Below are 54494 nucleotides of genomic sequence, written 5' to 3'. Positions count from 1 at the left end.
CGCCGACAAGCTGTTCTATCTGCAAGGCATTCGCGCCATCGGCGTCGACACCATCGCGGCCGAGGTCGGCATCAGTAAGCGCACGCTCTACAATCACTTCCCGTCCAAGGACGCGCTGATCGCGGCCTATCTCGAGCGCCGCTTCGTCAGCGCACGCCCCTCCGACAAGCCGCCCGCCGAGCAGATCCTCGCAACGTTCGATTCGCTGGAGCGACGCTTCGCGGCGAAAGACTTTCGCGGCTGCCCGTTCGTCAACGCGGTCGCCGAGCTCGGCCCCGCCGACCGCGCCGTGAAGAAGATCGCGATCGCCTTCAAGGAAAGCCGCCGCCTCTGGTTTCGCGACCGCCTGACCGAGCTCGGCGTCGCCGATGCGGAGGCTCTCGCGACACAGCTGGTGCTGCTGGTCGACGGCTCCATCGCGCAGGACTTGGTGCGTGACGATCCGGCGATGGCAAGGGCCGCGAAGGAAGCGGCGAAGGTGTTGTTGCGGAATGCGGGGGTGGATGTGGGCGAGGATGCGAACCCGGCGGAGAAACGGAGCAAGCGCGCTCCAGACTAACCGCTCTCGCCTGATCGCTCGCTGTCATCACCCGCGAAAGCGGGTGATCCAGTATTCCAGAGACAGTGAGGCTAAACCCGAGAAGCTGCGGCGTACTGGATTCCCCGCTCCAGTGCGCGACTGCGCACAAGGCGGAGAATGACACCGGAATTTGCGGAGGAAGCGCGGGCGCCTGACTACCCGTCAGGACCATTTCGCGACCCTACCAATATGCTCCTGTTTTGCCCGAAGGGTCAAATGACGCTGCCGCCGGCGCAAGCCAACTCGCCACCCGCGTAACCCATTGATCCGGCTCGCACCGGCTACTGTGCATGGGGTTGTTTTCGCAACTTTGCGCGGACGGCCCTTACGCTGCGTGCGACACCACGCGATTGCGGCCGTCGTGCTTGGCGCGGTAGAGCGCGGTGTCGGCGCGCTTGAGGACGTCGGCGACGGCCTCGCCCTTGCGCTCCAGCGTGGTGAGGCCGATCGAGATCGTGACCTCGATGCGCTTGGCACCCTTGTGGATCGCGAACGGCTCGCCCGCGATCGAGCGGCGAAGGCGCTCGGCGACCATGCCGGCGACGTGGAGATCCGTCTCCGGCATCACGATGACGAATTCCTCGCCGCCGTAGCGGCACGCCAGATCAATGCCGCGGATCGATTTGCGCACCCGCACCGCGAACTCGCGCAGCACGTCGTCGCCGGCATCGTGGCCGTAATTGTCGTTGATCGACTTGAAATAGTCGATGTCCAGGATCATCAGCGCCAGCGGCTTGCCGCGGGTCGCGGCCTGCTCGGCGAGCGTCGCCAGATGGCTCTCCATGTAGCGGCGATTGTGCAGGCCGGTCAGCGCGTCGGTGATCGCCATCTCGATCGAGTTCTGCACGTTGTCGCGCAAATGGTCGGTGTAACGGCGGCGGCGAATCTGGGTGCGGGCGCGCGCCAAGAGCTCGGTCTTGTCGATCGGACGCAGCAGGTAGTCGTTGACGCCGATCTCGAGGCCGCGCAGCAGCCGCGTCGAATTCTCGGGGTCGGCGATGGCCAGGATCGGGACGTGGCGCGTGCGCTCCAGCGAGCGCGCCTGGCTGCACAGGCGCAGGCCGTCGAAATTGTTGAGGTCGAGCGAGACGATCAGGAGGTCGTAATTGCCCTCGGCGGCGTGGAACAGCGCTTCCGTCGGGTTCGGCTCGACATCGATGGTATGCTCGGCGGCGAGGATTGTCGCCAGCCGCTCGTAGGAGGACTGGCGGTCGTCGACCAGCAGGATGCGGCCGCCCTTGCCGGTGTCGGCGATCGCACTGCGCTCGGGCGCCTGCATGCCGATCTCGAGCGAGGTGATGGCGCGCATGCGCAGCTCATCCGTCATCATCTTCAGCCGCGTCAGCGAGCGCACCCGCGCGATCAGCACGACGTCAGAGACGGGTTTGGTCAGGAAGTCGTCGGCACCGGCCTCGAGCCCGCGGTTGCGGTCGGCGGGGCTGTCGAGCGCGGTGACCATCACGACGGGAATGTGGTGCGTCGCCGGATCGGTCTTGAGGCGGCGGCAGACCTCGAAGCCGTCCATGTCGGGCATCATCACGTCGAGCAGGATGATGTCGCATTCGGCACGCCTTGAGATCGCGAGCGCCTCGGTGCCGTTCGCAGCGGTCATCACGTCGAAATATTCGGCGGAAAGGCGGGCCTCTAACAGCTTGACGTTGGCGGGAACGTCATCGACGACCAGGATACGCGCGGACACTGTGAACTCACTTCCTATCCGATAAAACGCCGGACCGTCTCAATGAATTTGCCGACCGAGATCGGCTTGGACAAATAGGCTTCGCAGCCGCCCTCGCGGATGCGCTCTTCGTCGCCCTTCATCGCGAACGCCGTGACCGCGACAACGGGAATGGCACGCAGCTCCGGATCGTCCTTGATCCAGCGTGTCACCTCGAGGCCGGAGACCTGCGGCAGCTGGATGTCCATCAGCACGAGGTCGGGCCGCATCTTGCGCACGAGGTCGAGCGCCTCGTAGCCGTTGCTGGTGCCGGAGGTCTGGTACCCGTGCGCCTCCAACAGGTCGCGGAAGAGCTTCATGTTGAGCTCGTTGTCTTCCACGATCAGGACGGTCTTAGCCATCCCGCCCTCCTGATTGGTCCGAAGGACCGGTACATATGACGCCTCAGACGCCGCTTCCCGGCGTTTCGAAAACTGGATTCAAACTAGCCTCAGATTCGCTTGAGTTTCGTTAAACCCGAGGGTCCACTTTCTGCGATGTGGTTTCCAGTTGCTTGTCCGGGGCCGGAAGACTTGAGCACGAGACTCGGGCATGATGATTCCAAATTAGAGACCGAAAGTTAACGGAAAGGCAAACCATCCCCTTGAAAAAGCCTGTTCACAACCCCCGCGAAGTCGCTGAAATCGTTGCGATTCAGGCCCTGTCCTTCGTCGCGGGCGAGCCTGAGCGGCTGGGCCTGTTCCTGGCCGAGACGGGGGTCGGTCCGGAGACACTGCGCAACGCCGCCGCGGACCCGAATTTCCTCCTCAGCGTGCTCGATTTCGTGATGCGGGACGATGCTACCGTGAAGGCCTTTGCCAAGGCCGCGGAACTGCACCCGGCCAACGTTGCCGCGGCGCGGCAGGTCCTCGGCGATGCGCTCGGCGACCCCTCCTGGGAGCGCGACGTGCCGTGAGCGTCCCAGAGCCGGCCGGGCCCCGCTGCTTCTGCCGGGATTGTCTGGCCGACCTCGACATGGGCGTAGAGAACCTGGGCGTGCGGCGCTGCACGGCCTGCGGTTCCCCCCGCCTCGTCCGCCACCGCTCGCTCGCCGGCCTGACCATCGCCCATATCGACTGCGACGCCTTCTACGCGACGGTCGAGAAGCGCGACAACCCTGACATCGCCGACAAGCCTGTCATCATCGGCGGGGGCAAGCGCGGCGTGGTGTCGGCGGCCTGCTACATCGCGCGCACCTATGGCGTTCGCTCGGCGATGCCGATGTTCAAGGCATTGGAAGCCTGCCCGCATGCGACCGTGATCCGCCCGGATATGGCAAAGTACGTCCGGGTCGGCCGCGAGGTCCGCCAGGCCATGCAGGCGCTGACGCCGCTAGTCGAGCCGCTCTCGATCGACGAGGCCTTCCTCGATCTCTCCGGCACCGAGCGCGTGCACGGCATGATCCCCGCCAAGGTGCTGGCGCGCTTTGCCCGCGACGTCGAGCGCGACATCGGCATCACCGTCTCGGTCGGCCTGTCCTGCAACAAGTTCCTGGCCAAGATCGCCTCCGACCTCGACAAGCCCAGAGGCTTTGCCGCGCTCGACCAGGAGGAAGCGCGGTTGATGCTGGCGGAAAAGCCGGTCGGCTTCATCTTCGGCGTCGGTCCCGCGACGCAGGAACGCCTGGTGCAGCGCGGCTTCCGCATCATCGCCGATCTGCAGAAGGCCGACGAGATCGAGATGATGCGGCAGTTTCCGAGCGAGGGCCGCAGGCTGTGGCGGCTCGCACGCGGCATCGACGATCGCCGCGTCGAGCCTGACCGCGGCGCCAAGACCATTTCAAGCGAGACCACGTTCGAGACCGACATCCGCGATTTCGCGACGCTGGAGAAGATCCTGTGGCGGCTCTGCGAGAAGACGTCGTCGCGACTGAAGAGCAGCGAGCTGGCCGGCTCCACCGTGACGCTGAAGTTGAAGACCGCCGATTTCCGCCAGCGCACGCGCTCGCAATCGATCGCCGCCCCGACGCAGCTGGCCGCGAAGATCTTCTCGATCTGCCGCGAGATGCTGGCCAAGGAAATCGACGGCACCGCCTTCCGCCTGATGGGCGCCGGCGTCAGCGCGCTGCGCGAGGGCTCCGCGATCGACGACACCGACATGCTCGACCGCCGCGCCGCCCACGCCGAACGCGCGGTCGACAGCCTGCGCAAGAAGTTCGGCAGCGCCGCGGTGATCCGCGGCATTGCCTATCAGGGCCCGGAGAAGGCGCAGGAGTGATGACGGGCGAACGCGATCTCAATGCGCTGCTGAGACAGATGAAGCCGGAGCTGCGACCGGGCACCTTCGCATTTTGCACGATCGCGGCAGACGAGATTATTCCCGCAGCAGTCGATCCGCTCCTGATCTTCCGCGAGCAGGAGAGCACAACGGTCGTAGCACCGCTGGAGGATGCCGAACGGGCGGGACTGCGCTACGAATTCGCCTCACGCCTGATCACGCTCACGGTTCACTCCGCGCTCGATGCCGTCGGCTTCCTGGCGGCAATCACGGCGCGCCTCGCCGACGCCGGCATCAGCGTGAATGCCGTGTCGGCGTTCCACCACGACCATCTCTTCGTACCCGTTGGCCGTGCGGATGAGGCGATAGCCGTTCTGCAAGAGCTGTCGGAGGCGAAGCACTCATAGCACCTGTAGCCCGGATGGAGCGCAGCGCAATCCGGGACAGTGCTCCGTGGCGACAGGCTTCCCGGATTACGCTTGCGCTTCATCCGGGGTACAGGAAAACCTCAATCCGCAACCGCGACCGCCTCGATCTCGATCAGCCATTCCGGCGCAGCGAGCGCGGAGACGCCGACAAGCGTCGAGGCCGGCGGCTCCATGCCTTCGAAGAAGGCCGAACGGGCTTTGCCGATGATGGGGCGCAGCTCCGGCTTGTAGTTCACCACGAAGGTCGTGATCTTGACGATGTTGGAATAGCTTGCCCCCGCGGCCTTCAGCGCGAGGCCGAGATTCTGCATCACCTGCGTCGTCTGCGCGGCGATATCGCCCTCGCCGACGATCCGCCCCTCCTCGTCGGTCGAGACCTGGCCGGAAATGTAGATCGTGCGCGCGCCCGTCGCGGTGACGACGTGGGAATAGGCTGGATTGTGATGCAGGCCGCTGGGGCGGAGATGGTCGAGCTTCGGCATGGGCTGGCTCCCCGAGTTTGTGGTTGTGAGGGAGCGTAGCGGGAGAGTGTGACGAGAGCTAGCCCTGTCACGGTGAAGCGGCGAAGAGGCATCTTGTAGGGTGGGCAAAGGCGCCCTTGCGCCGTGCCCACCATCTTTCATCACTCGCGCCTCGAAGTGGTGGGCACGCTACGCTTTGCCCACCCTACGGGCACTGCGCGCGCGGAGAGCTCTGTGCCTCAATTACAGGGCTTGCTGTCCTTCACGTCGAACTTGCCCATGGCGCCGGAGATGACGAAATCGTTGTAGTCGAGCATGAGCTGGCGCGAGACGCCGTTCTCGTAGAGCTCGAACGCCATCGCATAGACCGGCGTCTGCTCGCCCTCCTTCTGCTGGGCGTCGCGGTCGAAATAGCTGACGGTGACCGGCCAGCGCTTGAGCGACTTCATGTGCTCGTCCGCAGTCGACGGATCGGACGAGGTGGCGCGGTCGGCGGGGATCGGCTGACCGATCACGGTCAGCGTGTTGTAGACCTTCTGGCCGTCATCGGAGCCGTCATAGACGGAGAGTTCGAGCAGCGATTTGCCTTGCCTCGCCGCTGCGATGATGCGCTGGATCTGCTCGGTCGGGAACACGATCTTGCCGTCGAGCGTGAACGTCTTCGGCGCCGGAAGCTTCAGCTTGACGTTGATGTGGTCGCCGTCGCGCTCGGCAGAGCCGTCGACGCGGCCGGCATCCGTCTCGTTCATGCGCGTCTCGATCTTGAAACGGTAGCTCTTGCCCGCGGCATCCTCCCAGGAGTTGGAGCGGAGGTCGCTGAGCGTGACCTTGCCCTCGCCGCTGTCGAGCTCGGAGACCTGGCGGAATTCCGAGGTATAGCCTTCACAGGCGTTCCCCGTGAAATTGTAGAGGATCCGGCCGCGGGCGCTATTGACCGAATTGGTGCGCGATTTGACGAGGCGGAGGTCATAGAGCGCCTGGTGCGCAAGAAACGGACCGTTGGCGGCCTGGGCTTCGCCGCCAAGGCCAACACTGGCTGCGGCGAGCGCCATCACACCGAGCGAAGTCCGGAAAAGGTGCAACATGTCTGTTCCCTGAGGAAAGCGCAGATTCGACATTTTAATGACCGTTCCATTGCGCCGCAACTGAGGCCGTACAGGTAAAATTGCCCCTCCACGTTGAACCTGCTGCCCCCCCCCCAACACAATGCGCCCCCCTCCGGTTGCTTGCATGTGGCGGCACGATGGGCGAAACAGGGCGCGCCCGGCCATCCAGGGGACGCGCCGGAACGAAGGATTTTTGGACAACGAGGTCGGACATGGCGGGCACGGTCGAGCAGAAACTGGCGGAGCAAGGCATCAAGCTGCACGAGGCCCCCTCCCCCGTCGCCAACTACGTGCCCTTCGTGCGCACGGGCAACCTCCTGTTCGTCTCCGGCCAGGTCTGCTTCGACCCCGCCGGCAAGCTGATCGCCAAGGGCAAGCTGGGCGCCGGCGTCTCGATCGAGGACGGCGCCGCAGCCGCGCGCGGCTGCGCCGTCAACCTGCTGGCCCAGGTCAAGGCGGCGCTCGGCGATCTCGACAAGGTCGTACGCGTGGTGCGCCTCGGCGGCTTCATCAACTCGGCCCCGGATTTCCTGGATGCGCCGAAGGTGCTCAACGGCGCCTCCGACCTGATGGTTGCCGCCTTCGGGGACAAGGGCCGCCACGCCCGCACCACCGTCGGCGTCGCCTCGCTGCCCGCGGATGCGGCGGTCGAGGTCGAAGGCGTGTTCGAGGTCGCCTGACGCCAAATGCGCGCTCCGGATTGGCTGACAGCGCGGCCGGTCGCCCATCGCGGCCTGCATGACATTTCGCGCGGCATCGTCGAGAACATGCCGGGCGCGGTGCAGGCTGCGATTGCTGGTAATTTTGCGATCGAGGTCGATATCCAGCTCTCGGCCGACGGCGAGGCCATGGTCCATCACGACCATGCCCTGGGCCGACTCACCGAGGCCACCGGCGAGGTGATCGCAAAGACCGCGACCGAGCTGAAGGCCGTCAGGTTCAAGGACACCGACGAGCGGATGATGTCGCTCGCCGACCTCTGCGCCATGGTCGCCGGACGTGTGCCCCTGGTGATCGAGGTGAAGAGCCATTTCGGTGGCGATCGCAAGCTGGTGAAGCGGATGGCCCGAGGTGTTGGCCTCGTATGACGGCCCCGCCGTCGGCATGTCCTTCGATCCCGACCAGGTGCTGGCGCTGCGTGACCTGTTGCCCAACCGTCCGCGCGGCATCGTCGCGCAGCGGAGCTATGAGGACGAGTACTGGGCCAACCTCACCCAAGAACAGCGCGACAGCATGCTGTACCTGCGCCCCGGCTTGCAGACCCGGCCGCATTTCGTCGCCTTCAAGGTCGACCACCTGCCGGCCCCCGCCCCCTGGATCGCCCGCAACCTGTTCGGCTGCGCCCTGCTCGGCTGGACCGTCCGCACCCCGGAGCAGCGGAGCCGGGTCGGGCGGTATGCGGACCAGATGATCTTCGAGGGGTTCGTGCCGTAGCACCTCGCGTGTCCCGGACAAGCTGCAACGCTTCAGCGTTGCGGCGCAGAGCCGGGACCCATCTCTCTGCGAGCGCGCTGCCACATGGGCCCCGGCTCTGCAGCGCACCGCTGAAGGAGCGCTGCACTGCGTCCGGGACACGCGACCCCCTGATGTTCCCGCCCTCTTGAAGTCGCTGCTGCAATGCACGATCTTGGGCACGATGGCATCATCGGAAATCACGCTCGAGGCCGTACCTTCGATTGGCGACGTGTCACCGGAGGATTGGGACGCCTGCGCCAATCCCGGCGGACGGTGCAATGGGGCTGGCGCCGGAACCTCATCCGCTCTTCCAAGCGATTCCCTCGGCCTCTCAAGTCCCGCCTACAACCCGTTCGTCTCACATGCATTTCTCTCCGCCGTGGAGAAATCGGGTTCGGCCACGATCCGGACTGGCTGGGGACCCCGGCATCTGGTCGCCAGGCTAGGCGGCCGCGTGGCTGGCGTCGTGCCCTGCTATCTGAAATCGCACAGCCAGGGCGAGTACGTCTTCGACCGCGGCTGGGCGGACGCCTATGAGCGCGCCGGCGGACGCTACTATCCGAAGCTCCAGGTCTCGGTTCCCTTCACGCCGGCCACGGGGCCGCGGCTGCTGGTGCGCGACGGCATCGATCGCGAGCGCATCAATGAGGCGCTGGCGAGCGGGCTCATCGCGCTGTGCGGCGTCAGCAAGGCCTCCTCCGTTCACGTCACCTTCGCGCGGGAGTCGGAATGGAAGCTGCTCGCCGAGCACGGCTTCCTCCAGCGCACCGACCAGCAGTTCCACTGGCACAATGAGGGCTTTGCGAGCTTCGACGACTTCCTGGCGACGTTGAACTCGCGCCACCGCAAGTCGATCAAGCGCGAGCGGCGCGATGCGCTCGCGGCCGGCATCACGATCCATTGGCTCACCGGCAAGGACATCACCGAAGATGCCTGGGATGCCTTCTTCGCATTCTATATGGAGACCGGCTCGCGCAAATGGGGTCGGCCGTATCTAACGCGCGAGTTCTTCTCGCTGATCGGCGAGACCATGAACGAGGACGTGCTGCTGGTGATGGCCCGCCGCAACAATCGCTGGATTGCGGGCGCGATCAACTTCATCGGCTCGGACACGCTGTTCGGCCGCAATTGGGGCGCGGTCGAGCATCACCCGTTCCTGCATTTCGAGGTCTGCTACTACCAGGCGATCGATTTCGCGATCAAGCGCGGCCTCAAACACGTCGAGGCCGGCGCGCAGGGCGAGCACAAGATCGCGCGCGGCTACCTGCCGCGCACCACGCATTCCGCCCACTTCATCGCCGATCCTGGCCTGCGCCGCGCCATCGACGATTACCTCAAGCGCGAGCGCGCCTATGTTGCGGAAGCCGGACGAGAGCTCGCCGAGCTCGGCCCGTTCCGCAAAGGGGCCGACGAGGCGCCTTGACGCCTCGCCACGGCTGGTGACAGTAAGCGCAAATCGTCCGAGGAGCCGCCGCCATGACCGCCTACGACAGCAACAACATCTTCGCAAAGATCCTGCGCGGCGAACTGCCCTGCTACAAGGTGTACGAGGACGGGCACGTCTTCGCCTTCCTCGACATCATGCCGCGGGTGCCCGGTCACACGCTGGTGATCCCGAAGGCCCCTGCCCGCAACATCCTCGACATCAAGCCCGACGATTATGCCCATGTCGCCCGCGGCGCGCACAAGATCGCGGCCGCCGCGATGAAGGCGTTCGACGCCGACGGCATCACCGTGCAGCAGTTCAACGAGCCCGCCGGCGGACAGGTGGTGTTTCACCTGCACATGCACGTGATGCCGCGCCACGACGGCGTCGCCATGTTGCCGCCGGCGAGCCGCAAGGAAGACGACAAGGTGCTGCAAGAACACGCGGCGAAGCTGATGGCGGCGTTGAAGGGTTGATCGTCATTCCGGGGCGCGACGAAGTCGCGAGCCCGGAATCCATTTCACTACCGTCACTGCCGCCCGATGGATTCCGGGTTCGACGCTTCGCGTCGCCCCGGAATGACGGAGAAAGTCACTCCGTCTCGAAATCACCCTTTTGCGGCGCGGCCAGCGGCGTGAACTCGCAGCGGTCGGGCTTGATGTCGATCAGCGGCGTGTTGTCGATGCAATCGAGGCCGCGCACCAGGATGGCATTGCCATCGATGCCGACCAGCTTGACGATCGAGGTGCCGATCGGATTGGGCCGCACCGGCGAGCGCAGCGAAAACGTGCCGCGGGTCTTCTCGTTGTTCTTCGGGCTCTGCAGGATGATGTCGCGGCGCGACTTGTCGAGCCAGTACAGGACCTCGAGATTGCTGTAGAAATCGACGCCCTTGATCGCGGGCACGAACGGCTCGAAGATCTCGAGCCGGCAGATCGGGCCATCGTGACGCCCCTGCCGCGGCGTCTCCAGCCGCGACGACCAGGGCGTGCGGATACGGCCGATGAAGACGAGGCCGGCATCTTGCGGCGGCGGCAGCTCGATGGCGACCTCGCCCTCGCGGAGCTCCTGTTCGCGAACCATATGTCCTATTCCCTGGCTGTTCGCTGGCGGTTTTAGCCCAACCACCACTTGCCGGCCAGCATGAAGACCTCGCCCGTGACCACGCCCGCGAAGATCGAACGGCGGGTCAGCAGGAAAACGACGAGCCCGGCACCGACCGCGCCATAACGCAGGACGTCAGGCACGCTGGCCAGCGCGCCCGGTGGCTGGACCACGATCTGGGCGATGACGCCGGCCAGGATCGCGGTGGCGACCGCCCTGACCCAGACCAGCAGCTCCGAGCCCTCGTCGATGCCGCCGCCGAACCACAGGCCCAGCATGCGCCAGATCTGGTTGGGAACGACGCCGGCGACGAACAGCACCGCCAGCGCGTGCCAGTCGCCGATCGCTTGCGCAAAGCTCATGCGCGCACCTCCCGCCACCAGTGCACGCCATAAGCGATCGTCCCGGCGACCACGCCGCTGACGAGGATGTCGAGACCGGAGTTCATCTTCGCCGCCAGAGGATAGAGCACGATGCCCAGCACGAGCGCGACGACATCGGCGACCTCGCGGCTGTTGCGCGCGGTCGAGAACAGGAACGACAGCGGCGTCAACAGCAGGATCGCCGCACCAAGCGTCTGCGTCAGGTTGGCGGCGAGGAAATAGCCGACGATATTGGCGACGAGGCACACGGAGACGAGCCCGCAGCCGAGCCCGTGGACGAAGGCGATCCGCCGTTCGCGCGGCACCTGCGGCAGGAAGCGATGGCATTCGACCCACAGCGTCACTGCAGTGAGATGCGCGGCGAAAATCAGCTCGCGCCGCTTGGTCGTGGGTGTGCGCATCAGCGGCAGCACAGAGACCACCATCGGAAACAGGCGGATGGCACTGACGGTCACCGCGATTGCCGACTGGATGATGGTGGCGCCCGAGCCGAGCGTGGTGATCAGGATGATCTGCGCCGGACCTGCCCAGACGAACAGCGTCGAGCACAATGCCCAGAGCAGGCTGAAATGGGTGTCGTGAGCGAGCGCACCGATGCCGAGATAGGTCACGAACAGCACGATGGTGAGGATCGTCTGCGTGATCGAGCGCAGTCCCCACGCGAAGGCGCGCCAGGGACTATTCCATTGCGGTGAATCGAGCGGAGGAAGCGCCACGGAAGCTTTGGCCGGTGAGGAATCGTGCCGGCATAACGGGCGAGACGGGGGCGCGCGTCAAGGAAGGGTGCGGCGGGGCTGGCATGCGTGACACACCCACCGCCGTCATTCCGGGCGCGCCACTTGGCGCGAACCCGGAATCCATCAGGCCACAGAAATCGCTGACGATGGATTCCGGGTTCGCGACTTCGTCGCGCCCCGGAATGACAGCTTATCCTACCCCGCCACACCCCTGTTCCTCAGCACGAAGCACGCCCCGCCCGCCTTGCGGATGCGGTTGCACAGATCATCAGCCTCGGCGCGCGTATCCGTGCCGATGCGGACCTGATAGAACGCGCGTGTGCCGCGGCTGCGCATCACCGAGGAGAGCAGGCTCGGATCACGCTCGCCGATCACGGTGCTCAGTTTCGTCACGGCCCGGGAATACATCGTCAGCGCCCTGTTGCGGTCGAAGCCGGCCGCGAGCTGGACGCCCCAGATCTTTGCGGCTGCAAGCTCGACATGCTGCTCGAGCTCGGCGACGAACGGATTGGGAGCACGCTTGAGCAGCGCCATCAGATCACGGCAGCTCGTCGGGGGTGAGCTGGGCGGTCCCTTGCCGGTGCTCCCCGCCTTGGCCCAGGCATCGACACTGGTGCCGGTGATGGCATAGACGTAATTGCGGGTCTGCTCGGGCATCGGTCCGGTGCCGGCGAGCCATTCCTGCACCCGCCGAGGGCCGGCGTTGTAGGCGGCGGCGGCAAGGCCGAGATTGCCGAACTGGTTGCGCAGCTCATTCAGGAATTCGGCCGACTTCGGCAAGGCCTGCACCGGATTGAACGGATCGAGCAGCCCGCGCTCGCTGGCAGTGCCCGGCATGAACTGCGCGATCCCTTGCGCATGTTGGCCGCTGCGCGTCATGGGCCCGACCGCATCGGCCTGGAAGCGGCTTTCCTGCCAGATCACGCGCGCGAAGAATTCCAGCGGCAGGCTATTGTCGCGCGCGGCCGCCTCCACGATCAGGCAGATCGACTCCCGCGTGTCGCTCTCGCGCGCGTCGTTCGGTTTCTCCGGCGGCCTCTCGGGTTCCTCGGCCTTCGGAGGCGCATCGATGGGGGGCGCCTCCTCTGCAAGCGCCGGCGAGTGCACGAGGACCTGGCACAAGACAGCAATGACCCGAGCTATTCGCATGGCATCGACGTAACAGGACAAATCGGACCTTGACTTGGAACCAGAGCCAACTAGCAACAGACGGCAGTATCAACACCGGTCCCGCCCGATGGTGACAATCTTTTTTGATCTCGACGGCACGCTGACGAACCCGAAGCCCGGGATCACCCGCTCGATCCAATATGCGCTGGAACGGCTCGGCGTTCCCGTGCCGAGCGAGGACGAACTGACCTGGTGCATCGGCCCTCCGCTGCTTGCCAGCCTGCGCAAGCTCACCGGAGCCGATGAGCTCGCCGACCGCGCACTGCTGCTCTATCGCGAGCGCTTCAGCGATATCGGCCTGTTCGAGAACGAGGCTTACAGCGGAATTACGGACACGTTATCTTCGCTCGCAGCGACACGTCAGCGCATGTTCGTGGCGACCAGCAAGCCCGCCGTCTACGCCAGCCGCATCGTCGATCATTTCGGGTTGAAGCCGTATTTCGAACGCGTGTTCGGATCCGAGCTCGACGGCACGCGCGTCGACAAGCGCGACCTGCTCCGCTACGCGCTCGATGAGGCCAGGGTCGATGGGAACAGCGCGATCATGATCGGCGACCGCAGCCACGACGTGGTCGGCGCCCGCACCAACGGAATGACCGCCATCGGCGTGCTCTACGGCTATGGCAGCGAGACCGAGCTGCGAGAGGCCGGCGCGCATCACATCTGCGCGGCACATCCCGAGCTGCTCGGCCATTGCGTCGCTTAGGTGCTGACCGTTTCGACCGCAGCAAGCATACCCGTCTTCGAGTGACAGTTCAGATATTCGAAGAACTGTTCATCGGCGGCTGCCACCGTCACCTCGTGATAGAGCCGCAGCTTGGCTGACGGCCCGAGCGTCGACAGATATTTCATAGCCGCGCCGAAGATCTTGACGTGAGTCGGATGCGACTCCGCCCAGCGTTCGAGCGCGGCGAGGCTCTTCCACCAGCTCTGACCGTAGGACTTTTCGCTCGCGCTGCCGTCGGCCGTCAGCACCTGCATGTAGCGGTTGGCATAGCAGCCAATCGCGAGGCCATCATCGCGCAGAAAATCCATGCCCTCGCGTAGCACCGGTTCGACGTCGTCGAGATAGAGCTTTCGCTCGGATGCTTCCGTATCGCTCCAGTCCTGCCCGGACCGGATCAGGCAGAGATTATCGTGCGCCACGACTCTCAGCCGCGCGCCGTCGCGGATCAGCCCTAGAGTCCCCGCGGGCGCCATGGCATCGGTCTGTGATTGCGGGATGCGATCGCGCATGCCGCCCCAATAGGCGTGCTCCTGCACCTCACCGCTCATGCCCTCCGCAACGACGGGCGATACCTTCGGGCCGATCGGGCGAGGAGAACAGCGTCTCGTGACGGGTCACAATGGGACGCAACACCTCGATGAAGGTACCGATGCCTTCGCGCTGCCGCCCGGTCCACATCTCGCGAGCTCGCGCGAACCAGGCATCAAAGCGCGCGAGATTGTCCCAATAAGCGACTGTGACAACATTCTCGGAGCCGGACTGATCGGCATAACGCGCACGGTCCCAATGTGACGGGCCGCCATCCATTGCGAACAATCCTGCGAGTTCTTTCGACGCGTCAATTGCTGCCGCCGGTGCCGCACCGCCATACTGAACACCGAAATAGGCCATCACGACCCGGCTGACCGAAGGCTTGTAGCGCGCCACGAAGGACGGATATGGCGGCTGGTAATCGTCCGGCACGCGCTTGTGGCGCGTGCGTGGGGTTTCGAGATGCGCAGGAATTGCTGATTCCATGGCCGGATCCTCTCCCGTGATCGCGGCGATCAGCTTGCCGCCGCGGCAATGTCCATAGGCTCGACGGTGTCGACCGGCAGCGCGAACTGCTCGACCCGCTGGTACCGCTTCTTGTTGAGCAGCAGCCGTGTGACGTCGGGCCGCGAATAATGGCCTGCGGGATCGGCGGCATTCTTGGCAACGCCGATGGCGCCGAGATCGATCTCTGCGATCAGCAGGCCTTCCTGATCGGGCGCCAGCTTGTCCCCGATCTGACTGCCGTCGGGGCCGTAGATGGCCGCAAAGCCGCCGCCCGCATGCAGCAACGCATTCTTGTCCGGCCGGTCGCAGAGCTCGTCGATCATGGCCTGCGAGACGGTGGCGCAAGGCGCGAGCACGAAACAGGAGCCTTCCACCGCATAGACGCGCGAAGCCGCGTTGTTGACCTCGGCCCCTAATGCCGGCGCGAAGGGATCGTAGAGCGAGAAGCTCGGCCAGGCCGCGACATGGACCTGCTCGTTCTGAGCGTACATCGCGTATTTCGACAGCGGCTGCAGATGCTCCCAGCAGCACAGCGCGCCGAGCCGGCCGATGTCGGGCCGCGCATGCACGGCAAGGTCGCTGCCGTCGCCTTCGCCATAGACCGTGCGCTCGGCATGGGTCGGCCGCAGCTTGCGGCGCTTTGCGATGGTCTCGCCATCGGGGCCGATCAGCCATTGCGCGAGGTAAAGGCTGCCGCCATCGCGCTCGGACAGGCCGATCACGGCGGTGAGCTTTGCCTTGCGCACGGCCTCGCGCAGGCGCTCGGCCTGTGGGCTGTCATAGGACAGCGAGTTGTCGAAATAGCGCTGCACGAAGCCCCGCCCGATCGCCCAGGCCGGGGAATCCAGCCAGATGTGCCAGGGGTAGCCGGGGATGAAAGCTTCCGGAAAGGCGATCAGCTTGGCGCCCTTTTCCGCGGCCTCCCCGATCAGCGCAATCGACTTGTCAATCGAAGCGTCGAGATCGAGCCAGGCCGGAGCCGCCTGCACCACCGCAACCTTGTATTTCGGATGTTCGATGCCCATTGCCGCCTCCATTGCCGGTTGATCGCAAGCCACGTCCGATGCAGTCTATTTGGCCAAGCCGGGCGGCCAGGCGCTCGACCACGGCGGAACAAAAACTCGACTGGAAGGGATCGCCCGGTACGGAATTTGCCTCCGGTCAGGCTCGATCTGCGCCAACATGCGGTTTTGCAGGATGTGAAAGGGAGGCTGTCCTGATGCCAATCCAGTTCACGACAGACGGCAGTCCCGGCTACCGGCGGCTCGCGCTCTGGCAGGACATCGTCTGCGACGTCTTCGTCGGGCTCGACTGCAAGTCCGACCTCGGCAGCGCCTTTCATGGCTCGGTCACGCAGGCCTCGCTCGGCAAGGCCGTGTGCTCCGAGGTCTGCTCGGACCGCCAGCACGTCTTCCGCACACCGTCGCGCATCGCGCGCTCGGATCAGGACTTCGTCCTCGTCGCGCTCGGCAACCGCGGCAACGGTGGTGTTGTGCAGGACGGCCGCGAGACCGTGATCCACCCTGGCGAGTTCGCGATCTACGACACAACGCGCCCGTACGAGCTGAAGTTCAACGACAGTTTTACGCAGACCATCTTCAAGGTCCCACGCGAGATGCTGCAGCGGCGGCTCGGCGGCACCGAGACGCTGACCGCAATGTCATTTGGCGTCGACGCACCGCTCGAGCGGCTCGCCTATGATTTCATTGTCCGGCTCTGCCAGAATGCGGATAGCTTGGCTCCGGATACGGCCACGGCGCTGTCGGAGCAGGCAGTTGATCTGCTTGCGATGGCGTTGAGCGAGCGGCTCGGCAAGTCACCGCTGCCGTCCTCGACCCACCGCTCGGCCCTGCTCTACCGAGTGAAGGCGCACATCCGCGCGCACCTCGCCGATCCCGATCTCTCGGTCGCTGAGACCGCAGCCGCGCTCGGCATCTCCCCGCGCTATGTCAACGATCTTCTCGCAGACGAGGACACCTCCTTCCAGCGTCATGTCCTTGCCGAACGCCTCGCCCGATGTCGGAGGGATCTCGCCTCGCCTCTGCTCGCCCATCGCCACATCAGCGAGATCGCCTTCGCCTGGGGCTTCAACGACCTCTCGCATTTCGGCCGCGTCTTCCGCGATCATTTCGGGATGTCGCCGCGCGACTTCAGGCAGAGCCAGTTGCGGCATTGACGCTCCTACGGCGCGAGCGTTTCGCTCGGTGAGGCGACGCGGGCCTTCATCGCCTCGCTCATGGGAAGCCGGAGGTTCTGTCCCTTCGGCGGAATCGGCGCCTCGAACCATTTGGCATAGAGCTTGTCGAACGCGCCGGAGGCCATGTTCTCCTTGATAGCGGTGTCGACCAAGGCCTTGAACTCGGGATCTTCCCGACGGGTCATCAATCCGTAGTAGGACGGCGCATAGGTCGCGCCCAGCATCCGGAAGGCCTTCGGATCGGACGCGTTCGCGACGAGCCCGGCGATCAGGATGTCGTCCTCGAACCACGCCGCGGCGCGGCCCGTTCCCAGCATCAGCAGGGACTCGGCGTGATCCTTGGCCTGGATGATCGTCACGTTCAGTTTCTGCTCGCCGAGAACCTGCTTTGCGACCGCAACGTTCAACGAGCCCTGCGTGATGACGACCGTCTGCCCGTCGAGGCCCTTCGGCTCCATCACCCGCGACGCCGCAGACACCAGCCAGCGCGGTGATGCCACATAGGTCGCAACGGAGAACGAAACCTGCTTCTGACGTTCGGCAGTGTTGGTCGTGCTGCCGCACTCGACGTCGATGGTGCCGTTCTGGAGCAGCGGGATGCGATTGGACGCATTCACCGGGACATAGTCGATCCCCAGCTCCGGCCGCTGCAGCACGATCCTGATCTTGTCGGCCACCGCGGAGCAGAGATCGAGCGAGAGCCCGATCGGCTTCTGGTCCGATCCGAGATAGGCGAATGGGATGGAAGCCTCCCGATAGCCGAAGCTGATCTTGCCGACCTCTCTGATCTTGTCGAGGGTTGGGCTGGCCGCTTGCGCCGTCGGAACGTCCAACAGCGCAAGCGAAAGTACGACCAGGGCAAGCGTCGGCGCGTGTCTGCGGATCATGTCGGCCTCCGGACTGTTGATCATGCGGCGGGATTTCGCGACAACTCGTCGAGGCTTTCCCTCAAGGATCGATCCAGGATCTCGACGGCGCGGTCGATCTCCTCGGTCGAGACGGTCAGCGGCGGGGCGATGCGCCACACCGATCCGCGCTCGGGCCGGCGGCGGATGTTCATGCTCAGCCCATGTTCAAAGCACTTCTTCGTCGTCAGGCCGCCGAGCTGGTGGGCCGCGCGCCGACTGTTGCGGTCGGTGACCAGCTCGACGCCGAGCAGAAGCCCCATGCCCCTGATGTCGCCGATCTGCTCGTATTTCTGCTGAAGACCCTCGAAGTGGTCGCGCAGATAGGCGCCCATGACGTTGGCACGCTCGACCAGCTTCTCCTCCGCGATCACACGCAGCACCGCGAGCCCGACCTCGGCCAGCAGCGGATCGGAGACGTGGCTGGTGTAATAGGTGAAGTGATCCTCGTGCAGCTTGCTCTCGATCGCCTCGGTGGTCGATACAGCCGCGAGCGGCAGCCCGCCGCCGAGCGTTTTCGACATCGTCATGATGTCAGGCACGACACCGAAATGTTCCGATCCCGTCTTCCGGCCGATGCGTCCGAACGCCGTCTGGGCCTCGTCGAAGATCAGCAGCATTCCGCGGTCGTCGGCGGCTTTACGTAGCGCCTCCATGAAGGCCTTCGGCGGCACCAGCACGCCGCCGGCGCTGATCACGGGCTCGGCGATGATCGCCGCGCCCCGCCCGCTCGACTGCATGTCGAACATTTTCAGCGCCAGCTCGAGATTGGCGAGCGCGGATGCTTCCTCACTCCCCTTGTCGATGTAGGGACGATAGGCATTCGGCTCGGGGATGACGAACACGCCGGGCGGCGGCACACCATAGCCCTTGCGGTCGCTCGCCATCGAGACCGAGGCGGCGCCGCCGGTGATGCCGTGCCAGGAGCCGCCGAGGACAAGCACCTCATAGCCGCCGGTGTACATCTTGGCCATCCGGAGCGCGACTTCAGTCGCCTCCGAGCCGGTGTTGATGAAGATCGAGCGCTTGAGATCGCCGGGCAGCCAATCCGTCGCCAGCACCTGGGCGAGCTCGGCCACCACTTCGGGAATCATCCCGCTGAAGAGATGGAACGCCTTCTTCCCGGCCCGCTCCACCGCCGCGACAATAGCAGCGTGGTTGTGGCCGATCGTCGCGCACATCTGCCCCGAGGTGAAATCGAGATAGTCGCGCCCGTCGCTGTCGGTGACGATGGTACCTTTCGCGGTCGTGAAGAGGTTCGGGAACACGTCTCCGCCGTACCGCACCAGAAATTCGTCGGCAGCTTGTTTCAGCGCTGAAGTCATGGCGTCTCCTTAAGCAAGCGGTATCTGCCGCGCGCGGAGCACGGCGCGGCGATGCGGAGCCCGCTCACCGATCTCGGGTCAGATTGTGGGCAAGAAGCTGTTGCGTCGGGACGTTCGCGGTACGAAACTTGCCCGTGCAACGGAGAAATTCGTAACCGGGCAGACATGATGGGCGCCAGTTCAAAAAACTCAGCAGCCGATGAAGCAAGCTCAACGGGGCGGCCGCGCATGCCGCCGCTGAAAGCGCTGTCGGCGTTCGAAGCTGCTTCCCGCCACGGCAGCTTCAGCCGCGCTGCCGAGGAGCTCGGGGTCACGCCTTCCGCGATCAGCCATCACATCCAGAACCTCGAAGATTTTCTCGGCGTGCGCGTGTTCTCGCGGCACGCCGGCCGTGCCGTACTTACCAACGCCGGCCGCCTCTATGCCGGCGAGATCGAGCGCGCGTTCGGCACGATCATGGGTGCGACGCGGCTGGTGGCGCCGCAATCGCAGCGTGATCATTTGTTCATCGCCAGCGGACCGAGCTTTGCCGCCAAATGGCTACAACCGCGGATCGGAGATTTCATCGGCCAGCATCCGGAGATCGGGATCAGACTGTCGACCATCGCCGATCTGCGCGATCTCGAAACCATCCGCTTCGACCTCGCGATCGCCTATGGGCGCCCACCAGTCGTGAACGACAGGCAGATTGAGCCGCTCCTCGCCGAGCGCCTGCGCCCGCTCTGCAGCCCACGGCTGATCGAGCAGCTCGACCTGCGCGAGCCCGGCGATCTCGCGCGCGCCACGCTGATCCATTCCTCGAACGCGCTGACCTGGACCGATTATCTGCGCAAGGTCACAGGCGCGATCATCAAGGCGCGTCACGAATTGTGGTTCGACCGCTCCACCATGGCGATCGATGCAGCCGTCGAGGGGCTTGGCGTCGTGCTGGAGAGCGAGATCCTTGCCGCCGAGGAGCTGGACAAGGGCACGCTCGTCGTACCGTTCCGCGAACCCAAATTCGAAGTGGAGACGATCTCCTACTATCTGGTGCGCTCGGCTGAGGCGAAAGGGCGTAGCCATGTCAGCGCGTTCGAGGCTTGGCTGCGCGCGAAGATCTCGGCTGCAAACTTGCAGACCACGAGCGTAGCCTAACAAATACGGACTACCAAGCAGAGCCGCCATGTGAGCGCGTGATAGGACAAGGCACCCGCTTGCGCTAAACTCGGCACCAAGGCCGTACCGATCAACGAGCGGCCAGCCGAGGAGCAGATCGATGGAATACCGACGCTTGGGCCGGTCCGGCCTCATGGTGCCTGCCTTGAGCCTGGGTACGGGCACGTTCGGCGGCGTCGGCCGCCTTGCGGCATGGGGCACGACGGACGCGACAGAGGCGCGGCGTCTTCTGGACATCTGCCTCGAGGCCGGCGTGTCGATGTTCGACACAGCGAATGTCTACTCGCTCGGCGAGTCCGAGCGGGTGCTCGGTGAGGCTATCAAGGGTCGCCGCGACAAGGTCCTGATCTCGACCAAGGCGACCTTCCGCTTTGGCGACGGTCCCAACGATATCGGCTCGTCGCGTGAGCACCTGCTCAAAGCCATCGACGGTTCGCTGAGCCGGCTCGGCACCGATTACATCGATCTGTTCCAGCTCCACGGTTTCGATGCCTTCACGCCGCCCGAAGAGGTGCTCTCGACTCTCGACGTGCTCGTGCGCGCCGGCAAGATCCGCTATGTCGGCGTCTCGAATTTCTCGGGCTGGCACCTGATGAAGTCGCTCGCTGTCGCCGACAAGCACGGTTTTCCGCGTTACGTCGCCAACCAGACCTACTACTCCCTGATCGGGCGCGACTACGAATGGGAGTTGATGCCGCTCGGCCTGGACCAGGGGTTGGGCGCCGTGGTCTGGTCGCCGCTCGGCTGGGGGCGCCTCACCGGAAAGATCCGCCGCGGTCAGCCGAAACCGGAAGTCAGCCGCCTGCCCAAGACGGCCGAATTCGGACCGCCCGTCTCGGACGAGCACGTCTACCGTGTCGTCGATGCGATCGACGAGATCGCGAAAGAGACCGGCAAGAGCGTATCGCAGATCGCGCTGAACTGGCTGCTGCAGCGCCCGACGGTCTCGACGCTGATCATCGGCGCACGCAACGAGACCCAGCTGCGCGAAAATCTCGGCGCGGTGGGCTGGTCCTTGACCAAGGACCAGGTCGCAAAGCTCGATGCCGCGAGCACGGTGACGCTGCCCTATCCCTACTGGCACCAGCGCGTGACCTTCAGCGACCGCAATCCACCGGCGGTGTAGGACAGCTGCATCAAGCGCGCTTGGGTAAGCCGGCGCGCTGGCAGCGCGGTTCCGGAACTATCGCGACCCTGCCCTGTTGGCGCAATACTCGGCATGTGGCCGAGTCCGATTCGCCAACGATACGCCGCTCACGATGTCGACAGTCACCATCGAGCATGCCGACGGCCTGCCGCAGCCGCAACGCAATCAGGCGGTGCTGACCATTGCGTTCGGCATCGTCATGGCGGTGGTCGACAGCACCATCGTCAATGTGGCGCTGCCGACGATCGCGGCCGATCTCGATGCGACCCCGGCCTTGTCGATCTGGATCGTCAGCGGCTACCAGCTCGCGATCACGATCTCGCTGCTGCCGCTGGCTTCGCTCGGCGAGATCGTCGGCTATCGACGCGTCTATCTGGTCGGGCTGGCGCTGTTCACGCTGTCATCGGCCTTCTGTGCGCTGGCCCACACGCTGCCGACGCTGACGATCGCGCGCATCCTCCAGGGCTTTGGCGCGGCCGGCATCATGAGCGTCAACGCGGCGCTGGTGCGTTTCACCTATCCGCGCAGCCTGCTCGGCCGCGGCATCGGGCTCAACGCGCTCGTCGTCGCCTTCTCGGCCGCGATCGGCCCGACGCTCGCCGCCGGCATCCTCGCAGTCGGAAGCTGGCCCTGGCTGTTCGCGATCAACGTGCCGCTCGGCGTGGTGACGCTGGTGCTGGGCCTGCGCAGCCTGCCGCACACCAAGCCCGCGAGCCGCTCCTTCGACTGGCAGAGTGCGGGGCTGTCGGCGATCACGTTCGGCGTCGGCATCGCGGCGGTCGACAGCGTCGGTCATGGCGAGGCCGCGATCACCTGTCTCGTGCAATTCGCCATCGCGATCGCCGCGGGTGCGCTGCTGATCTATCGCGAGACTCACATGACCTCGCCGCTCTTGCCGGTCGATCTGCTGCGCATCCCGGTGTTCGCGCTGTCGATTGCGACCTCGATCGCATCGTTCTGCGGGCAGATGCTGGCCTTCGTCGCGATCCCCTTCTATCTCCAGAGCCGCTTCGGCTATTCGGCCGTGCATATGGGCCTGTTGATCACGCCATGGCCGATCGCATTGGCGTTTGCGGCCCCCCTCGCCGGCCGCCTGGTCGAGCATTATCCGGCCGGCCTGCTCGGCGGTATTGGGCTCACGCTATTCGCCTGCGGCCTTGGCGCGCTGGCCTTCTTGCCGGCGACGCCAACGCCGCTCGACGTGATCTGGCGGATGGCGCTCGCCGGCGCCGGCTTCGGTCTGTTCCAGACCCCCAATAACCGTACCATGATCGCAGCCGCCCCGCGCGAGCGCGCCGGCGGCGCCAGCGGCATGCTGGGAACGGCGCGCCTGCTCGGCCAGACCACCGGAGCGGCGCTGGTGGCGCTGTTGCTCAGACGGTATCCGGTTGAGGGGACCAGGCTGGCGCTCCTTGTCGGCGTTGGATTTGCGCTCTGCGGCGCGATGCTGAGCCTGCTGCGGCTTTCCACAGCCGGCGCGCGCGGTGCCGAGCACGTCCGCGTGCAGGACGATCAGCGCCTCCGGGGCGACTGAAACCGGTTCACTGTACGGATAGCCAACAACAAAAAGGCCGGCTCTCAGCCGGCCTTTTCGATTTGTCACCTGTGCCGATCAAACCTTGACCAGCGGCCCCTTGGAGGTCGGCCCCTTCGAGCCGCCGGGGCCACCCGGCTTGGACTTGCCGGGCGGGCGCTTGCGGGTGCCGGGCAGCTTCTCCTGCTTCGGCGTGACCGGGCCCTCGACGAATTCGAAGCCGATCTTCTCCTTGGTCTCGTCGGCCTCGTCCTTGACGAGCACGACGCGAACGTGGCCGCCGCCCTTGAGCTTGCCGAACAGCACCTCGTCGGCCAGCGGCTTCTTGATGTGCTCCTGGATCACGCGGGCCATGGGACGCGCGCCCATCTGCTCGTCGTAGCCGTGCTGGACCAGCCAGGCCTTGGCCGGCTCGGACAGCTCGATGGTGACATCGCGATCGCCGAGCTGCGCCTCGAGCTGAAGCACGAACTTCTCGACCACGGTGCCGATCACCTCGACGCTGAGATGGCCGAACGAGACGATGGCATCGAGACGGTTGCGGAATTCCGGCGCGAACTGCCGGTTGATCGCCTCGTGATCGTCGCCTTCCCGCTTCGAACGGGTGAAGCCGAACGCCTGCTTGGCGAGATCCGCCGCGCCGGCATTCGTGGTCATGATCAGGATCACATTGCGGAAGTTGACCTGCTTGCCGTTGTGATCGGTGAGGCGGCCATGGTCCATGATCTGGAGTAGCACGTTATAGAGGTCGGGATGCGCCTTCTCGATTTCGTCGAGCAGCACCACGCAATGCGGATGCTGGTCGACGCCGTCGGTGAGCAGGCCACCTTGGTCGAAGCCGACATAGCCGGGAGGCGCGCCGATCAGGCGCGACACGGTGTGCCGCTCCATGTACTCGGACATGTCGAAGCGCAGCAGCTCGACGCCGAGCGTCGCCGCGAGTTGTTTTGCCACTTCCGTCTTGCCGACGCCGGTGGGGCCCGAGAACAGGTAGCAGCCGATCGGCTTCTCCGGCTCGCGCAGGCCGGCACGCGCCAGCTTGATCGAGGCGGCGAGCGATTCAATTGCCTTGTCCTGCCCGAACACGGTGCGCTTCAACGTCTGCTCGAGATGCTTGAGCACCTCGGCGTCGTCCTTCGACACGCTCTTCGGCGGGATCCGCGCCATCGAGGCGATCGTGGTCTCGATCTCCTTGATGCCGATGGTCTTCTTGCGCTTGTTCTCGGCGACCAGCATCTGCGCCGCGCCGGACTCGTCGATCACGTCGATCGCCTTGTCGGGCAGCTTGCGGTCGTGGATGTAGCGCGAGGAGAGCTGCACCGCAGCCTCGATCGCCTCATTGGTGTACTTCAGCCGGTGATAGTCCTCGAAGTACGGCTTGAGGCCCTTGAGGATCGCGATGGCGTCCTCGACCGTCGGCTCGTTGATGTCGATCTTCTGGAAGCGCCGCACCAGCGCGCGGTCCTTCTCGAAGTGCTGGCGATATTCCTTGTAGGTGGTCGAGCCCATGCAGCGGATCGTGCCCGAGGCGAGCGCGGGCTTGAGCAGGTTCGAGGCATCCATCGCCCCGCCCGACGTCGCGCCCGCACCGATCACGGTGTGGATCTCGTCGATGAACAGGATGGCGTTGGGATGCGCCTCGAGCTCCTTGAGCACCTGCTTCAGGCGCTCCTCGAAGTCGCCCCGATAGCGCGTGCCGGCAAGTAGCGTGCCCATGTCCAGCGAGAACACGGTGGCGGCCGCCAGCACCTCCGGCACTTCGCTGTCGACGATGCGCTTGGCGAGCCCTTCTGCGATCGCGGTCTTGCCGACGCCGGCTTCACCGACGAACAGCGGGTTGTTCTTCTGCCGGCGGCACAACACCTGGATCGCGCGATTGATTTCGGAATTGCGTCCAATCACCGGATCGATCTTGCCGTCGCGCGCCTTCTTGTTGAGGTTGACGCAATAGGTCTCGAGCGCCTCGCCCTTCTTCTTGGCGTCCTCGTTACCCTTGGTCTCGGTCTCCTCGTCGACGCCGCGTACCGGCCGCGCCTCGGAGACGCCCGGCCGCTTGGCAATGCCGTGGCTGATGTAGTTGACGGCGTCGTAACGCGTCATGTCCTGCTCCTGCAGGAAATACGCGGCATGGCTCTCGCGTTCGGCGAAGATCGCGATCAACACGTTGGCGCCGGTCACCTCTTCGCGACCGGACGACTGCACATGGATCACCGCGCGCTGGATCACGCGCTGGAAACCGGCGGTCGGCTTAGCGTCGTCGGCGCCATCCGTCACCAGGTTCTCGAATTCGGTCTCAAGGTAGTTGACGAGGCTCGTACGGAGCTTGTCGAGATCGACGCTACAGGCGCGCATGACCGCGGCTGCATCGGAGTCGTCGATCAAGGAGAGCAAGAGATGCTCGAGCGTCGCGTATTGGTGATGACGCTCATTTGCGATCGCCAGCGCACGATGCAGGGATTGTTCAAGGCTTTGGGAAAAAGTCGGCATTCGCGTCCTCTATGGCCCCCACCATCATGATCGTCATCGCCCGGTCAGGCAACAACAACCTTTGTCACATATAGTTATACAAGACCGCGGCGAAAGACCGGTTCCGCCACTCGGCGGCGACACACTTGCGGCATTTTTCGATGCAAAACCCGTTCCGGTTTGGGCGGGATCGGCGCCGGCGCAGAATTCCGTAGTTTTGCCGGCTGCAGCCCACCGCGCGCAGCCGCTACGCGACAATCACACTGCGGCTTGTACAGGAGCGGGCTTCAAACGCGCCGCAAGCCGTCTTACTTCTTTTCCATCACGCATTGCAGCGGGTGCTGGTGCTTGCGGGCGAAATCCATCACCTGCGTCACCTTGGTCTCCGCGATCTCGTAGGTGAACACGCCGCACTCGCCGATCCCGTGATGATGGACGTGCAGCATGATCTTGGTAGCGGCTTCGATGTCCTTGTTGAAGAACTTCTCCAGCACGTGAACGACGAACTCCATCGGCGTGTAGTCGTCGTTCAGGATCAGCACGCGATACAGGTTCGGCCGCTTGGTCTTGGGCTTGACCTTGGTGATGACCGACGTGCTCGGACCCGACGGAGTACCCGAACGGTTGTCGTCATTGCTCATGCGAGGCGCGTCGGCAGCGGCTGGCGCGGACAGATCGAGGCTGGAAGTCAATTGCAGCATGGCACAGGCGTTCAAATTCCCCACGGAAGCGAATGGCGGTCACCGCGCGACCCCGCCCTTCGGAGCCTGGCGCAGGCGCGCCGCCTTGGATCGCCGCTCCCGGCAAATGCGGTCGAGGCCGGATCGCTCGCCAGCAATATGGCCCTGCCCCCGGCCCGCCGCAAGCTCGCGGGGGTTCAGCCCAGGCGGTCGCAGCAGTCCCGATTCCCGGTCCGGGCGATCCTGATCAGGTTAATCAATCCGGAGCGATTTGACAAAAATTTCCGCCCGGCACGTTTAGAACGTGTTGACCAGGAACCCGGCCGTTAACCCGGCTGCGACGGTTTTCCGCAAAACGCTCCGTTTTTCTACGGTCCAATTTACTTGCCATTCAATGGCATGGCGCGAAATCGGGCAAAATACAGATTTCGGGGATCGTCATGTCTGGTCTGCCCCTCGTCAGCCGCCTTGGTCAACAACTCGCCCGTTTCGCAGCGGCCGAGCAAGGCAATATCGCGGTGATCTTCGCCATTGCGCTCGTTCCAGTGCTGAGCTTCGTCGGCGCGGCGATCGACTATAGCCGTGCGGCCCAGGCGCGTACCGCAATGCAGTCGGCCCTCGATTCCACCGCGCTGATGCTGTCACGGGACCTGTCCGCCGGCACCATCTCGACGTCTCAGATCGCCACCAAGGCCCAATCCTATTTCAACGCCTTGTTCACGGACACCAAGACCCTGCCCTCGGTCAGCGTCGGCGCCACCTACAACGCGAGCACCAGTATCGGCTCGACGATCCAGCTGACCGGAACCGGCACCTACACGACCAGCTTCATGAAGATCGCCGGCTTCCCGACCCTCGATGTCGGCACCTCATCCACCAGCGCCTGGGGCCTGACGCGCATGCGCGTGGCCTTGGTGCTCGACGTCACGGGATCGATGGCGTCCGACGGCAAGATGCCGGCGATGCAGACGGCCGCGAAGAACCTGGTCGACCAGCTCAGCGCGCTCGCGAAGACCAACGGCGACGTCTATATCTCGATCGTGCCGTTCGCCAAGGACGTCAACGTCGGCAGCAGCAACTACACGAAGAGCTGGATCGACTGGTCCGACTGGGAGGCTGTGAACGGGACCTGTAGCAACTCTTCCTACACGAGACAGTGGACCTGCGTTAACAACGGCAAGACTTGGACACCGAGGAACCACAACACGTGGAACGGGTGCGTCACCGATCGTGACCAGGACTATGACACCAAGAACACGACTCCAGTGAGCAGCAATTCGGCTACGCTTTTCCCGGCCGAGCAATATTCCTACTGCAACTCCAGCAATTCGGCCTACATCCAGCCGGTCATGCCGCTCAGCTACGATTGGACCTCGCTCAAATCTCTGATCGACAAGCTGGTTCCGACCGGCAACACCAACCAGGGCATCGGCCTTGCCTGGGGCTGGATGACGCTGTCGGCGGGCGAGCCCATGAATGCTCCGGCCAAGGACACGAACTACACCTACAAGGACGCAATCGTCCTGCTCTCCGACGGTCTCAACACGCAGAACCGCTGGTATAGCGGCGCTTCGCAGATCGACGCCCGGCAGAAGATCCTCTGCGACAACGCCAAGGCCCAGCCCAACAACATCACGATCTATACGGTGCAGGTGAACACCGGCGGCGATCCGACCTCAAGCGTGCTGCAATATTGCGCCAGCGGCAGCGACAAGTTCTATCTGGTCACTTCGGCGAGCCAGACGGTCTCGGTGTTCAAGGATATCGGCACTTCGCTGTCGAAGCTGCGCGTCGCACGCTGACGGTCGCATCGCTCACAACAAAAAGCCCGGCTGGTTCAGCCGGGCTTTTCGATTCCAGGATGTCTCGAGACGTTACTGAGCGGCCGGGGTGAACTTCGACACGATGGTCTCGACCGGCTTGAACGCCTGCTTGGCGAGGTCGCTGTAGAGGCCGGCAATCTTCTGCGATTCCGCGACGAAGGTCTCATAGGCGGAACGGGCAAAATCGGTCTGCGCTTCCATCGCCTTGTCCAGCGACTTCACGCCGGAAAGCTTCTCGACGAAGGACTTGGTGTCTTCGAACGACTTCTTCGTGTAGTCGCCATAGGCGCTGGCGATCGCCTGGAGGCCGTGCTGCACCGAGGTCGCGGAGGCAACGCACTGCTCGAACTGCTCTTTCCCGTAGCTCTGGAAGTCTTCAACCTTGAACATTTCGGAATCCTTTTCCCTGGCTCGCGTCGGGAAGCCCCGGCTCCCTGACTCCGCCCAAAATTAGTGCAACGCACAAAAAAGTCAAGAATCTTGTGCGTCGCACAAATCCGGCGCAAATCGCAGAGATTCCCGGGGTTTCCCGCAAGGGTTCCTTAAGCTTTTGGAAACCGGGCCACCCTACCTTGATTCCCTGGACGTGGTCACTTCCGCGAGCGGCCAAAAGCCGTTTGAGAACATCACCTTAGCCAGAACAGCGGCTCGGGTCCAACGTCCTCCCGCGGCCAACACCAGCGGAGGGACAGCCTGAGCAGGTAATGATCCCGGGTCGGTAGGGCACAATTTCGCCTCACGAGCCGGTGATCAAGTCAGAAACGGGGACGGGGTTCCATGCTTCGTAAAAACTTGTCTGCCTCGCGCTGGGCGCGGGTTGGCGTTTTCGGGCTTCTTACGGTCACCACCGCAGTCATCTTCACCGTCGACGCAGCCGAGGCGCGGCGCCATCGTCGACATTATGCGCACCACCGGGTGCAGCACGACGTGTCCGAGAGCTCCAGCTCGAAATTCGCGTCCATCATCATCGACGGCAATTCCGGCGCAGTGCTCCAGGCGACGAGCCCTGACGCGATCCGCCACCCGGCCTCGCTGACCAAGATCATGACGCTCTATCTGCTGTTCGAGCGCCTCGAATCCGGCAAGATGAAGCTCGACACCGAGATGCCGGTGTCCAAGCACGCCGCCGACCAGGATCCGACCAAGCTGAATCTGCGTGCCGGCCAGACCATCCGCGTCGAGGACGCGATCAAGGGCCTCGTCACCCGTTCGGCCAACGACGCAGCCGTGGTGATCGCGGAAGCGATCGCCGGTGACGAGGACGACTTCGCCCGGATGATGACGCGCAAGGCGCGCTCGCTCGGCATGTCCAGGACGGTCTACCGCAATGCCAACGGCCTTCCCAACGACGAGCAGGTCACGACCGCGCGCGACCAGGCCACGCTGGGTCGCGCCATTCAGGAGCGCTTCCCCCGCTACTATCGCTATTTCGCGACCTCGACGTTCAATTGGCGCGGACAGTCGATCCGCAACCACAATCGCCTGCTCGGCAGTGTCGAAGGTGTGGACGGCATCAAGACGGGCTACACCCGCGCCTCCGGCTTCAACCTCGTCAGCTCGATCCGCCGCGGCAACCGCCACCTGATCGGCGTGGTGCTCGGCGGCCGCAGCGGTGGCTCGCGCGACGCCATCATGCGCAACCTGCTCGCGGAGAACCTCGACAAGGGTGCGACCGTCCGCACCGTCGCCGCGGTCACGGAGCGCAACGGCACTGAAGCCAACACCGATGTCGCCGATGCCTCGGATATGCCGGCACGGCCCGCCCTGCCGGTCCAGGCCGCGGCGGCCCCTGCTCCCGAAGCCGCCCCGTCGCGGCTCGCCGCGCGTCTGTCGACGCTGGCCGCAGCGACTGCGGCGATGCCGCCCGCTCACTCCAAACCCGAAGCTCGGCCGACGGAGTCCAAGGTGGAGCCGGCGCCGCTCACCAATGGCGTGATCTCGAGCCAGCCGCTCTCCATCATTCCCGGCTCGTCCGAGCCGATGAAGCCGGTTCGGGTCAAGACCGTTCAGGTCAAGGCCGGCGCCGTGAAAGTCGCCTCCGCGGCTCCGGCCCAGGGTGGTGTCCAGGTCGTTGCGCCACCGGTCACCAGCACCGTCCCGCACCGCTCCGACGTCGCGGAAACTTCCGGCGCCGTCGTCGCCAGGGCAGATCTCATCAACAAGCCGGAGGCGGTGAGCCAGCCCGAAGCGCCGAAGGCCGAGATGGCCCGCACCGAACTGCCGCGGCAGCCGGCAGGCTTCGGTACCGGCAACGGCATCCTTGGCGTGCTGCCGGCGGCAACCGCCGCCGCACCGGCTCCCGCCGCACCCAAGCTCGCCTCGGCCGACCCGGCGCCGCAGCCGATCCAGATGAGCGCCACCACCAAGCCCGCCGTCACCCACAGCGGCTGGATCGTCCAGGTCGGTGCGCTCGAGAGCGAGAACGAAGCTCAGCAGCGCATCGATGCGGCCCGCAACTCGGCCCGCGGCCTGCTCAGCAAGGCGGACCCGTTCACCGAGCCGGTCGTCGCCAAGGACAATCGCAAGCTTTACCGCGCCCGCTTCGCCGGGCTCGAGCGCGATCAGGCCGAAGCCGTCTGCCGCACCTTGAAGCGTGCCGAGATCTCCTGCATCACCGTTCGCAACTGATTTCCTTCTCCGCTCCAGACCAAATGCCCGCGCCTTGCGCGGGCATTTTCGTTTTGGTGCGGCGGTGATGCGCAGGCTGTTCCGGACAAGGCTGTTCCACGACAACCTCTCGTCAAGGATTTACGGTTAAAACTTTGCTCAAGGGGATCGACCACGCCGACAAGGGCGGGCGACGGCAGACAGAGCAAACGGAGCTCACGCGGTACGGGCGTTTGTAGCGTTGGTGCCGGAGTTAGCCGTTATGCGTGCGAAGCAGAGTATCCTTGGCCTCGTTTACCCGGGCAGCGAGATACGTCGAGCCCCCCTGGTCGGGATGGAGTTTCTTCATCAGGGACTTGTGGGCCCGGCTGATGTCGTCGCGCCCCGCTCCCGGCTGCAAGCCAAGGATCTGATAGGCTTCCTCCGCCGTCATTTTGCTGCTCGCCGCCGTGCGGCGCTGCCGCCCTGCCGTATCGCCCTGCGCGTTCTGACGCCAAGCGGGAAACCGGCGGTCCAGATAGCTTTCAAGTAAGGCCACGCTCTCTGCGTCGAACGTCGAGACCATCGCGAGCAAGCCGGCGAGATCGAATTCGTCGAGATTGCGCCCGGCATGAGGCCCCGCAACGATCTGGCCGGAAAGCTGGCCGGAATCGTGGTCGAGCCGCATGTCCAGGAATTGCGAGCGCACCCGCGAGGCCTGCCCGGACGGGCGCGTCGCACCGCCGCCGAACAGCCCGCCGACATTGCCGAAGCCGGCATTTGCGAGTGGTGTCCAGCCGAGCAGGCCCGCGCCGAAAATTCCGAGCGGGATCGCAACCGCCAGCTCGCCGCGCAAGCCGGTGAAGGCCGCAACCACCAGCGCCAGCACGCCGCCGCCGAACTTGAGGGTGCGCGCCAGCACCGCTGGATTGGCGGAGCGGAACATCTGGAGCAGCAGGTACAGCGTGATAACGGCGACAGCGCCGGCGATCAGGGTCATGGCCGGAATATAGTCGTGCTGTTGTCAAAAAGCATGGCGTCCAGCGCCGCAAGCCGCACCGGCCGGGCCGCTATTTCATCTGGCTGATCAGCTTCGCCGCGCCACTCACGCTTCCGGCCAGCTTCAACAGCGCCTCACGTCCACCCGCGGCATAGGCCGCAGCTGCCCGCAACAGCTCGCGCAGCTGCGCCGCCGCACCGGGATCGAACCGGCACCAGGCACCGCCAGTCAGCCGCGCGATCTCGCGGAACGCCTGTTCGGCGACCGCGTCATGGCCTTCCTGAAAGACGAATACGGGCACCTTGAGCATGCCGAGCTCGCCGGCCTTGGCGCAGAGCTCGTCGATGTCTTCCTCCATGGCATCGCCGACGAAGACCACGGCCCGCACGCCGGATGCGACTGCCTCGCGCCTGGCCTCGCTCAGGACCTTGCCGATCTGGGTATCGCCGCCGCGGCAATCGATCTTGCTCATCAGCGTCGCCAGCCTGGCGCTGTCTGAAATCCAAGCCGTGGCGCGGCACTCGTTGAGGCCGCGATAATAGACCAGCCGGATGTCGAGACTGCCGAGCGCTGCGGTCTCGCGAAACATGTCAGCCTGGAGCGCGCAGGCCATGTCCCAGGTCGGCTGCCGGCTCATGGTCGCATCCAGCGCGAAGATCAGCCGCCCCCTCGCGCCCGGGGCATGCGGCGAGAGGGTCCGCGCCTTGGCAACGAACGCGGCGATGTCTTCCGAGGTCGAGGTTTGCGCTTGCGGCAACACGCCGTCTGCTCGCGCAGAGACGGCATCGCGGCCGCGCGGTTTGATGGGTTCGACCGACATCGCTGCTACACCTTGCGTCAGCAGCTAATGTGGTCAGCACATGCGGCCCGGTCAATGCGCAAAGCCTCCGCAGGCGGGTACCGGCGGAGGCTTTGAGGATTGGTGCAGTCGAGCGGCGACGTCAGCTCGGCAAGCTCTTGGAAGTCAGCTCTTGGAGGTCAGCGCTTGGAAGTCAGCTCTTGGCAGGAGCCATCAAGGCAACCGGGCCCGGCTCGAGGATCTTGGGCGGGGCGGACTGCGTGTCGACCGGCGCGATCTCGCTGTCGGTCGCGCTGAGGAACTTGTCGAGCATGCTCTGGATCGAGCTTTTCGCCACATCCGGACCGGTATCACGCATGTCGTTGTGCTGGAACTCGGTCTTCACGACCTGAATGCCCGCCTTCTCGCATTCCTCGTCGGTCGGAATCACGCCGGCATCGGCCTTGAACTGCGGATCCTGGGAACGGAACGACAGGATCTTAAACTTGCCGGCGGTGACGAAGGGCACGCGCAGATTGTCGAGGGTAACGACCTTCTTGACCTCATCCGGATATTGCTTGGCGAAGTACATGGTGATGTCGCCGCCCATGGAATGGCCGACCATCGTCACCTTGTCGTAGTCGGCGTTGGGCTGAACCTTCTTCATCTCCTGCACGGCGAGATGGATGTTGGCGACACCGCGCAGGATCTGCGGCAGCCGGCCGACATAGAGCTCGCCGGGCTTGGTGACCATCGGAGGATCAGTCGGCAGATCGTGCTGCGGGCTCATGACCATGTAGCCGCGCGCAGCGAAGATGTTGGCGAGGAAGCCATACTCGGTGTTCTTGACGGTGTTGCCGTGATTGATCACTGCGACGGGCAGCTTGATCATGCCGGCATTGGCCTGCATTTCCTTGTCGCGGCGCACCGCGATGGACACGGGCACCGGACGGTTGTCGCGCGAGGCATCGTAGAACGTGATGGTCTCGTGCCTGATCGCCCACTTGCTCGCCGTGAAATAGGCGATGCCGCAGAGGGCACTGACCGAAACCAGAACGGCAATTCCACGCTTCATTTTCGTCCTCAGCCTCAGGCCTAAGCGGCCTGAATCCCTGTTGAAAATCGTGTTCTCCGGGGCTCTTCGTCCCCTTGTCGCCTATTCCCTAATATATGTCACAGCAGCGTGACAGGAAGGCTAAATGTTGTGAACCGGCAGCCCTTTCATTGTGCGTTGCACTCGTTCGGTGAGCACCCCATTCTCATACCGCTACGTGAGGGTGCAGGTCCCTATTCGACGCAACCGGTCTTGATCGGGTTCGACTCGCGGTAAACGCAGGGTGAAAACGCACGCGGCGCAGTCCCGGTTCCCGCGCCAGCCGAAGGCCCGGATCGGCCGGGAGTAGCCTTATACCGCGAGGTCAGGCGCCAAGGATATCGTGGACCTCGAGCGGCTTGTCGACCTGGCTGAACCACTCGGCCCGGTTGGCCGCGCGGCGGCGGCCGCGCTCGTCGAGCGGGAGCTTGAGCTGGCGGAGCAGGCTCGTCACCTCCTCCCGCGCGGTGAGATGGCCGAGATTGGGCCGCATGCCCAGCGTGGCCTCGTCGATATCGTCCAGGGCGGTCAGACCCCGCGGGAAGAATTCGCGGTACACGACGCGCTCGGCGAAGCCATCGACGTAGCGGAAGCCGAGCCGCAGCGACAGATCCTTCAGGCCCTCGGCGACGAGCTGCTTGTTGCGCGAGCCGAGCATCGACAGGCGGTTGCGCACGACGATCCAGTCGGTGGTCGCGCCGTCGAGCTGGCGTCGCTTGCGCCTGACATCACGCACCATCTCGGCGTAGTGGCTCTCGCCCGTCACTGCGTAAGTCGCGGGATCGACGGTGCCGAGCACGTCGAAATCGAGGAAGCTGTCGTTGATCGGCGTGACCAGGGTGTCGGCCATCGAATGCGCGAGCCGCATCAGATAGCTGTCGGTGCCGGGCGTATCGATAACGATGAAGTCGAAGCTGCTCTCGACCGCGGAGACGGCTTCCATGAACTGCTGGAACTCGGAATTCTCGTTCTCGGCAATCTGCATGGTCTCGCCGAGCTTGATGCAGCGATGCACCGGAAGCTCGAGGTCGAGCTTGGTACGTTGCGCCCAGGCGGACCGGTTGCCGATGTAGCGCGTGAAGCTCTGCTGGCGGCAGTCGAGGTCGATGGTGGCAACGCGCTGGCCGGCCTTCAGAAGCGCAACGGCGATGTGCAAGGCCGTGGTCGATTTGCCGGAGCCGCCCTTCTCGTTGCCCAGCACGACCACGTGCGCCGAGCCGGATTGGCCTTGGCTAGCCTGCACAAGCATGGCGATCCTCAACACCCCTTGCGAATATCTTCGAGTTGACCGCGTCACCGGTCAAGTGAAATGCGTGACAGGAAATGCAAATTGCAATGCGCCGTTCTTCACGATGTATCGCGGCGCCGTCTTTCGTCTGTGAACCAGTCCACAACGTCGCGACGTTCTACGCCGCCTTGCGCGGGATGCTGTGCCGCATCCGGATGCATGGCGTCCACGATCTCCGCTTGTTAAGGTTAGCCGGCCGGGGGCGACGCCCGCACCTGCGCCCCTTCCCAATCGTCGAGTCCCGATGTCAGCAAGCCCATTGATCGCCCGCACGGTCCCTGCCCTGCGACGCGCCGTCGACAATCTCCGCAAGCGAAAGGCCACGATCGCGCTGGTCCCGACCATGGGGGCGCTCCATGACGGGCATGTGTCGCTGGTTCGCCTCGCCAAGCGGCGCGCCAGCCGCGTCGTGGTGTCGATCTTCGTCAACCCGACCCAGTTCGCTCCGACCGAGGATTTCGGCGCCTATCCGCGCACCTGGAAGGCAGACATCGCCAAGCTCGCGGCCGAGGACGTCGATATCGTCTGGCACCCGGGCGTCGCGGCCATGTATCCGGAGGGATTTGCCACCCGCATCGTGCCGGAGGGGCCGGCGCTCGCCGGCCTCGAGGACCGCTTCCGCCCGCACTTCTTCGGCGGTGTCGCCACCGTCGTCGGCAAGCTGTTCACGCAAGTCCGGCCGGATGTCGCGATCTTCGGCGAAAAGGATTTCCAGCAATTGCGCGTGGTGACGCAGATGGCGCGCGACCTCGACCTCGACGTCAAGGTGATCGGCTCCCGCACCGTGCGCGAGCGCGACGGACTCGCGATGTCCTCGCGCAACGTCTACCTCTCGCCCGAGGAGCGCCAGACCGCCATTGTCCTCTACCGCGCCATGAGAGAGAGCGCCGGGCGCATCCGTGCCGGCGATTCGATCGCGCCGGCGATGGCCGGCGGTGCGGAGATGATCAAGGCGGCCGGCTTGGTGATCGACTATTACGAGGTCCGCCATGCCGAGACGCTGGCACCGGTCACCTCGCGCAAGGACGGCCCCTTGCGGATCCTGGTCGCGGCCAAGCTCGGCACCACCCGGCTGATCGACAATATGGCTGTTTAGAGCAGTCCGAGCTCACGCAGCTCGCGCCGCATCGGCTCCGGCATCGCCGCAATCGAGCCAGCCGCTGACTTGCCGAGATCGGCCGGCACGGAATCGTCGGTCAGATAGCGCCAGCCCTGGAACGGGCGCATCGGCCGCGGCGAGACCGAGATCACTTTCGGCTGCATCACGATCCGGCAGCGCCCGATGCCGTCCTTGTCGCGGAACGGCTCGATGCCGATGATCTTTTCGCGCGCGGCAATCTCGCCCTTGATCACCCAGTAGAGCGAGCCGCCGGCGAGGATCTCGGCGTCGCGCTTGGGCACCATGCGGGTGATGTGGATGTGATGTTGCGGCAGACCCTTCTTCTTGGCGGTCTGCATCCGTTCGGCCACCCACTCCTTCAATTCCTTGACGGAGTCGCAGCCGACGGCGAGCTTGATCAGATGGAGTGGCATGCCCAAGCATTAGCCGGGCAACCCAGCATTTGGAATGCCGATCTACTCGTTATCCGCAGGCGCGGGAGCGGCGGTCGAGGCCGGCGGCGGCGCGAGCGGAACCGGCGCCGCAGGCGCACGCGCAGCCTTTTGGGGCGGCGGCTTCTTCGCAGCCGGCGGGCTCGATGCCGGAGGCGCTGCGGCCTGTGCGGAGGCCGCGGCCGGCGCACGCGGTGCTGCCGCCGCATTTGCGGCCGGCGCGGCCTGGCGAGTCGCCGCCGTGGGCTCCGGATTCATGATGCTCACCGGCGGCGTCGAGGACGCGCTCGGGAACTCGGCATTGGTCGGCCTGCCCGTCGGCATTGACGGCGGCAGTCCGGCGAGCGCGGCGTTGGCGGGCATCGCCGCTGAGGCTGCTGCGGGCGCGTTCCAGGTCGGCGCATAGCGCGCGACCAGGGTCTCGTAGAGATGGGAGTCCATGTTGGCGGCAACCTGCTGCTGGTCGGTCAGCGAGCGGAACGCAGCGCAATCGAACTGCGTGCAGCCGTCGCGCGCCACCAGCACATGTGCAACGAGACCGTAACGATCCCGCTCGAGCGACTTGCGCAGCACCTTCATGTCGAGGGTCAGGCTCTTCTCCGCCGTGGCGACATCGCCGAGCGCGGTCAGGCGGTCGATCCTGGCGGCGGTGTAGGAGACCGCCGCGGCCGCAGCGTCAGGCGCGCCGAACAGCGCCTTCTCGCAGCCGGCGCCAACGGCATCGCCGGCGAGATCGTCGAGACAGGACAGCGCAGGCAGGCTCGCGCTCACCACAGCTTGCGCGCGCGCCTCGGCAGGAGCGGACGGCGCGTCCGGTCCATAGAGACGCACCGTGGCTGCGCCGGCGATCGCGATGGATAGCAGGGTAATGACGGTCAGCGCGCCATTAGCGACCGATCTGTCGGCGCGCAACAGCGTGATCAGCAGAATCAATCCGAAGAATCCGGCAGCCGCCAGGGTCATCCAAATCGGGAAGGCCGGCGAGAGCCAGATTTGGTCGAGCGAAGTGGCCCATGCCCAGTTCATGCGCGACGTCCCCTCACGCGAGCAAAGAGCGGATGGTCAAGCGAGCACCGCGAGTCGGCAACTGCCCCGCCCACCCTTGTGAAGGTGAAGCGGGCCTTTTGACGGCGGCAGAGTACAATTCCCGGGAGGCGCCTATGCACTGACGGCGTCGGGCCTTCAGGAGAGCGCGAGCTGGCTTTCCTTGGCGACGCGCTCGAAGGCTTCGGTCGAGCTTTTGATCCGATACTGGCAGTCGTCGCCTTCGGTCGGGAGCAGACGGATGACCTCATACGCGCCGCTCGCAGCCGGACGCGCGACATTGCTGGCCGTGAACAGGACGCGCGTTCCCACGGGGAATTTGTGCTTCAACACCCTCTCCATTACTCAAACAGCGCCCGCCTCGCCCAGTGTCCCACTGCGAGGGCCGGCCGGAAACCCGGGCGGGTGTATAGCACGCGTCCGATGCTTTTGGCCAGCGCCATGCCGGCATGGCCCGCGCACAATTTTTCCAGTTATTTCAGGATGATAACGGGGCAGCCGGTGGGGCGATGATACCGGCGGAGCTGCTTATTCCGCCGACATGTCGCAGGCCTGTCGCACCCTCCTCCCGATCGGCTGGCGTCCCCGCCTCCGGCCGGCGCCGGTCGGACTGCCGCTCAGGCGTCCTCGAACTTGGCTATGACGAGCGTTTCGGCCAGTGCATCCCGGGTCCATTCCTGGAACGCCGGCAGCGCCATCATGGTCTCCATGTAGGCCCTGGTGTCCGGCGCCACCTCGATCGCGTAGGTGCGAAAGCGGTGCACGACGGGGGCATACATGGCGTCCGCCGCACCGAAACGGCCGAACAGGAACGGTCCCTGTGCGCCATAGCGGGTGCGGCACTCGCGCCAGATCTCCTCGATGCGCGCGATGTTCGCTTTGGCATCCGCCGACAGCGCCACGGCGCGGATCGGCCGATGCAGGTTCATGCCGCATTCGTTGCGCAGCGCCACAAAGCCGGAATGCATTTCGGCGCATACCGACCTGGCATGCGCGCGCGCGGCGACGTCGTCAGGCCAGAGCTTCGCTTCCGGATAGCGCTCGGCGACGTACTCGATGATGGCAAGCGAATCCCACACGGTGACGTCGCCGTCGACCAGCACGGGCACCTTGCCGGCGCGGCTGAAGGACAGGATCTGCGCCTTGTCGGCGGGATCGTCGGTGTAGAGCGGGATCAACGTCTCCACGAACGGGATGTCGTTGGCGCGGAGCGCGAGCCAGGGCCGCATCGACCATGACGAATAGTTCTTGTTGCCGATCGCGAGTTTCAGCGCAGCCATGTCACTGGTCCTTCGTTGAGTCCTGCAGTTGCAGCCGCTTTTAGCGCCATCGCCTGCCGCCAATCAATCGTTGCTGCGTCCTCTCCTGCGTGGCAATCGTTGCGATCCTTGCCAAGAGACAGACATGAGACAGACATGAGCAGGCATTGGGTCGACATTACCGCCGTCGGCTTCTTTCATCATCGAATGGCTGGCCTATGCCTTGACGCTAGAGCACTCGGCCTATGGCCGCGACAGCCTGTCGGCGCGCATGAACCGTTATCGCGAGGTCTGGGTACGCCGGCTGCTCGAGCGCGAGACGCGGATGGTCGACATGCAGATCATGGCCTCGCTGCAGAGCGGCACCGCCTTCTTCGCCTCCACCAGCCTGTTCGCGCTCGGCGGCGCGCTGGCGCTGCTGCACGCCACCAACGACGCGATCACGATTTTGAGCAAACTGCCGATCGACCTCAGCACCTCGCCCGCTTTGTGGGAGCTGAAATGCGTCGGCCTCGTGCTGATCTGCGTCTACGCCTTCTTCAAATTCGCCTGGGCCTATCGCCTGTTCAACTATGTCGCCATCCTGTTCGGCGGTATGCCGCCGGCCTCGCAGCGCGACACCCCCGAGGCCGAAGCCCACGTCATCCGCACCTCGCGCCTGTTCGAATCCGCCGGCCGCCACTTCAACCGCGGCCAGCGCGCCTTCTTCTTTGCGCTCGGCTATCTCGGCTGGTTCGTCAGCCCCTGGGTGCTGTTCGTGACCACGGCAGCGGTCGTGGTCGTGACCTGGCGCCGGCAGTTCGCGTCCAGTGCCTGGGCCGCGATGGCACCGGAGGCGGTGAATGGTGATGAGGGTATGAAGCGCGGTCATTGATCTCTCGTGTCCCGGACAAGCTGCAACGCGCGGAGCGTTGCGGCGCAGAGCCGGGACCCCGGGGCGACATGGTACGGCGCAGATGGATGGGCCCCGGCTCGGCAGCGCATCGTCGAAGGGACGCTGCGCTGCGTCCGGGGCACGAGAGAGTGTAGCGCTCGCACTCTCCTCCTCGTCGTTGCGAGGAGCCCTTGCGACGAAGCAATCCAGAATCCCGCCGCGGAAAGATTCTGGATTGCTTCGCTGCGCTCGCAATGACGGAGTGTGAGGCGACGCTGCGTTCTCCAAGTAGCACTTGTCATCCCCGCGGAGGCGGGCGATGACAGCGAGGGGCTACAGACGTGCGTACTCGGCCTCGCGGCGCATTTTGCCCGAGCTTTGCTTGGTCACTCCACCCTCTTGTCAGGAGGGCGCAGGGAAGGCCGGGTGCCGGCAGCACCCGCGGTCCGCTGCGCGAAAAGCACACGCAGGAAGAACCGCACAGCAGCATACAGGTGAAGCCCAACACACGGCCTTCCCTGCGCGATGGTCGGACGGCTTATGCCGCGCTCTCCCGGGAGCCGAGTTCCCTCTGGCCTCCCTCGCTCTCGCAAAAGTCGCCGGCACCGCGCCGGTTGACGCGAGGGCCGCATTCGCCAGAGCTTGACCGTAGCAACGACGGCCAGGACCACACGGTTTTACCGTACGCGCGGTTCGTTGGCGCCGCAGGGTTCGAAGGCGTTGTGCACGTTGCCATCGAAATGCCGGCGCGACGAACCTGACAGCGCCGCTCGTCCGTACGAAGCCTCGGGCTCACGGAGAGCAATCCGCCCTGCCCTCAACTCTCGTACACGACGCTGCCGCGTCCACCGCAAGCCCGGCTCGCGACAATGACGACCTCATGATCGCCCCTCGAGATTGAGCCGGGATGGGCGACACATACGTCATTTCCGAATTTCGGTAAAGCGGAATATTTTCGCGTGAATGGATTGACAGAGGACCGAAACAGGCACGATGTCGTTGCCCGGATCGAGCGCGAGCGTAATTCGGGACGGTGCGAGACGCCGGGCGAGCGGCCCCGGATTACGCTTCGCTCCATCCAGGCTACGGCAGCGCTATCCGCCGAAATCCTTCGGGCTGAACGGCAGATCCAGCACCTTCCATTCCCCGTACAGATTGGCCGGCAACATCTTGTAGGGTTGGCAGTTCTGCAGCGCGCTCGTTGCGGACTTGACGATGGCCACGCCCTTGGCGGACGGCGGCGCCTCGATCAGGATGGGCTCGCGCGCCAGCGTGCCGTCGGTGGCGAACACGGTGCGCAGCTTGACATGGACGTTGTCGGTCGGTGCGACGCCGGGCGGCAGCTTGGCGCAGCCGCGCAAGTGACGGCGAAGCTCCGCGATGACCTCGGGCGGAAGCTTCGCAGCGATTGAATCGTTGGCATCCCCGCCGTCGTCCTTGGCGCCTTTCGGCTCGACCGGCAATTCGGGCGGCAGGCCCAGCATGACCCCGTACTTGATGGTGACGTCCGGTTGCGGCGTCTGGTAGGCCGGCGGCGACGCGGCCTGCGGCATGGGCTGTGGCTGGGCTTGCGCGTTGGCCTCACGCTGCTTCGAGGCCTGCGAAGGTTGCGGCTGCTTCTGCTGCGGCTCGGGCGAGGCCTGCTGTGATGGCGATGGTGCTGCCGCCTGCGGCCTTGCCGCGGGCTTCGATGCCCCCGCCTGGTCGATGATATCCGGCTTCGGCAGCTTCAGATCGGGCAGCGGCTCCGGCGGCATCGCCTCTTCCTTCTTCTCCTCGGCCTTGGTTTCCTCCTGCTTCACCTGCTCCGGCGTGACGATGTCGACCGCGACGGTTTCGGGCGGCTGGCTATGAAACGGACGGACCTCGCTGATCACGATGATCAGCGCCACCAGCGTCAGATGGGCGATTGCCGAGGCGGCAATGTCCGTCCGTATGATCTTCCCCAGTTCCATCGACCGATCTTGGGTTGCCGCCGCGGTCCTAGCATACCCCGGGTCCCTCTCAATCCCATTTCGGGGCGAAGCCAAAGTCGGTCAGGCGTCCCTTCGGATTGGCGAGCGCGGCGATCCGGTCCATCTCGTCTTCCGACAGCTCGAAATCGAAGATCTCGATGTTCTCCGACAGGCGCTCGATGCGCGAGGTGCGCGGGATCGCACCGACATTCTGCTGCACCAGCCAGCGCAGGCAGACCTGCGCCGGTGTCTTGCGGTGGACGCGACCGATCTCGGCCAGCGTCTGGTCGGACTTGATGCGGCCCTTGGCGATCGGGCTGTAGGCGACGAGGGCAAGGCCATGCTGGTCGCAGGCTGCCCTCACCTTCGCCTGATCGAGATAGGGGTGATACTCGACCTGATTGCAGACCAGCGGCTCCGCCGACAGCGCGACCGCCTGCTCGATCAGTGCCACGGTGAAATTGGAGACGCCGATGTGGCGGGTCAGGCCCATCCTCTTCGCATGCGACAGCGCGCCCAGCGTCTCCGCGAGCGGCACATGAGGATTGGGCCAGTGCAGCAACAACAGATCGACCGAGGGAAGCCGCAGACGAGCGAGGCTCTCCTTCACCGAGCGTTCGAGATCATGGGGTGCGAAATGGTTGGTCCAAACCTTGGTGGTGAGGAATACGTCGTCGCGGCGCACGCCGGAGCCGCGCAAGCCGTCGCCGACCTCGCGCTCATTGTCGTAGACCTGCGCGGTGTCGATATGGCGATAGCCGAGCCGTAGCGCCTGCTCGACCACGCGCGCGGCCGGCCTTCCGCTCAGCTCCCAGGTCCCGAGACCGATCGCCGGAATCCTTGCGCCATTGGCCTCGACGAACAGCATGAGGAATCCTCTTCCGTTGCGACAGCCCCGGACGTCATTATGGACCCGGTCGATGATGCTGCCAACGGAAGCCGCGGCAGCCAGGCGGGATATTCGATGCAGGCCTAACGGGAGGTTGTGCGTCAGGCTTTGGCGTCAGGCCTTGGCGTCAGGCCTTGGCGAGCGCCTGGAACACCGTGTCGGGGGCATGCGCGATCACCGTGAGCAGTGCGCGGGCCGGGCCGCGCGGGGCGCGTTTGCCCTGCTCCCAGTTGCGGATGGTCTCGACGGGAACGCCGAGCCTGGCGGCGAACTCCATCTGGGTCAAGCAGGCGCGCCGGCGCAGATCGCGCACCGCGAGCGGGCCGCTGTCAGCCGGCGCCGCATTGGCCGTCGGCTGAACCGCAAGCGGCTGGACCGGAAATTCCTGCCCATCCCGCAATTCGACGATCCGTCCATCCGCCTTCAGCCGCAACCGCATGCCCATTCCCCCAAGCAAAGGCGATGATGCGGCAGGTCGCTTAAAGTCGGATTAAAGATGACGGTCTCATGCCCCGGACGCAGCGCAGTGCGCCGCCTTTGCGGCGTGGTGCGCTGCTGAGCCGGGGCCCATCTTGCCGCAGCCGACCCTGACGCTTTCTGGGTCCCGGTTCTGCGCAGCAGCGCTACGCGCCGCAGCGCGCCCGGGACCCGAGAGCGAGGCAACCCTACTTCAACCCGAACCAGAGCGTCGCAATCCCGAGGAAGGAGAAGAAGCCGACGACGTCGGTCACGGTGGTCACGAACGTGCCCGACGCCACCGCCGGGTCGGCCCGCACGCGATCCAGCGCCATCGGGATCAGGATGCCGCCGAGCGCGCCGGCCACGAGGTTGCAGACGATGGCGAGCCCGATGACGATGCCGAGGCCCGGGATCTTGAACCAGGCCACCGCGGCGATGCCGGTGATCACGGCGAAGGCGAGGCCGTTGACGAGGCCCACCAGGGCCTCGCGCATCACCACGCGCCAGGCGTTGGAGGAACCGAGCTCGCGCGTCGCCAGCGCCCGCACCGCCACCGTCATGGTCTGGGTCGCGGCATTGCCGCCCTGGCTCGCCACGATCGGCGCCAGCACCGCGAGCGCGACCATCTTCTCCAGCTGGCCCTCGAACAGGCCGAGCACGGAGGACGCCAGGAACGCGGTGGCGAGGTTCACCAGCAGCCAGTTGAAGCGGCCGCGGGCGATGGTGAGGAACGTGTCCGATAGCTCTTCGTCGCTGGTGACACCGCCGAGCGCCTTGAGGTCCTCGTCCGCCTCCTCCTCGATGACGTCGACGACGTCGTCGACGGTGATGACGCCGACGAGGCGGTCCTGGGTGTCGAGCACGGGTGCGGCGACGAGATTGTATTTGCCGAACATGCGCGCCACCTCTTCCTGGTCCTCCAGGACGGAGACGCGGCGGCGATCCTCGTCGGTGAGCTCGGTCAGCGCCACCGGCCGGCGCGTGCGCAGGAGCACGTCGAGCGGCACCGCGCCCTGCCAGTGCTGCTCCTTGTCGACGACGTAGATCTCGTAGAAGCGGTCGGGCAGATCCGGCGTCTCGCGCATGTAGTCGATCGCCTGGCCGACCGTGAAATCCTGGGGCACGGCAATGAACTCGGTCTGCATGCGGCGGCCGGCGGAGTTCTCCGGGTATAGCAGGCTGCGCTCGAGTGCGACGCGCTCCTTGAGCGGCAGCTTCTCCAGGATCTCTTCCTGCTCCTCGGCACCGAGGGTTTCCAAGAGCTCGACCGCATCGTCGGATTCGAGCTCACGGACGCCCTCGGCGACCGTCTCCGGCGGCAGCTCCTCGAGGATCTCCTCGCGCACGGTCTCGTCGACTTCGTTCAGCGCCGAGAAGTCGAAATCGCGGCCGGTGAGCTCGACCAGGCGGACGCGGTCGTCGGGCTCGAGGGCGCCGATCAGATCGCCGAGATCGGCCTCGTGCAGCTCCGCGACGCAGGCACGCAGCGCCGCGCTGTCGCCGGCCTCGATCGCACGGGCGACTTCCTCGACGAATTCGTGCCTGATATCGCCGTCTTCATTGCGCATCGGCACGTGGTCGAGTACCGAATCCGCAGCGGGTGTGGCAACGTCCAGATGTTCATCCATGGCGCGCCTCGCCGTTTGACAGGTTGGAACCGGTGGTGTGAGCTGAGGCTTCAGGCAATACCCACAAGGCAAAGCCGAGCGCAATGGCAAAGATGCTGCGACTGAGGTGGACCTCGACCATGGCGGGCGCGCTCGCGGCGACCATCGGCGGCACTGCCGCAACCGTCATCGGCGCCGCCGAGACGAAGGCCGCCGAGTGCCCGCGCAAGGATGCGCTCGGCACCTCGCGCGTCCTCAGCGTCGATCCCAAGACCTATCCGCGCGTGGGCCTGAAGAGCTTTCCGCAGACGCTGCCGCTGGCCGATCGCGAGGTCGTGCTGACCTTCGACGACGGGCCTAACCCGCCGACGACGTCGAAGGTGCTGGCGGCGCTGGCACAGGAATGCGTGCGCGCGACCTTTTTCCTGATCGGCCAGCACGCCTCCGAGCATCCCGACATGGTCAAGCGCATCGCCCGCGAGGGCCACACCGTCGGCCATCACTCCTACTCGCATCCGTTCATGGGGCGTATTCCGTTCGAGAAGGCCATGGCCGACATCGACCGGGGCATTGCCGCAGACGAGATGGCGCTGCGCGGGGCCCCGACGACGACACCCTCGACGCCGTTCTTCCGCTTTCCCTATTTCGAGTCGACCCAAGCGCAGCTCGACCTGCTCCAGTCGCGCGGCATCATTGTGTTCGGGGCCGATTTATGGGCCAGCGACTGGGAGGAGATGACGCCCGAGCAGCAATTGAAGCTCGTCACCGAGCGCCTCGCCGCGAGCGGCAAGGGCATCATCCTCTTCCACGACAACAAGGCGCGCACGGCCGCAATGATGCCGGCGTTTCTACGGTATCTGAGGGAGAACGACTATCGGGTGGTCCACATCGTCCCGGCGGGCACTTCACAGAAGAGCGCCGATACGCGCTGATGCCGGAATGTCACGCCCGGGCAAAATGGGGTGATTTGGGGCCAATTAACACTCTGTTCATGCTACCCCGTGAAGATGAGAGCGGCTGCGGCTGAACCGTTTTGAGCCATCTCCGACCTATCTAGGGCGCCAAATTGCATGGGGGCAGACGAGGTTCATGATCGGAAGTAGCGTTGTTTTGCGGACGCGATCGTGGATCGTCCTCTGTCTGGGAATGCTCATCGCCGGTTCGCCGGCCGCGCTCGCGGCGGAGTGTCCCGGCCACCCCGACGCCCTCGGCACCTCCCGCACCCTCGTTGTCGATCCGCGCGAACATCCGCTGATCGGCACCATGCAGTACCGCGAGACGCTGCCGCTGAAGGACCATGAGGTCGTCCTGACCTTCGACGACGGTCCGATCCCGAAATATTCCAACCAGGTGCTCAAGATCCTGGCCGACGAATGCATCAAGGCGACCTTCTTCATCGTCGGCAACCAGGCCAAGGCCAATCCGGAAGGCGTGCGCAAGCTGGTCGCGGCGGGCCATACCGTCGGCACGCACAGCATGGACCATCCGCTGACCTTCGACCGGATGCCGATCGAGAAGGCCGAGGCGGAGATCAATGGCGGCATCGAATGGACCGCAGCCGCGATGACCGATCCGTCGCAGCTCGCCCCGTTCTTCCGCATTCCCGGGCTGATGCGCGCCGAGGGCATCGAGAACCATCTGATTGCGCGCGGCCTCCAGGTCTGGAGCGCCGACTTCCCGGCCGACGATTGGCGGCACGTGTCGTCCGACCGCGTCTACCAGCTCGCGATCCAGCGGCTGGAGGCCAAGGGCAAGGGCATCCTGCTGCTGCACGACATTCAGGCTCGCACGGTGGCGGCGCTGCCCAAGATCATCCGCGACCTCAAGGCACGCGGCTATCGCATTGTGCATGTGGTGCCCGCCAGTCCCGAGCGGCCGGCGACGCCGACCACGCCGGTCGAATGGCTGATGCATCCGCCATCCGAGACGACGCCGATCGCGCGCTGGCCGCGCGTGCCGCATTTCGTGTTCACGCAGACCAGGACGCTGCCGGCGCCTGCGCTCGCGAACCTCAATGTGCAGGGCGAGCATCAGTCGCTGCTGCCGCGCCGGAGCAAGGGCCAGATCGACCTCGCATCCACCCTGCCCGTCCCGGGTCGCGATCTGTTCGCGATTCCGGAAGGCTCGGTCGAGGTGCTGATGTCGACGACCTCATCGCGGCGCGCCGCGACCCGGCTCGCCATGGGGGCCGAGAGGCCGCATCCGGCCAAGGACAAGGCAGCACAGGGCAGAGGCGCGAAGGGCAAGACGGCCAAGCTGCATGGGCGGCGTACCGCCCAGGCGGCGCCGGCTGCAGCGGATCATGCCGCGCAGCCCGTCGACATCGTACCCAAGAGTACCGCAGCGAAGAGCGCCGCGGCAAATGGCGCGGCCTCCAAGGGCGTGCCGCCCCGTCCGACCCGCGTCGCCAGCCTGAAAAAGCGCGCCTGAGCTGCTATTGCCGCATGATGGCGGCGACGCAGAGCAGCACGATCAGCGCCAGGAAGAACAGGTCCATGTAGGACTTGAGCTCGCCGTCCCGCCGCAGCCGCGCGACGTCGGTGATCACCTGCTTGCGCGCAGTGGTGCTGCCCGAACCGTCGTTGAGCGGAGCCTGAAGGCGCTTGGTCTCGGCCTCCAGCTTCTCGATCTTCTGGAAGAAGTAGAACGCCCGCAGCGTCGAGGCCGCGCGCATGGCGGCATAGACCAGCACCAGGATCGCCAGGATCGCGCGGTTCGGATACTTTTCCATGAAGTTCAAGCTGAAATAGACCACCGCCATGAAGGCGAAATTGGTGAGGAAGCGGTAGACGAAACTGAGAAAAACCATGCTGGCTCGAAGCTTGAGGGGGTCGCAACCCTATGGTGTTGCGACGCGCGGGATCGGGACCAGACCGGAACGGCGAGCCTGGATACGGCCCGTCTACGCCAAGTTTGTTTCAACAAAGATACTGCCGCCCCCGCAACTAGCTGCCTTTTAGCCTGACGCGGCCATAAGGCAAGCCGGAGCATGGCCCATGGCCTCGCGCCCGCGGGGCCCGCAACGGCTCAATGGCGATTTGGCCGAAGGCGCGGTAAACTGTGACCGCCACCAGATGTGGGGTTCTTCCGATGTCGAAGAAGGGAATCACGGGCCACGACGACTGGGTTCTGACCGAGGCACTCGCGACCGCCCTGGTCGCGCTGGAGCAGCTCGAACCGAAGCACCAGCCGAACGCGCATATGGAGGACATCCGCAAGCTGCTCGCGAACGCCAAGGAGCCGGCTGCGGTGAGCCTGCATCTCGCGCAGGCCAAATGCCGTCTATTTCCCGAGCTCGACCCGCTGCAGATCTACCGGGAATACGGCATCGGCGAGGAGTATGGCTGAGGCCGCCGGTCGAGCTCAAGGCCCGCCGGCGACCGATCCTGCGATCACCATGACAAGCGCGCCGAGGTCGATCTTGCCGTTGACGGTCAGCTCCTCCGAGGCCGCTGCGTCTCCCGCGCCCTGCACCTTCAGCGATTGCGGCCGGTCGGCGGCCTGACGCTGCAATTCGCCGACGATCGCTTCCTTGAGTTTCTCTTCCAGCATGGGCTCTTCCTTCGGATCCGATCAGTCAAGACGGCAGCCCACGCTTCGTTCCCATCACGCAAATCGCGGCGGCAGGCTGTTGTGGATCGTGCAGGCCGCGATGGCCGCGTGGCCGAACGCGACCGAGATCTGGTGCAGGTCGGTGACGACGTCGCCGATGCCGTAGAGCCCGGCGATCGACGTGCGCTGGTGATCGTCGACCTTCAAATGACCGTCCGCAGTGTGGTCGGCGCCCAGCGCCGTCGCGAGCTGGGAGCGAACCTCCGCGCCCATCGCAGGATAGACGATGTCGAATTGCGCGGTACGTCCGTCGGCGAAATCCGCTTCAACGCCGCCGTCTCGCCGCGCCAGGCGCAGCTCGGGCGCGAACACGATTCCGACGCCCGCCTCGGACAGCTCCGACGTTGCGGCCTTCGCGTCGTCCGCGCCGGTCGCAAGCAGCGTCACGTCGCGCGCATAGCCACGCAGGAAGAGCGCCTTTGCGGCGGCACGATCCAGCGGCCCGACGACGCCGATGCGGCGGCCGGTCGCCTCGAAGGCGTCGCAGACCGGGCAATAGCGCAGCAGGCCATCCGCGACGGCGGCGCGCCATGCATCGAACGGCGGATGGGTATCGACGATCCCGCAGGCGAGAATGACCGTGGTGGCCGCATGCGCACGGCCATTCCAGCTCGCTTCGAAACCGTGTTCGTGACGCTGTAATGCCGTGACCTCGGCCTCCACGCGTGTGACGGCGAGCTCGTTCAGCTGGGCCGACATCCGCTCGATCAGCTCCGCGCCGGACAGGCCGTGGACGAAGCCGGGGACATTGTGGCTGCGCGGGATCAGGGCCGCCCGGCTCGCGCCGGCGTCCACGACGCAGACGCGGCGGCGGAAGCGCGCCAGATAGATCGCGGCCATCAGTCCTGCCGGCCCGCCTCCTACGATCAGGCATTCAAGGGGTGGCGCGCCGGTCATTTGGGGTTCGGGTCCGCAAGACCGGCGCCGGGCTCATCGAGGCGCCCGCTTCGCGCGAGCCGGACGGCATTGCCGAGCGCGCGCGCCGCATTCTGCACTTCCTGCTGGAATTCGCGGTCCTCGTCGAGCTCGCGATGGGATGTGGCGTATGGCTCGTCGTAGCCGACATAACCGTCGAGCTCGGCGTAGCGCCCTGCCGAGATCAGCTGCATGTCGGTCAGCCAGTCGGACAAGGCCCGGCGCACGCCCTCGGCGCCGACTGCATCGCCGTGAACGACGAGGCCGAAATGACGGCCGGCGAGATGGCGCGGATAGGGCCAGCCCTTCAGCTCGATGGCCTTCGCCTCCGCGGCGTTCTTACCGTGGGTCGAGGTCGGATCGGGATTGCCGCCGTCGGCGCAGACCATGCGGTCCATCATCGCCTTGAGCCCGGCGGGCACGTGATACCAGTTCACGGGCGTCACGATCAGGATGCCGTGGGCGGCAACCCAGAGCGGATAGATCTCGTTCATCCAGTCGTGGGTCTGGCCCAGCGAGTGGTTCGGATAGCAGCTGCACGGCCAGTGGCACAGCGGCATGGCGGTGCCGACGCAGGACTTGCAGGGATGAATGGTCTTGCCGAATTCCGAAGCGAGGCGCGACAAATCGAGGATGTCGACGGCAAATCCCATCTCGACGAAGACGGGCTCGGCCAGCTTGACCAGCCGCCAGGTCTTGGACATCTCGCCGGGACAGGTGTGCTCGCTGCGGGCCGAGCCGTTGATGATCAGGATGCGCGGCATCTCGTCGGCATCGTCGTGACGGCGCTGCGCCTCCAGGATTTTTGCGCGCGCATCGAGCCAGTCGGCGGCGAGATCGTAGTCCGGGTCGGAGAAGCCTGGGCCCGCTTTCCGCGTCAATGGGGCCTTGCGCGAATGGCTGTAGGCATCCCAGGCCGCCGCGGTGATGGCGTCGAGCTCACGCCCGAGGGACGCAAAGGCGGGATCGACGAACTGGCGCTTGTAGCGCTGCGCGAACTCTTCGCGCGACAGCTTGACGGGCGGCATCCCCTTGCGAATGTCGGCATCCGTCATGCTGGCTCCTGGCGAGGTCGGTGTCCTCCGACCAACCCAGCGCCGAGCGCGCGGTTCCCAAGCTTTACTGGCGAGCCAGCTCCTGCGGCGCATCGAACTTGGCGATCCGCTGATCGAGCCGCCACAGCTCGATACGATGCACCAGAACGAGCGAGGCGGCTTCGCGCTTGGCCTGTTCGTCATTGTCGCAGACGAGGTTGATGCATCCGAACACATGTCCGTCCGGATCAATCTGGAACGCGCGGTAGTGCTTGAAGCTTCCCGTCATGACGGTCCTCGTCGATGCAACACGGGTGCGCTCAGCCACTCTGTCAGGTTCGAGGTCATTTCGTTCTGCTTGGCGCGCTGCAGCAGCATCTCGCGCTCCCTGCCGGGCGGCAGGCTGCTTGCGCGCTCGCGGGCCCTCTCGGCGAAGGCGGCAAGCCGCTCCTGGAGGGACTGGGTCTGTTTCCTGCGGTTACGTTTGGCGGTCATGGGACTCACGCATGATGCGGTTGGGGGAAATTGGCCCCGGCGGGGGATGAGGCGCCGGGGCCCAAGTTCTCGAGTGTCTCAAGTCACTTGCCGGTGGGGGGCGGCCCCAGCCCGGCAATGCTTGTAGCTTCCGCCGCAATTCGCGGTTCCAGCATTTCAATAAGTTAACGCTGCGCGATTTTGCGCAAAGCACAACCGCAGCGTCCGATCGATCCGGGCTGCGCCGGAACCGAAATGCTGATTCGTATGTTCAAGAACGACTTGAAGGAGATCATCATGGCAAAAGCAGCATGGAAGCGGCCGGGCTCACCGATCGGCCGCAAGGGACCACGCAAGGCAAATCCCGCTTACAAGCGCCGCGCGCGCGAGCCGTGGACGCCGGCGGATGTGAACAAGCTGAAGCAGCTAGCGAAAGGCAACACGCCGACCGGCGTGATGAGCATCAAGCTGCAGCGCCCCGTCGCGGCGATCCGCAGCAAGGCGCAGCGCGAAGGAATTTCGCTGCGGCCCGCCAATCGCTCGCCCTACAACCGGCGAACCAAAGCCGCGAAGCGGCGTTGATTCCCCGCACCGCCGGGTGACAACCGGACGCAACGGGGAACGATGGATGTGGTGCTCATTTTTCCGGTTTCTGCCCACAACATCAGCGCATCGGTACGCGCCGACATCTAACCCGTTCCCGGCGCGTGCAACCCTGACAGGCTGCAGGCGCTGCGCCCGTCAATTCGGCGGCTGCAGGCCCGGTGAGCGCAGCCATTCGCTCATTTGAGACCCCGTTTCCGCCTGTCGCGCCTTGCGCAACATTTCGTCGCGCGCCGCGCCGGGCGGCAGCAATTTGGCCTCTTCGCGCAACCGCTCCGCTTCGGCTGCCAGCCGGGCCTCCAAGGTATCCTCGTGCTTGATCCGACGCCGCATCATCGTCATGGGCGTATCCCTGTAGTCAGCGGAACGCGCCACTGCGTTCATATGGTGATAATGCCAGGCAAAGTCGCGCTGACCTGCATCTAACGCTCTGGAACCGAAACGGTTGCCCGCGCTGCCCAAAAACTCTGCTTGGAGGCTTAAGTGGCTGAGGAAACATCATTCCTCAGAGACGCCAACTGCGCCAAACGCGGGTTAATTGTCCTCATTCTCGCGGCAAGCCTTGATTTCCGTACGAAGCATGGCGCTCTCAAATACGGCCAGGCGCATCTCGGCCACGATTCGATCGCGATGCTCCATGAGCAGCCGACGCTCCTCCCGCAGGGCGTGGTTGGCATCGATCGCGCAAGAGGCGCGAAGAAAGAGGGCGTCGCGCATGGTCGCATGGTCGCATGGTCGCATGGTCGCATGGTAGCCACGTGTCCAAGCCGCGCATTTACCTAGGTTACTCAAAACGAGTAATTGCGCAGATGTGCACACTTTCATTAGGTCGAAAGTTGCGCGACCTCATGGATCGAAGATGGGTGCACGACCGCTCGCTGTGTCGTGCCTCGCCAAGGACTCGGCAAGCTGCTGTTCCATTTCATAGCGGGCCCACCGGAGCTGCCGCCTGACTTCGGCATTGATAGCCCGCAGGCGGATGCTCTCTTCGATGGCTCGATCGGCACGTGCCAGGAGTTGCCGAGTTTCCAGACCAAGACGATCGCCGTCCATGGCCACGCTCCTCATCTATGCAGGCGGGAGCGCGCGATCTCTCAGCCACCGACGCCTACGGACAGGGCCTTGGCCGGTGATACCGGTAAACTAGCTCAGGTAAGTCGCTGTTCCTAGTGCGCAGACGGCCGACGGCGGCTTTTCACCCGCGCTCTCGGCCACCGCGATAGACTTGCAGATAACCCGGCGAGAACAGAGCCACATCTTTGAGCGCGTCGAGATCCTTGATGACCAGGGTACGGTCGCGCAGCACGATCAGTCCTGATGCGCGCAGTTCCTGAAGCGTGCGATTGAGATGGACCACCGAGAGGCCGGTGGCATCGGCAAGATCCGTCTGCGTCACGGGCATTGCGCAGCTGTTGCCGTCGACCATGCCGACGGGACGCAACCTCTCGAAGATCTCGCAGAACAGATGCGCCACGCGCTCGAGCGCGACGCGACGGCCGAGATTGACGGCCCATTCGCGCTGAACCGCGTTGTTGACGAGCGTCTCGCAAAGGAATGCTTCGGCAAGCGAACGGTTGGCCGCCAGCAGGCTATCGAAGCGCGCGCGCTTGACCTCGGCGTAAACGACTGGGGTCAACGTACCGATGGTGTGATCCATGGTTGAGAGCAGGAATACATGAGCGTCGCAGCTTTCGCCGGGAAAGATGAAGTTAACGATCTGGCGCCGGCCATCCTCGAGCATCTTGTAGCGGCAGAGCCAGCCCGACAGCACGATGCGGACACTGTCGACGGGGTCTCCCTCGGAGATCAGGTCCTCGTTTGCTCCGGCGTGCTGCACCCCTTCGAGCATCGCATATTCAAGTGACGCGCGCGCCTCCGACGAAAGCGGCCTCAGCGCATTCAACCGGCGAATGGCGGGGTCCAAAAGGCTGCGATCGGCGATCGACAAGGACATCAGTCAGCCACAGGGGGAGTGTGGAAGGAGCCCTTGGTCAACGGGATCGTGATCGTGCATTGCAGCCCCCCCGAATGGAAGGTCAGCGTAGTCTGGCCCTTCAGCTCGAACGCCAGTGTACGCTCGAGAAGCTCGGTTCCGAAACCTTTCCGCAGCGGCGGCGGCACCTGCGGCCCCCCACGCTCCCGCCATTCGACCGTCAATTGTGCGGGTTCCGTGCTTTCGTCGATGCGCCAGGACACGTCTATGCGGCCTGACGGCTGGCTCAGCGCTCCGTATTTCAGCGCGTTGGTTGCGAGTTCGTGAATGGCTAGAGCGAACGTTTCGGCGGCCTTGGGCTGGAAGCGGACCTTCGGGCCCGAAACGCGCATCTGCTCGCCTTCGCGGGCATTGTAGGCGAGCAGTTCCTCCACCACCAGGTATTCGAGATCGACACCGCCCTCGGGATCCCGCGTCACCAGTCCCTGGGTCCGGGCGAAGGCGTTGAGCCGTCCGTCCAGATGGGAGGCGTATTCCTCCACGGTGGTGCTCGTCTCCGCCGAACGGCGGGCGATCGAACGCACGACACCAAGCGTATTGCGGACGCGATGCTGCAATTCGGCCAGTAGCAGGCGCTGCCGCTCCTCGGCGCGGGTAATCTCCGTAACATCGATGAACGTGATGACGACGCCTGCGATGAAATTGTCGACGCTGCGGTACGGCAAGACGCGCGCGATATATCTCTTGCGGTCATCCGGCGAGGTCAGCTCGCGCTCGGCGCTGGCCAGGGTGCGCAGCACGCGGCGGACATCGTCGTAGAGCGCCTCGATCGGAACGCGCGCCTTGATGTGAGATATCGGGCGGCCAGCATCGGTTTCCACCAGGTGCAAGACTTGCGTGATAGCCGGGGTGAAAGTCATCACCCGTAAATCGTTGTCGAGAAACACGGTCGCGATCTGCGTGCTTTCGAGGAAATTCTTCAGATCGCTGGTGGCGCGCGTCAATTCATGGACGCGGTGCGCCAACTCGCCATTGACCGTCGTCAGCTCTTCGTTGACCGACTGCAACTCTTCGCGTGAAGTCTCGAGCTCCTCGTTGGCGGACTGAAGCTCTTCGTTGAGCGATTGGTATTCCTCGTTGGAGGATTTCAGCTCTTCATTGGTACTTTCGAGCTCCTCGATGGTGGCCTGGAGGCGCTCACGTGTCGCGCGCAGCTCGCTCTCGAGGCGCTCGACATGCTCGGTGCGAATGAGGGCGTTGGACTTGCCCTGGTCGTCCCTGATCGGTTGGGCCGGTCCGTCCTTGAACAAAACGACGAAGTTCCGGTGACCGCCGGCGTCGTCCTGAATGGGCTCCACCGTGATGCTCACAAGGATGCGGTGCCCGTTCACGCCGAGGTGCACCTGCTCGGCATTGACAGGCTCGTTGGTTTCCGCCGCGCGGCCGAGCGCGGTCCGCAGCTCGAGGCGGAGATCGCGATGCACGAGCTGAAGCAGATCGAGGCTAGCGGCGCCGGCGGTTGGCTCGATGTACCGACCGGTACGTCCCGAAAAGTGCAAGATCTGGAAATTCTCGTCGGTGATGACGTAAGCCGGGGCATATCGGTCCGCGATCCGTTGCGCGCGCCGCTCCAGGCCGACGTCAGGGCTGAGCGAGCGCACCGGCGGCACGTCGACTGGCGCCCTGCTCGCAGCGGTCGTGATCGGAAACTCGGGAGGCAGCCGCGTTCCGGTATCGAGTTTCCTGAAGATGCGTGCAC

Annotated in this window: 56 protein-coding genes and 3 pseudogenes (2 of these 59 only partly in view); 21 read left to right on the top strand and 38 right to left on the bottom strand. The window is 65.0% G+C overall.

Annotation, left to right across the window (positions count from 1 at the left end):
• Nucleotides 1–559, top strand: the 3' portion of a protein-coding gene (locus ABIA45_RS06195) for a TetR/AcrR family transcriptional regulator (protein WP_333919199.1). 50 nt of this gene lie to the left of the window's left edge; 559 of the gene's 609 nt are visible here — the last part of the coding sequence; its start codon lies beyond the left edge, outside the window; it ends in the stop codon at nucleotides 557–559.
• A gap of 346 nt (nucleotides 560–905) precedes the next feature.
• Here ABIA45_RS06195 and ABIA45_RS06190 read toward each other — a convergent pair whose 3' ends face one another.
• On the bottom strand, nucleotides 906–2279 hold the full coding sequence (locus tag ABIA45_RS06190) for a PleD family two-component system response regulator (RefSeq protein WP_225152436.1): 1374 nt from the start codon (nucleotides 2277–2279) through the stop codon (nucleotides 906–908).
• 14 nt (nucleotides 2280–2293) lie between these two features.
• Nucleotides 2294–2659: a response regulator gene (locus ABIA45_RS06185; protein WP_008566616.1), complete on the bottom strand. Its 366-nt coding sequence runs from the start codon at nucleotides 2657–2659 to the stop codon at nucleotides 2294–2296.
• Between the two features lie 242 nt (nucleotides 2660–2901).
• On the opposite strand from ABIA45_RS06185, the gene ABIA45_RS06180 reads away from it, so the two are divergent.
• From ABIA45_RS06180 to ABIA45_RS06170, 3 genes are read left to right on the top strand one after another with little or no spacing between them, the layout of a single operon-like run.
• The gene (locus ABIA45_RS06180) at nucleotides 2902–3213 is read left to right on the top strand and encodes a DUF3572 domain-containing protein (RefSeq protein ID WP_404651392.1); all 312 of its coding nucleotides are present in this window, start codon (nucleotides 2902–2904) and stop codon (nucleotides 3211–3213) included.
• Complete coding sequence (locus ABIA45_RS06175) at nucleotides 3210–4514, top strand: DNA polymerase IV (RefSeq protein ID WP_404651390.1); 1305 nt, start codon at nucleotides 3210–3212, stop codon at nucleotides 4512–4514. The genes ABIA45_RS06180 and ABIA45_RS06175 overlap by 4 nt, the downstream gene beginning before the upstream one ends.
• A complete protein-coding gene (locus ABIA45_RS06170; RefSeq protein WP_157286641.1) occupies nucleotides 4514–4921 on the top strand; it encodes an ACT domain-containing protein in 408 nt (135 codons plus the stop codon). The genes ABIA45_RS06175 and ABIA45_RS06170 overlap by 1 nt, the downstream gene beginning before the upstream one ends.
• A gap of 101 nt (nucleotides 4922–5022) precedes the next feature.
• Here the strand turns inward: ABIA45_RS06170 and ABIA45_RS06165 are convergent, their stop codons facing one another.
• Entirely contained in the window at nucleotides 5023–5424 is a 402-nt protein-coding gene (locus ABIA45_RS06165; RefSeq protein ID WP_018646938.1) for a RidA family protein, read from the bottom strand.
• Nucleotides 5425–5642: 218 nt separating this feature from the next.
• Nucleotides 5643–6488, bottom strand: coding sequence for a cell envelope integrity EipB family protein (locus ABIA45_RS06160; protein ID WP_271538180.1), 846 nt, complete (start codon nucleotides 6486–6488; stop codon nucleotides 5643–5645).
• A 233-nt stretch (nucleotides 6489–6721) separates the two neighbouring features.
• Here ABIA45_RS06160 and ABIA45_RS06155 point away from each other — a divergent pair, with 233 nt between their 5' ends.
• From ABIA45_RS06155 to ABIA45_RS06140, 4 genes and pseudogenes are all read left to right on the top strand, one after another.
• The gene (locus ABIA45_RS06155; RefSeq protein WP_271538182.1) at nucleotides 6722–7189 is read left to right on the top strand and encodes a RidA family protein; all 468 of its coding nucleotides are present in this window, start codon (nucleotides 6722–6724) and stop codon (nucleotides 7187–7189) included.
• Nucleotides 7190–7195: 6 nt separating this feature from the next.
• Nucleotides 7196–7943, top strand: a pseudogene (locus ABIA45_RS06150) (glycerophosphodiester phosphodiesterase).
• Between the two features lie 202 nt (nucleotides 7944–8145).
• Nucleotides 8146–9387, top strand: coding sequence for a GNAT family N-acetyltransferase (locus ABIA45_RS06145; RefSeq protein WP_271538186.1), 1242 nt, complete (start codon nucleotides 8146–8148; stop codon nucleotides 9385–9387).
• 53 nt (nucleotides 9388–9440) lie between these two features.
• On the top strand, nucleotides 9441–9866 hold the full coding sequence (locus tag ABIA45_RS06140; protein WP_157286646.1) for an HIT family protein: 426 nt from the start codon (nucleotides 9441–9443) through the stop codon (nucleotides 9864–9866).
• 115 nt (nucleotides 9867–9981) lie between these two features.
• Here ABIA45_RS06140 and tsaA read toward each other — a convergent pair whose 3' ends face one another.
• The 4 genes from tsaA to ABIA45_RS06120 form a co-directional block, all read right to left on the bottom strand.
• Entirely contained in the window at nucleotides 9982–10473 is a 492-nt protein-coding gene (tsaA, locus tag ABIA45_RS06135) for a tRNA (N6-threonylcarbamoyladenosine(37)-N6)-methyltransferase TrmO (RefSeq protein ID WP_271538189.1), read from the bottom strand.
• A gap of 32 nt (nucleotides 10474–10505) precedes the next feature.
• Nucleotides 10506–10856 (bottom strand): AzlD domain-containing protein, encoded by a 351-nt coding sequence (locus tag ABIA45_RS06130; protein ID WP_036015173.1) that lies wholly within the window; start codon nucleotides 10854–10856, stop codon nucleotides 10506–10508.
• Complete coding sequence (locus tag ABIA45_RS06125; protein ID WP_036039333.1) at nucleotides 10853–11593, bottom strand: AzlC family ABC transporter permease; 741 nt, start codon at nucleotides 11591–11593, stop codon at nucleotides 10853–10855. The genes ABIA45_RS06130 and ABIA45_RS06125 overlap by 4 nt, the downstream gene beginning before the upstream one ends.
• 216 nt (nucleotides 11594–11809) lie before the next feature.
• Nucleotides 11810–12763 (bottom strand): lytic transglycosylase domain-containing protein, encoded by a 954-nt coding sequence (locus ABIA45_RS06120; RefSeq protein WP_404651386.1) that lies wholly within the window; start codon nucleotides 12761–12763, stop codon nucleotides 11810–11812.
• An 88-nt stretch (nucleotides 12764–12851) separates the two neighbouring features.
• Between ABIA45_RS06120 and ABIA45_RS06115 the strand changes: the two genes are divergently transcribed.
• Complete coding sequence (locus ABIA45_RS06115) at nucleotides 12852–13490, top strand: HAD family hydrolase (RefSeq protein WP_271538195.1); 639 nt, start codon at nucleotides 12852–12854, stop codon at nucleotides 13488–13490.
• On the opposite strand, the pseudogene ABIA45_RS06110 reads toward ABIA45_RS06115, so the two are convergent.
• Both ABIA45_RS06110 and ABIA45_RS06105 read right to left on the bottom strand, forming a co-directional pair.
• A pseudogene (locus tag ABIA45_RS06110) lies at nucleotides 13487–14528 on the bottom strand (phenylacetaldoxime dehydratase family protein). The gene ABIA45_RS06115 and the pseudogene ABIA45_RS06110 overlap by 4 nt on opposite strands.
• Before the next feature lie 29 nt (nucleotides 14529–14557).
• On the bottom strand, nucleotides 14558–15574 hold the full coding sequence (locus ABIA45_RS06105) for a carbon-nitrogen hydrolase family protein (protein ID WP_404540633.1): 1017 nt from the start codon (nucleotides 15572–15574) through the stop codon (nucleotides 14558–14560).
• Nucleotides 15575–15768: 194 nt separating this feature from the next.
• Between ABIA45_RS06105 and ABIA45_RS06100 the strand changes: the two genes are divergently transcribed.
• Nucleotides 15769–16725: a helix-turn-helix domain-containing protein gene (locus tag ABIA45_RS06100; RefSeq protein WP_271538201.1), complete on the top strand. Its 957-nt coding sequence runs from the start codon at nucleotides 15769–15771 to the stop codon at nucleotides 16723–16725.
• Between the two features lie 5 nt (nucleotides 16726–16730).
• Here ABIA45_RS06100 and ABIA45_RS06095 read toward each other — a convergent pair whose 3' ends face one another.
• Complete coding sequence (locus ABIA45_RS06095) at nucleotides 16731–17633, bottom strand: amino acid ABC transporter substrate-binding protein (protein ID WP_404651385.1); 903 nt, start codon at nucleotides 17631–17633, stop codon at nucleotides 16731–16733.
• A gap of 20 nt (nucleotides 17634–17653) precedes the next feature.
• Nucleotides 17654–18976 carry an aspartate aminotransferase family protein gene (locus ABIA45_RS06090; RefSeq protein WP_404651383.1) on the bottom strand — a complete coding sequence of 441 codons (1323 nt, stop codon included), beginning with the start codon at nucleotides 18974–18976 and terminating at the stop codon, nucleotides 17654–17656.
• Nucleotides 18977–19204: 228 nt separating this feature from the next.
• Between ABIA45_RS06090 and ABIA45_RS06085 the strand changes: the two genes are divergently transcribed.
• From ABIA45_RS06085 to ABIA45_RS06075, 3 genes are all read left to right on the top strand, one after another.
• Nucleotides 19205–20110 (top strand): LysR substrate-binding domain-containing protein, encoded by a 906-nt coding sequence (locus ABIA45_RS06085; RefSeq protein ID WP_157286656.1) that lies wholly within the window; start codon nucleotides 19205–19207, stop codon nucleotides 20108–20110.
• A 121-nt stretch (nucleotides 20111–20231) separates the two neighbouring features.
• Nucleotides 20232–21257: an aldo/keto reductase gene (locus ABIA45_RS06080; protein ID WP_157286657.1), complete on the top strand. Its 1026-nt coding sequence runs from the start codon at nucleotides 20232–20234 to the stop codon at nucleotides 21255–21257.
• Nucleotides 21258–21390: 133 nt separating this feature from the next.
• Entirely contained in the window at nucleotides 21391–22812 is a 1422-nt protein-coding gene (locus ABIA45_RS06075) for an MFS transporter (RefSeq protein WP_404651380.1), read from the top strand.
• A gap of 78 nt (nucleotides 22813–22890) precedes the next feature.
• On the opposite strand, the gene clpA is transcribed toward ABIA45_RS06075, so the two are convergent.
• Both clpA and clpS read right to left on the bottom strand, forming a co-directional pair.
• Complete coding sequence (gene clpA, locus ABIA45_RS06070) at nucleotides 22891–25299, bottom strand: ATP-dependent Clp protease ATP-binding subunit ClpA (protein ID WP_036015184.1); 2409 nt, start codon at nucleotides 25297–25299, stop codon at nucleotides 22891–22893.
• Nucleotides 25300–25586: 287 nt separating this feature from the next.
• A complete protein-coding gene (gene clpS / locus ABIA45_RS06065; protein ID WP_036015195.1) occupies nucleotides 25587–25919 on the bottom strand; it encodes an ATP-dependent Clp protease adapter ClpS in 333 nt (110 codons plus the stop codon).
• 479 nt (nucleotides 25920–26398) lie between these two features.
• Between clpS and ABIA45_RS06060 the strand changes: the two genes are divergently transcribed.
• Nucleotides 26399–27760, top strand: a complete 1362-nt coding sequence (locus ABIA45_RS06060) for a TadE/TadG family type IV pilus assembly protein (protein ID WP_271538214.1) — start codon at nucleotides 26399–26401, stop codon at nucleotides 27758–27760.
• A gap of 72 nt (nucleotides 27761–27832) precedes the next feature.
• Here ABIA45_RS06060 and ABIA45_RS06055 read toward each other — a convergent pair whose 3' ends face one another.
• A complete protein-coding gene (locus ABIA45_RS06055; RefSeq protein ID WP_028135884.1) occupies nucleotides 27833–28171 on the bottom strand; it encodes a phasin family protein in 339 nt (112 codons plus the stop codon).
• Between the two features lie 387 nt (nucleotides 28172–28558).
• Between ABIA45_RS06055 and ABIA45_RS06050 the strand changes: the two genes are divergently transcribed.
• Entirely contained in the window at nucleotides 28559–30409 is a 1851-nt protein-coding gene (locus ABIA45_RS06050) for a serine hydrolase (RefSeq protein WP_404651378.1), read from the top strand.
• Between the two features lie 232 nt (nucleotides 30410–30641).
• Here the strand turns inward: ABIA45_RS06050 and ABIA45_RS06045 are convergent, their stop codons facing one another.
• From ABIA45_RS06045 to ABIA45_RS06030, 4 genes are all read right to left on the bottom strand, one after another.
• On the bottom strand, nucleotides 30642–31367 hold the full coding sequence (locus tag ABIA45_RS06045) for a DnaJ domain-containing protein (protein ID WP_036015208.1): 726 nt from the start codon (nucleotides 31365–31367) through the stop codon (nucleotides 30642–30644).
• 70 nt (nucleotides 31368–31437) lie between these two features.
• Nucleotides 31438–32187 (bottom strand): VWA domain-containing protein, encoded by a 750-nt coding sequence (locus tag ABIA45_RS06040; RefSeq protein WP_404651377.1) that lies wholly within the window; start codon nucleotides 32185–32187, stop codon nucleotides 31438–31440.
• A gap of 172 nt (nucleotides 32188–32359) precedes the next feature.
• Nucleotides 32360–33220: an alpha/beta fold hydrolase gene (locus ABIA45_RS06035; RefSeq protein WP_157286663.1), complete on the bottom strand. Its 861-nt coding sequence runs from the start codon at nucleotides 33218–33220 to the stop codon at nucleotides 32360–32362.
• A gap of 343 nt (nucleotides 33221–33563) precedes the next feature.
• Nucleotides 33564–34487 (bottom strand): division plane positioning ATPase MipZ, encoded by a 924-nt coding sequence (locus ABIA45_RS06030; protein ID WP_036015216.1) that lies wholly within the window; start codon nucleotides 34485–34487, stop codon nucleotides 33564–33566.
• Between the two features lie 283 nt (nucleotides 34488–34770).
• Between ABIA45_RS06030 and panC the strand changes: the two genes are divergently transcribed.
• Nucleotides 34771–35622 (top strand): pantoate--beta-alanine ligase, encoded by an 852-nt coding sequence (gene panC, locus ABIA45_RS06025; protein ID WP_404651374.1) that lies wholly within the window; start codon nucleotides 34771–34773, stop codon nucleotides 35620–35622.
• Here the strand turns inward: panC and ABIA45_RS06020 are convergent.
• The 4 genes from ABIA45_RS06020 to ABIA45_RS06005 form a co-directional block, all read right to left on the bottom strand.
• Entirely contained in the window at nucleotides 35619–36059 is a 441-nt protein-coding gene (locus tag ABIA45_RS06020) for a DUF1489 family protein (protein ID WP_024341043.1), read from the bottom strand. The two genes, panC and ABIA45_RS06020, sit on opposite strands and share 4 nt — an antisense overlap.
• A 42-nt stretch (nucleotides 36060–36101) precedes the next feature.
• On the bottom strand, nucleotides 36102–37103 hold the full coding sequence (locus ABIA45_RS06015) for a hypothetical protein (RefSeq protein WP_404540606.1): 1002 nt from the start codon (nucleotides 37101–37103) through the stop codon (nucleotides 36102–36104).
• Nucleotides 37104–37259: 156 nt separating this feature from the next.
• Complete coding sequence (locus tag ABIA45_RS06010) at nucleotides 37260–37463, bottom strand: hypothetical protein (protein ID WP_085969273.1); 204 nt, start codon at nucleotides 37461–37463, stop codon at nucleotides 37260–37262.
• 275 nt (nucleotides 37464–37738) lie between these two features.
• Nucleotides 37739–38401 (bottom strand): glutathione S-transferase family protein, encoded by a 663-nt coding sequence (locus tag ABIA45_RS06005; RefSeq protein ID WP_157286667.1) that lies wholly within the window; start codon nucleotides 38399–38401, stop codon nucleotides 37739–37741.
• A gap of 135 nt (nucleotides 38402–38536) precedes the next feature.
• On the opposite strand from ABIA45_RS06005, the pseudogene ABIA45_RS06000 reads away from it, so the two are divergent.
• Nucleotides 38537–39254, top strand: a pseudogene (locus tag ABIA45_RS06000) (DUF599 domain-containing protein).
• Between the two features lie 1094 nt (nucleotides 39255–40348).
• Here the strand turns inward: ABIA45_RS06000 and ABIA45_RS05995 are convergent.
• The 4 genes from ABIA45_RS05995 to mgtE form a co-directional block, all read right to left on the bottom strand.
• Nucleotides 40349–41209 (bottom strand): hypothetical protein, encoded by an 861-nt coding sequence (locus tag ABIA45_RS05995; protein ID WP_404651371.1) that lies wholly within the window; start codon nucleotides 41207–41209, stop codon nucleotides 40349–40351.
• 49 nt (nucleotides 41210–41258) lie between these two features.
• Nucleotides 41259–42077, bottom strand: coding sequence for an aldo/keto reductase (locus tag ABIA45_RS05990; RefSeq protein ID WP_157286670.1), 819 nt, complete (start codon nucleotides 42075–42077; stop codon nucleotides 41259–41261).
• 148 nt (nucleotides 42078–42225) lie between these two features.
• On the bottom strand, nucleotides 42226–42543 hold the full coding sequence (locus ABIA45_RS05985) for a helix-turn-helix domain-containing protein (RefSeq protein WP_404540597.1): 318 nt from the start codon (nucleotides 42541–42543) through the stop codon (nucleotides 42226–42228).
• Between the two features lie 220 nt (nucleotides 42544–42763).
• A complete protein-coding gene (mgtE, locus tag ABIA45_RS05980) occupies nucleotides 42764–44185 on the bottom strand; it encodes a magnesium transporter (protein WP_128265350.1) in 1422 nt (473 codons plus the stop codon).
• 83 nt (nucleotides 44186–44268) lie between these two features.
• Between mgtE and ABIA45_RS05975 the strand changes: the two genes are divergently transcribed.
• Nucleotides 44269–45096: a polysaccharide deacetylase family protein gene (locus ABIA45_RS05975; RefSeq protein ID WP_404540593.1), complete on the top strand. Its 828-nt coding sequence runs from the start codon at nucleotides 44269–44271 to the stop codon at nucleotides 45094–45096.
• A 157-nt stretch (nucleotides 45097–45253) separates the two neighbouring features.
• Nucleotides 45254–46594 carry a polysaccharide deacetylase family protein gene (locus tag ABIA45_RS05970; protein WP_404540590.1) on the top strand — a complete coding sequence of 447 codons (1341 nt, stop codon included), beginning with the start codon at nucleotides 45254–45256 and terminating at the stop codon, nucleotides 46592–46594.
• 4 nt (nucleotides 46595–46598) lie between these two features.
• Here the strand turns inward: ABIA45_RS05970 and ABIA45_RS05965 are convergent, their stop codons facing one another.
• Complete coding sequence (locus tag ABIA45_RS05965; protein WP_404540588.1) at nucleotides 46599–46973, bottom strand: hypothetical protein; 375 nt, start codon at nucleotides 46971–46973, stop codon at nucleotides 46599–46601.
• A 281-nt stretch (nucleotides 46974–47254) separates the two neighbouring features.
• Here ABIA45_RS05965 and ABIA45_RS05960 point away from each other — a divergent pair, with 281 nt between their 5' ends.
• The gene (locus tag ABIA45_RS05960) at nucleotides 47255–47512 is read left to right on the top strand and encodes a hypothetical protein (protein ID WP_404651368.1); all 258 of its coding nucleotides are present in this window, start codon (nucleotides 47255–47257) and stop codon (nucleotides 47510–47512) included.
• A gap of 15 nt (nucleotides 47513–47527) precedes the next feature.
• Here ABIA45_RS05960 and ABIA45_RS05955 read toward each other — a convergent pair whose 3' ends face one another.
• The 5 genes from ABIA45_RS05955 to ABIA45_RS05935 form a co-directional block, all read right to left on the bottom strand.
• Complete coding sequence (locus ABIA45_RS05955) at nucleotides 47528–47716, bottom strand: hypothetical protein (protein ID WP_036013742.1); 189 nt, start codon at nucleotides 47714–47716, stop codon at nucleotides 47528–47530.
• Nucleotides 47717–47770: 54 nt separating this feature from the next.
• A complete protein-coding gene (locus ABIA45_RS05950) occupies nucleotides 47771–48673 on the bottom strand; it encodes an NAD(P)/FAD-dependent oxidoreductase (protein WP_404651367.1) in 903 nt (300 codons plus the stop codon).
• Nucleotides 48670–49746, bottom strand: coding sequence for a flavodoxin family protein (locus ABIA45_RS05945; protein WP_404651365.1), 1077 nt, complete (start codon nucleotides 49744–49746; stop codon nucleotides 48670–48672). Before ABIA45_RS05945 ends, ABIA45_RS05950 begins: the two co-directional genes overlap by 4 nt.
• Nucleotides 49747–49810: 64 nt before the next feature.
• Nucleotides 49811–50014, bottom strand: a complete 204-nt coding sequence (locus tag ABIA45_RS05940) for a hypothetical protein (protein WP_404651363.1) — start codon at nucleotides 50012–50014, stop codon at nucleotides 49811–49813.
• Nucleotides 50011–50220, bottom strand: a complete 210-nt coding sequence (locus ABIA45_RS05935; protein ID WP_404651362.1) for a hypothetical protein — start codon at nucleotides 50218–50220, stop codon at nucleotides 50011–50013. Before ABIA45_RS05935 ends, ABIA45_RS05940 begins: the two co-directional genes overlap by 4 nt.
• Nucleotides 50221–50496: 276 nt before the next feature.
• On the opposite strand from ABIA45_RS05935, the gene ABIA45_RS05930 reads away from it, so the two are divergent.
• The gene (locus ABIA45_RS05930; protein WP_404651360.1) at nucleotides 50497–50781 is read left to right on the top strand and encodes a hypothetical protein; all 285 of its coding nucleotides are present in this window, start codon (nucleotides 50497–50499) and stop codon (nucleotides 50779–50781) included.
• Nucleotides 50782–50940: 159 nt separating this feature from the next.
• Here ABIA45_RS05930 and ABIA45_RS05925 read toward each other — a convergent pair whose 3' ends face one another.
• The 5 genes from ABIA45_RS05925 to ABIA45_RS05905 form a co-directional block, all read right to left on the bottom strand.
• On the bottom strand, nucleotides 50941–51138 hold the full coding sequence (locus tag ABIA45_RS05925) for a hypothetical protein (protein WP_404655616.1): 198 nt from the start codon (nucleotides 51136–51138) through the stop codon (nucleotides 50941–50943).
• Nucleotides 51139–51336: 198 nt separating this feature from the next.
• Nucleotides 51337–51519 (bottom strand): hypothetical protein, encoded by a 183-nt coding sequence (locus tag ABIA45_RS05920; protein ID WP_271540076.1) that lies wholly within the window; start codon nucleotides 51517–51519, stop codon nucleotides 51337–51339.
• Between the two features lie 129 nt (nucleotides 51520–51648).
• Nucleotides 51649–51855: a hypothetical protein gene (locus ABIA45_RS05915; protein WP_404651357.1), complete on the bottom strand. Its 207-nt coding sequence runs from the start codon at nucleotides 51853–51855 to the stop codon at nucleotides 51649–51651.
• A 142-nt stretch (nucleotides 51856–51997) separates the two neighbouring features.
• Nucleotides 51998–52756: a Crp/Fnr family transcriptional regulator gene (locus ABIA45_RS05910; RefSeq protein ID WP_404651355.1), complete on the bottom strand. Its 759-nt coding sequence runs from the start codon at nucleotides 52754–52756 to the stop codon at nucleotides 51998–52000.
• Nucleotides 52756–54494, bottom strand: the 3' portion of a protein-coding gene (locus ABIA45_RS05905) for a CheR family methyltransferase (protein ID WP_404651354.1). Its footprint extends 1429 nt past the window's final position; the window shows 1739 of its 3168 coding nt (coding positions 1430–3168); the start codon falls outside the window, past its right edge — the gene reads right to left on this strand; it ends in the stop codon at nucleotides 52756–52758. The genes ABIA45_RS05910 and ABIA45_RS05905 overlap by 1 nt, the downstream gene beginning before the upstream one ends.

It is taken from the genome of Bradyrhizobium sp. USDA 336, assembly GCF_044908355.1.
GTDB classification, from domain to species: Bacteria; Pseudomonadota; Alphaproteobacteria; order Rhizobiales; family Xanthobacteraceae; genus Bradyrhizobium; species Bradyrhizobium yuanmingense.
The sequence above is the reverse complement of the archived record's forward strand: the minus strand, read 5'-3'. Positions and strand labels throughout refer to the sequence as shown.

Bases quoted from the DNA above. Each gene is read 5' to 3' on its own strand.
- ABIA45_RS06185 (WP_008566616.1), bottom strand. From the start codon at position 2,659: ATGGCTAAGACCGTCCTGATCGTGGAAGACAACGAGCTCAACATGAAG.
- ABIA45_RS06170 (WP_157286641.1), top strand. From the start codon at position 4,514: ATGACGGGCGAACGCGATCTCAATGCGCTGCTGAGACAGATGAAGCCG.
- ABIA45_RS06165 (WP_018646938.1), bottom strand. From the start codon at position 5,424: ATGCCGAAGCTCGACCATCTCCGCCCCAGCGGCCTGCATCACAATCCA.
- ABIA45_RS06160 (WP_271538180.1), bottom strand. From the start codon at position 6,488: ATGTTGCACCTTTTCCGGACTTCGCTCGGTGTGATGGCGCTCGCCGCA.
- ABIA45_RS06155 (WP_271538182.1), top strand. From the start codon at position 6,722: ATGGCGGGCACGGTCGAGCAGAAACTGGCGGAGCAAGGCATCAAGCTG.
- ABIA45_RS06145 (WP_271538186.1), top strand. From the start codon at position 8,146: ATGGCATCATCGGAAATCACGCTCGAGGCCGTACCTTCGATTGGCGAC.
- ABIA45_RS06140 (WP_157286646.1), top strand. From the start codon at position 9,441: ATGACCGCCTACGACAGCAACAACATCTTCGCAAAGATCCTGCGCGGC.
- tsaA (WP_271538189.1), bottom strand. From the start codon at position 10,473: ATGGTTCGCGAACAGGAGCTCCGCGAGGGCGAGGTCGCCATCGAGCTG.
- ABIA45_RS06130 (WP_036015173.1), bottom strand. From the start codon at position 10,856: ATGAGCTTTGCGCAAGCGATCGGCGACTGGCACGCGCTGGCGGTGCTG.
- ABIA45_RS06120 (WP_404651386.1), bottom strand. From the start codon at position 12,763: ATGCGAATAGCTCGGGTCATTGCTGTCTTGTGCCAGGTCCTCGTGCAC.
- ABIA45_RS06115 (WP_271538195.1), top strand. From the start codon at position 12,852: ATGGTGACAATCTTTTTTGATCTCGACGGCACGCTGACGAACCCGAAG.
- ABIA45_RS06105 (WP_404540633.1), bottom strand. From the start codon at position 15,574: ATGGGCATCGAACATCCGAAATACAAGGTTGCGGTGGTGCAGGCGGCT.
- ABIA45_RS06100 (WP_271538201.1), top strand. From the start codon at position 15,769: ATGCCAATCCAGTTCACGACAGACGGCAGTCCCGGCTACCGGCGGCTC.
- ABIA45_RS06095 (WP_404651385.1), bottom strand. From the start codon at position 17,633: ATGATCCGCAGACACGCGCCGACGCTTGCCCTGGTCGTACTTTCGCTT.
- ABIA45_RS06090 (WP_404651383.1), bottom strand. From the start codon at position 18,976: ATGACTTCAGCGCTGAAACAAGCTGCCGACGAATTTCTGGTGCGGTAC.
- ABIA45_RS06085 (WP_157286656.1), top strand. From the start codon at position 19,205: ATGCCGCCGCTGAAAGCGCTGTCGGCGTTCGAAGCTGCTTCCCGCCAC.
- ABIA45_RS06080 (WP_157286657.1), top strand. From the start codon at position 20,232: ATGGAATACCGACGCTTGGGCCGGTCCGGCCTCATGGTGCCTGCCTTG.
- ABIA45_RS06075 (WP_404651380.1), top strand. From the start codon at position 21,391: ATGTCGACAGTCACCATCGAGCATGCCGACGGCCTGCCGCAGCCGCAA.
- clpA (WP_036015184.1), bottom strand. From the start codon at position 25,299: ATGCCGACTTTTTCCCAAAGCCTTGAACAATCCCTGCATCGTGCGCTG.
- clpS (WP_036015195.1), bottom strand. From the start codon at position 25,919: ATGAGCAATGACGACAACCGTTCGGGTACTCCGTCGGGTCCGAGCACG.
- ABIA45_RS06060 (WP_271538214.1), top strand. From the start codon at position 26,399: ATGTCTGGTCTGCCCCTCGTCAGCCGCCTTGGTCAACAACTCGCCCGT.
- ABIA45_RS06055 (WP_028135884.1), bottom strand. From the start codon at position 28,171: ATGTTCAAGGTTGAAGACTTCCAGAGCTACGGGAAAGAGCAGTTCGAG.
- ABIA45_RS06050 (WP_404651378.1), top strand. From the start codon at position 28,559: ATGCTTCGTAAAAACTTGTCTGCCTCGCGCTGGGCGCGGGTTGGCGTT.
- ABIA45_RS06045 (WP_036015208.1), bottom strand. From the start codon at position 31,367: ATGACCCTGATCGCCGGCGCTGTCGCCGTTATCACGCTGTACCTGCTG.
- ABIA45_RS06040 (WP_404651377.1), bottom strand. From the start codon at position 32,187: ATGTCGGTCGAACCCATCAAACCGCGCGGCCGCGATGCCGTCTCTGCG.
- ABIA45_RS06035 (WP_157286663.1), bottom strand. From the start codon at position 33,220: ATGAAGCGTGGAATTGCCGTTCTGGTTTCGGTCAGTGCCCTCTGCGGC.
- ABIA45_RS06030 (WP_036015216.1), bottom strand. From the start codon at position 34,487: ATGCTTGTGCAGGCTAGCCAAGGCCAATCCGGCTCGGCGCACGTGGTC.
- panC (WP_404651374.1), top strand. From the start codon at position 34,771: ATGTCAGCAAGCCCATTGATCGCCCGCACGGTCCCTGCCCTGCGACGC.
- ABIA45_RS06020 (WP_024341043.1), bottom strand. From the start codon at position 36,059: ATGCCACTCCATCTGATCAAGCTCGCCGTCGGCTGCGACTCCGTCAAG.
- ABIA45_RS06015 (WP_404540606.1), bottom strand. From the start codon at position 37,103: ATGAACTGGGCATGGGCCACTTCGCTCGACCAAATCTGGCTCTCGCCG.
- ABIA45_RS06010 (WP_085969273.1), bottom strand. From the start codon at position 37,463: ATGGAGAGGGTGTTGAAGCACAAATTCCCCGTGGGAACGCGCGTCCTG.
- ABIA45_RS06005 (WP_157286667.1), bottom strand. From the start codon at position 38,401: ATGGCTGCGCTGAAACTCGCGATCGGCAACAAGAACTATTCGTCATGG.
- ABIA45_RS05995 (WP_404651371.1), bottom strand. From the start codon at position 41,209: ATGGAACTGGGGAAGATCATACGGACGGACATTGCCGCCTCGGCAATC.
- ABIA45_RS05990 (WP_157286670.1), bottom strand. From the start codon at position 42,077: ATGCTGTTCGTCGAGGCCAATGGCGCAAGGATTCCGGCGATCGGTCTC.
- ABIA45_RS05985 (WP_404540597.1), bottom strand. From the start codon at position 42,543: ATGGGCATGCGGTTGCGGCTGAAGGCGGATGGACGGATCGTCGAATTG.
- mgtE (WP_128265350.1), bottom strand. From the start codon at position 44,185: ATGGATGAACATCTGGACGTTGCCACACCCGCTGCGGATTCGGTACTC.
- ABIA45_RS05975 (WP_404540593.1), top strand. From the start codon at position 44,269: ATGGCAAAGATGCTGCGACTGAGGTGGACCTCGACCATGGCGGGCGCG.
- ABIA45_RS05970 (WP_404540590.1), top strand. From the start codon at position 45,254: ATGATCGGAAGTAGCGTTGTTTTGCGGACGCGATCGTGGATCGTCCTC.
- ABIA45_RS05965 (WP_404540588.1), bottom strand. From the start codon at position 46,973: ATGGTTTTTCTCAGTTTCGTCTACCGCTTCCTCACCAATTTCGCCTTC.
- ABIA45_RS05960 (WP_404651368.1), top strand. From the start codon at position 47,255: ATGTCGAAGAAGGGAATCACGGGCCACGACGACTGGGTTCTGACCGAG.
- ABIA45_RS05955 (WP_036013742.1), bottom strand. From the start codon at position 47,716: ATGCTGGAAGAGAAACTCAAGGAAGCGATCGTCGGCGAATTGCAGCGT.
- ABIA45_RS05950 (WP_404651367.1), bottom strand. From the start codon at position 48,673: ATGACCGGCGCGCCACCCCTTGAATGCCTGATCGTAGGAGGCGGGCCG.
- ABIA45_RS05945 (WP_404651365.1), bottom strand. From the start codon at position 49,746: ATGACGGATGCCGACATTCGCAAGGGGATGCCGCCCGTCAAGCTGTCG.
- ABIA45_RS05940 (WP_404651363.1), bottom strand. From the start codon at position 50,014: ATGACGGGAAGCTTCAAGCACTACCGCGCGTTCCAGATTGATCCGGAC.
- ABIA45_RS05935 (WP_404651362.1), bottom strand. From the start codon at position 50,220: ATGACCGCCAAACGTAACCGCAGGAAACAGACCCAGTCCCTCCAGGAG.
- ABIA45_RS05930 (WP_404651360.1), top strand. From the start codon at position 50,497: ATGGCAAAAGCAGCATGGAAGCGGCCGGGCTCACCGATCGGCCGCAAG.
- ABIA45_RS05925 (WP_404655616.1), bottom strand. From the start codon at position 51,138: ATGATGCGGCGTCGGATCAAGCACGAGGATACCTTGGAGGCCCGGCTG.
- ABIA45_RS05920 (WP_271540076.1), bottom strand. From the start codon at position 51,519: ATGCGCGACGCCCTCTTTCTTCGCGCCTCTTGCGCGATCGATGCCAAC.
- ABIA45_RS05915 (WP_404651357.1), bottom strand. From the start codon at position 51,855: ATGGACGGCGATCGTCTTGGTCTGGAAACTCGGCAACTCCTGGCACGT.
- ABIA45_RS05910 (WP_404651355.1), bottom strand. From the start codon at position 52,756: ATGTCCTTGTCGATCGCCGATCGCAGCCTTTTGGACCCCGCCATTCGC.